The following is a 57671-nucleotide window of genomic DNA, read 5'->3' on the forward strand; positions in this document are numbered from 1 at the left end:
TACAGTCCGAGCTCTACCTTCCCCGGGAGGCGGCTCCGGAGGCATTCGCCGCGCTGCGCGGGATCGGGCACCTGATCGCTCCGGTGTTGCACGTCTCGGAGGTGCGCACGGTCCGTGCCGACGACCTGTGGTTGAGCCCGGCGTACGGCCGCGACTCGGTGACCCTCCACTTCACCTGGCACCGGAACCCGGAGGCGGTGGCCCCGGTGCTGGAGACGGTGGAGGAAAGGCTCGCTCCGCTGGGCGCCCGACCGCACTGGGGAAAGCTCACCACGCTACCGCCGGCGGACGTGGTGGCCTCCTACGAACGTGCGGCGGACTTCGCCGGCTTGCTGGAGCGCTTCGACCCTCAGGGGAAGTTCCGCAACCCCTTCGTCGATGCTCACTTCCCCTGAGAAGGGCCCAGCCACTCCAGGAACAGGACGGTGGCGTCGTCCTGGAGGTCGCCGTCGTGGTATTTCAGGATGCTGTGGACCAAACGACGTAGGGTCTCGGGAACGGGCAGTCCCTCGGCGTTGTGGCGCATGATGAAGTCGACGAATCGCTCCAGCCCGAACTCGTCGCCGCCCGGGAGATGGGTCTCGGTGATGCCGTCGGTGAACAGCACTAGACGATCGCCCGGCTCCAACCGATCCTCACTCTGGACGGCGCTCAGACCCAGGTCGAGTCCTAGAGGAAGCCCCGGAGACCGATTCGGCATCTCGCGTCCCTGGCCATCACGGATCAAGACCGGGGGTTGGTGGCCGTGGCTGAGCCAGGACAGACCTCCCGTCCTCAGGTCGAGCTCGGCGATGAGCGCGGTGACATAGCGAGGGGCGCCCAGATGTTCCAACAGGGCGGCATCGATCGCCTCACCGATCTCCGACAACGTGGCCCCTTGGCGCCTGCTGTTGCGGTAGGCGGCGACCGCGAGGTTGGCGGCGAGCCCCGCGGTCACGTCGTGTCCCATCGCGTCGAAGATGGCCAGATGGACCACGTGCTCGTCGATCCCGTAGTCGAAGGCGTCCCCGCCCACCTCGTAGGCGGGTTCCAGCACCGCGCTGATGCTGATCTGTTCGTTCGCGAACTCGTTCGGTGGCATGAGGTTCCACTGGAGTTCGGCCGCGAGGTTCATCGGGCGGGTCCGGGACAGGCGGGCGAAGGAGTCGCTGTACTCGCGCTTGGTCACCAGCAACATCGCGACCAAGAGGGAGAGGACGCGTAGGGCGCGCATCGTCGCCGTGTCGGAGTTGCGGACGTCCACCCGCATGACACCGATTCGTTCGGCGTTGTCCTGGAGGGGCACCCACCAGCGTCCGAGTTCGCTACCGACCTCGGACAAGGGGGAGAGGGTTTCGAAGACACGTCCGGCCAGGGTCCCCTCGATCGGCAGTGCGGGTTCCCGGTGGTCGGTACGTCCTGACGGGCCGTCCTTGCCCAGCAGGTGGAGCACTTCCTGCCGGAGGTCCACCACGTAGATCGCCACGTTGTGGAACCCGGCGGGCTCGGCGTGTTCCATACGGTGGCGGGCAGCTGCTCGACCGTCAGCAGGGGCGACTCCTCCAACAGCCTCGCGAACATCTCGACCAGCTTTGCGTTGACGGGCATACGGACCACCTGTGTTCCGGAGTGGGACCGAATCGGCGTCCCCTCAGGCACTCGTTCCCTCCCCGGGATGGGAACGACGACGGATCGTCAGATTACGCTTCGAACGGGCCGTGTGGAATCATCGCCGCAGGTCCGATCCGGTCTTGGAAACCGACACCGGGTGTTCGATGGACCCTGGTCAACGTGAGGCGGCGGTGTCCGGGACCGACTCCGGACACCGCCAGGGGATCAAACCTCGTCGTTCGTTTCGGCGGTGGCCTTCTTGCGGCGAGCCAGGTAGGCCGCGACGCCCCCGCCCGCGGCGACCGCTGTGCCCGCGGCGATCAGACCGACGACCGGAACACCGGTCCGGGCCAGGTCTTCGTCGTCCTTGCCGGGTTTTTCATCGGCCGGGAGGTCGTCACCCCCACCCTTCCCGTCACCGGAATCCGCCCCGTCTTCGCCGTCCTCCTCCTTGGGCCCGTCATCGGCCCCACCGGTGTCTCCATCACCGATGCCCTCGTCACCATCTCCGCCCCCGGTGCCCTCTCCGTCGTCGCCCTCACCACCGGTGTCCTCCCCGTCATCGATGGTGGGAGGAAGATCCGCGCCGACCAAGGTCTCACCGACCCCATAGGTCACACTGAACCCTTCTTCCGGAAAGTCCACGGTCAAAAAGAGATCGTGGCTGGTGCCCCAATAGTCCACACCTCGCACACGGTCTTCCCAGGGGTCGGTCTCGGTGCTGAAGGAGAACTCAGCGCCGGGTTCGTTCACCTCGACGGATGCTTCGCCCGGGGAATGCGAGTACTCCGTAACACCGGCCCAGTTCTGCTCCACCCGGGCTTCGACTTCGGTGAAAGAAACCTTGAGGACGACTTCGTCGGATCCTTCGCCCTCGGTATTCTCCAAACCGGGTTGGGAGATCCCGTCCTGGGCGGCCGCTCGCATGGTCTCGAGGTCGGCTTCGGTGAGTTCGAGGCCGAGTTCACGGAAGTACACCCAGGCGTAGAGTTCATCCTCCTCCACGTCCACCAGGATGCTGTGGATCGAGTCGGACCACACCTCCTCGTCGTACAGATAGCCGCCGTAACCGCTGACGTCACCTCCACGGGGGTAGTGGGAGGAGATGTGACCCTGACCGGCGACACTCGCCTGGGCGTAGCCGATCTCACCGCCGTCGGCGTGGGCGGGAGCGGCCGTGAGCGTGAGCGCGCCGACAGCGGTGAAGGCGAGGGCGCCCTGGAATGTGCGCTGGACATGAACGCGGGAACAGGAGGTCAAGGGAGTCTCGCTTCGGTTCAGCCGATCGTATTCGTGTCACGACCGGTGGGGCGTTGTGCACGTTCGGTTGAAGGGGAGTCGTGCAAAGAGCATGCTCGGATACACCCAGGTAGGCCTGGGTGGGCGTCCGGCATTCATTTATTATTGCCAGGCAAAGGAAGGGTAAAGGGCACACTCGGGAAACGATCACGTAACTCTGAATATCTTCCCGAAAAGGTATTGTTCTCTGTTGTTGAAATGATGGACTTTCCGGTCAACCTTTCGCGGCCCCATGCGTCCTGCCTTCCGGTCATTCCCAGACGAGGCGACGGGCGGTGGACACGTCCAACGGGGCGCTGCCCTGGTGTGCTGCCAGCAGTGCCCGACCCGCTTCGGTCCTGGTGTGCACCACTTCGCCCAGGGACACCCACCGCCTCCACGCCCGTTCGAAGGCGAGTGCGCCTCGCTTGTTGCGGGCCAAGAGCGTGGGTACCGCGTGGAAGACCGCCACTGTCGCGACCGCTCGCGAATCGGTGAGGACGTGGCGTGGGATCAGGTAGCGCGGGTCGCCCACCAGCGGTCCGAGGACCTCGTCCAAGGATTCGGTGAACAGTTCGGCCGCCACCGTGTCGGCGTGGGTGAAGCGATACACACCGTCGGTGTCCACATGGACGCGAACCCCTTCCGAACCGGTGCTCGAGTGACCGGCCGAACGTAGCGCGTCGGCCACAGCGCACGCGTAACGGACGGTCTCTACCGGCCGACGGACCAGGGAGCGTACGTGCTCGGCCTCTCGGCGAACCCGTTGGAAGGCCCGAGACCAGTACGTTCCCGCCACGGTTGCGAGTACGACGGCGAGTAGCCACGACCATGGAGCGAACGCCCCCACCAGCAGGACCACCAGGGCCAAGGAAACCAGGATCAACACGGGGGTCGTCTCCCTGGCCGAAGGCAGAGGGCCAGGTGCGGGCACGATCCTTTGGTCCCCCACGAGTGCTTCGGGTGGCGGCGGCGTCGCCACGTCCCCGCCCGCCGCTGGGGCGGGCCCCGATAACGCCCGCCNGCCGTTCTCGTACCCGAAGCGTGGACGACAGCGTGTCCTCGTAGCCCGTTCCCAGCCGCCATCGTTCCCGGGTGCCCTCCCGGTCTGCCGCTCGACTCAGCATCCGGGCGTTGATCGAGGCCGGGTCGGTGGGAGGCTCGTACGGGGACAGTTCCGGGTCCACGTGCGCCACCCCGCTCATCACCTCGCCGTCGTCGCTCGCCCCCAGGTAGCCCTCGTGTTTACGCACGAACCGGTCCCAGTCGGCCGATCCACGCGGATGGTCGTGACTCACGCACACCACCGTCCAGGTGTGCGCCACCTTGTCCGGCCACTTTGGGTCCAGCCGTAGCGCGCGACCTCGGCTCTGCACCACCGCAGTGGGGGTCGTGGCGGTGGTCAGGTCCACCACAGTGTTGACCCCGCGGGCGTCCCACCCCTCACCGAGTAGGGCGCGTGTACCCACCAGCACCTGGCAACGGCCGCTCTCCAGGAAGCGCGTCACCACACCCACCCAGGTGCGGGATGTCCACCCGCCTTCCAGTACACACAGACCGTCCACCTCGCGCACGGACAGGTCGGCCCGGGGTGCCTCCGCCCGTGCGAAGTCCAGGAGCGCGGCCGCGGTGCTCACCCCGGTGGCGACGGTGCGACCAGTGACCAGCACCGGATCCAAGGCACCGGTGCGGGGGTCGGCGGCCAGCTGGGCCACCTGGAGCCAGGCCGAACCCGCGTCGTCGGGCAGAACCCCGCGCAACGCCACGGGTGCCCGGGCGGTGGCGCGTTCGTGGTCGCACAACACCAGGGCGCGCAGACGTGGACCCAGCGCACTCTTCTCAGCGGCGAGGATGTCCACGGTGGCCAAGGACTTCGCGGTGCTGCGGGCCAAGACCCGATCGGTGGGGGAAGTGCTGCGGCGGATCCCGCGACGAGTGAGGTGGTAGCCCACGGCCGGCAACGCGGCGCGGATGCGTTCGCGGGCCTGGCGGTCGCGTGGGGATTCCGGATCAAGGCAGTAGCGGACGTAGTCACCGATCAGCGCGGTCCAATCCTCTGCCCGAGGCGAGTGCCGGTGCTGCTCGTGTACACGGGCGCCATCCGGTAGGGCGATCAACCCTTGGTGGTGCAGGCGCAGGACGGCATCGGTGAGCTCGGGGTCACGGGCGGCGAGAGCGCCCCACCCGAGTCGTCCGCCCTGGGTGGTGTCCCGGGAGACGAAGCGGGCGTCCAGCCAGGGAAGGAAGTCGGTGCTCGCAAAACCGGGGCGGAGAAGATCGGTGCACATCTGTGTGAACCGAGCGCCCTGTCCGGCGAGGTACTCGTGTTCGGTGAGGGTGGGCTCGGTGACGTATACGAGTTCGGCGAAGGGTGCCAGGTAACCGTCGCGGACCAGGGCGGGGATGGAGGCTCCGACGATGGGGGCACCGAACAAGCGGTCCACGAGGTCGTGTTCGGCGGTGGTGAGGCTTTCGGCGGGGGTACCGGTCAGACCGACCACGTGGGCATCGGGGAGGTCGTCGAGGATCTCGGCGAGCAGGCGTCCCCATACCTGGAGCAGGTGATGGCATTCGTCGAGTAGCAGGGTGAGCGGCCCCGCGTCACGGAGGGCGCGTACCAGGGCCTGGCCGTTGGTGTGCAGACGGTCGCGGACGGGGGTCGACGAGCGGCCTTCCTCGTCGGTTTCGGCGTCGGGATCGAAGACCGCCAGGGACTGATAGGTGAGTACGTTGACGGCGTCTTCGAGCGCCCGGTCGCTCCCCGCGTCGCAGCCTTCGGGGCGCTCGAAGTCCTGCCAATGCCGGACCCACTGGCCTTGGATGGCGGTGTTGGGGACCAGGACCACGGTCCGGCGCCCCAGCCGACGGGCCGCCTCCAGCCCGACCAGGGTCTTGCCCGAACCCGGGGGGAGCACGATCCAGGTCCGCCGCTCCCCGGCGGCCCAGCGTGCGGCCACCTCGTCGAGCGCGGTGGCCTGGTAGGGGCGTAGTTCCCCGAGCCAGGTCGCCTCCGACACAGGCACCGCAGTTTCGGACATTCCTCAAGAATAGACGTGCCCGCCCTGAACCAGTGGGCCCGGGGCGGGGTGAACCTATTCCCAGCGCAGGCCCTCGGGGCGCATGCTCCGCAACAGCGCCGGCAGGGCCGCCAAGGTCGTCAGGAGCACCATCCCGATTCCGGCTCCGGCGATGAACAAGACGTCCAGCGGATCGAAGGACACCGGCAGGTGGACCAGATCGAGGAGCATGGCGCCCAACCCCAGACCGGCCGCCGTGGCCAGGACGACTCCCACGAGCACGGGCAGAGCGCTCTGCCACAGCACCGAAGCCACCAATGTGCGCCGGCGGGTGCCGAAGGCGGTGAGTACGGCGTGCACCCGCTTACGTTCGCGGATCTGTTCCACGGCGCCTACGAGCAGTCCGGCGGTGATCATCGCCAGACAAGCCAGCGCGCCACCGATCAGCATGGTCCGCATCCCGGACAAGGCCGGGTCGTACTCGATGGTCATGGGGAACGACATCCGGTAGGTCGGATCCAGACCCGCGACGGTGGCCCGCAGCTCCTCCTGGACTCCGGGTACGGACGGGTCCACACGAAGCCAGAGCCTTTCGCCCGCCTCCGCGTCCTCGGTCGGTACGGCCGCCTCCGGCGTGGCCAGGACGACGTTCTCAGCCGAGTGATCGATCGAGGACCTGGAGGGGTGCTCCACCAAGGTGCCCTCGAAGGGGATCGGTGCCGGCACCTCCCAGACAACCGGCGAACGGTGCTCTCCACCACCGAGCACGAGGTTCGCCCCCTGCTCCAGTTCGGGCACTGCGCTGAAGACGTCGCCGGGGGAGCAAGAGGGAAGATCGGCCAGTCGCATCAGGGTCGGACAGTCGGCGACCCGGACGGAGAGCATGGTGCCGTCGTCGGTGAGGCCAGGGGTGCCGATGAAGGCCAGGGCGGCTTCCACCCCCGGAACCTCCTCCAGCCTTCTCGTCGGGTCGCCGCCGGACGCTCCCAACCGCAGTTCCGCCTCCAGGTTGTAGCCGGCCTCCCCGAACGCCTGTTGTTCGTACGCCTCCTCCAGGGTGTCGGCGTGTTCCACCGTGGTCGCGGTCTCCACGCCCGTGAACAGGCTCTGCAGGGCGATGGCCCCGGCGACGGTGACCACGATCCCGCTGATCGCGCGGGCCGGTCCTCCGTCAGAGGCACCCAGCCGGCGCAGGGCCAGCTGAAGGGAGAGGGGGCCTTGTGAGGAACGGCCGAAGAGCCGATCGACCAGCCAGGGCAGTACCGCGGTCACGCCGAACAGCGTCGTCAGCAGCCCGACGGCCACCAACACCACCCACAGTCCTTTGCCCAAAGGCGTTCGTAGGGCGCCGACGATGAGGCCGATACCGAGCGCGAACAGGGTCAACCGCCACCACAGACGAGGGTTTCGGCGTTCGGCGCGACGCACCGTCCCCAGTGGTTCGATCACCACACCGCGCAGGGAGGTGATCACCACCCACAGGGCCAAGAGCGGTACGGCGACGAACACCAGGGGACCCAGGACCGGGTGCGGTACCACGTCCGCGCCGTACACCCCGGTGGAGAGAGGGACCATCTCCACGAGTGGGCGACCGGCGTGGTGGAAACCGGCACCGAGCAATAGACCGAGGGCGATCCCGGGCAGGGTCTCACCCGCGGCCACTCGGCGAATCGCCCGGCGGTCGGCCCCCATGAGGCGCAGTGCGGCCAACCGTCGATCCCGCTGTTCCCCGCCGAAGCGCACCGCCGCTCTCAGGAACACCACGACGGGGGTGAGCATGACGACCGTGCCCACGATCCCCAAGAGCAGGATGACCGGGTCGTCCGCTCCGCCGTTCGTGTCTCCGCCGTAGCCCGTGATCCGATTCCCGGCGGTGTTCAGGGTCAGTTCCTCGTTACCGAGGTAGAAGGCCAGTTCGTGGGGACCCTCCAGACCTTCCGGTCCGATTCGGCCGATGATCGTGTGGTCGTACCTGCGTTGCAGGACTTCGTGTTCGGGGTCGTTCAGGAGGGCGGCCAAGGCGGGGGAGACCACGACCTCGTCATGGGCGGGCAAGGCGTCCACACCGGGAGGAAGGGGCGCGTCCGGCCCCTCCGCGCGGACGATCCGGCCGAAGATCGGGTCGCCGCGGTAATCGGTGTCGGCGATGCGGAAGACCAGGGTGTCGTTCCCGGCTTCCGGCGGTGGGTATTCCGCCACCTCGTAGTCCATCCGTGCCGCAGAACGTTCGTCGCGGTGTTCCAAGATGGTCGGCAGGGAGGCGGCCAGTAAGAGGGTCGCCGTCGCCACTCCCACCCCCAAGGCCGACAGAAGAGTGCGAAGTAGGCTCTCCCGGCCACCGCGCAGGGCCAGGCCGGCGCCCAACCGAAGGTCACCGAGAAGAGACGACCGACGCGGGGCCAAAACCTTTCGGCCGGTGCGTTCGCGCGGACTCATCCGAGCCCTCCCAGGTCTCGGGTGCGGCCATCGCGGACCACGACCTCACGATCGGCGTAGGCGGCCACTCGAGGCTCGTGGGTCACCAGGACCACCGCCGCTCCGTTTTCGCGGGCGGTGTCGGTGAGCATACGGATCACCCGCTCCCCGTTGAGGGAGTCCAACGCACCGGTCGGTTCGTCCGCGAACACCACCCTGGGCGAGGTGACCAGGGCTCGGGCCGCCGCGACCCGTTGGTTCTGACCACCGGAACACGTGCCCGGTGACTTACGCGCGACGTCGGCCACGTCGAGTCGTTCCAGCCACCGCAGAGCGGTCCGTTCGGCTCGGCGGCGAGGGGTCCCGCCCAGACGCAGGGGCAGGGCGACGTTCTCCACACAGGTGAGTTCGGGGACGAGTTGGCCGAACTGGAACAAGAACCCGAACTCGGTGCGGCGTAGGGTACTGAGTTCGGTGTCGGAGGCTTGGGTGAGGTCGGTTCCCGCGTAGTCGATCCGGCCCTCGTCAGGACGCACGAGCCCGGCCAGGCAATGCAGCAGGGTGGATTTTCCGGATCCGGACGGGCCCATGACTGCCACGATCTCACCAGGGTGGAGGGAGAGGGAGGCGTCCACCAGCGCGCTCGTGCGGCCGAAGGAACGGCGCAGCCCGGATGCGGTGAGCAGAGGTTCGCTCGGGAGCCGTCCGGGGTCGGTTCTTCGGTCGGTGAGGCCGGTCCTCATGAGGCGAGCTCCCCGGCCAGGTCGTTCAGCCGGGCGGCGGTCAGTTCCAACCAGCGCAGATCGGCCTCCAGGTGGAACAGGGCGTGGTCGCAGATGAGTTGTTCGGCGAGGTCGCCCTGGGACTTGCGGCGGGTGAACTCTCGCATCCGTCGCAAGTGTTCGGCGCGCTGGACGTCGAGGACCTGTTCGGCCGGTCGTCCGGTGAGCAGGGCGAGGATCACCTTCGTGTACAGGGCGCTCTGAAGGTAGGGCTCGGGGTTCTCAGGCCGGGTCAGCCATTGTTCGACGTCGGTGATTCCGGCGTCGGTGACGGTGTAGCGCTTGCGCTCGGGACCCGCCCCGGGTTCGATCGCCTCCACCTCCACCAGCCCGTTCTTCAACAGGCGGGAGAGGGTCGCGTACACCTGGCCGTAGGCGAGCGGGCGTTTGGTCGCGAAGTGTTCGTCGTAGGCGCGCTTGAGGTCGTAGCCATGCTGAGGGTGCCCCTCCAGCAGACCGAGGAAGGTGGTTCCAAGTGACATGGGCACGACTATACATAAGGTGTATACACCGCGAGTATAGTTGGCTCCGGTGTGGAGCCTCCACCAAGGGAGCGCACCTCCTCCCGAACGCGCCGAAGGCCCCGACGCGGAACGCGTCGGGGCCTTGAAGGTCGGTCGAACACCGAGGTCGGGGTGGTCCTCGCTCAGAGGGCCGGAGCCGGGGCCCGCTTCGCCGAGTAGAGGAACGCCACCAGGGCGCCCACGGCCGTCACCAGCATCACCGTGGTCATGCCGCCCAGGGTGGTCTCCCCGGTCAGTCCCACGGTGGCGGCCAGACCCGAACCCACCGCGAACTGCAGGGTGCCCAGCAGCGCGGAACTGGTTCCGGCGATCTCCGCCGGCTGCCCGGACAGGGCCATCGCCGTCGCGTTGGGCGAGATGAGTCCGGTGAAGAGCATCATCACGAACAGTGCCACGGTGACGTTCACCAGAGTGGCTTGGCCGGTCACCGCCAACAGGCCCATGGCCAGCACCGACACGATGGCGCCCACCAGCCCCAGGCCCAAGCGGCGGCGCAGCTCCATCCGGCGGATCAGTGCCACGTTGACCTGGTTGCCGAGGATCATTCCAAGGGTGGTCACCCCGAACACCAGGCTGAACTGCTGGGCGCTCGCGCCGAACTGGTTCTGCGACACGAACGAGAACGCCGAGATGTAGGTGAAGCTCATACCGAAGCTGAGCGCCAGGACCGCGGTCGGCGCCGCGAACCCCGGGTCGCGCAGCAGTCGGATGAAGGTCCGCGCGAGCACGCGCGGGTCCTGGCGGGTCCGCCGCTCCTGGGGCAGGCTCTCCGGCAGGGCCAGGTACACCAGCACGAAGGTGGTGACCCCGGCCAGGCCCAGCGTGCCGAAGATCAGCTGCCAGGGACCCAGGTACAGGAGTTGGCCGCCCAGGAGCGGGCCGAGCATGGGCGCCAGACCGGTGATCAGCATCAGGCGGGAGAAGAAGGTGGCGGCGGTGTCACCGTGGAACACGTCCCGGACCACCGCGCGGGCGACCACGAGTCCCGCCGCCGCGGCCAGTCCCTGCAGGAACCGCAGGGCCATGAACGTCTCGACGGACGTCACGAACACGAGGGCGAAGGTCACCGCGGTGAACACGCCGGTTCCCACCAGCAGGGGGAGGCGACGGCCCCAGCGGTCGCTGAGCGGGCCGGCGACCAGCTGGCCCGAGGCCAGCCCGGCCATCACGGCGGTCAGGGTCAGCTTCACCCGGGACTCGCTGGAGCCGAGGTCGGCGGCGATCTCCGGAAGCGCGGGCAGGTAGAGGTCGGTGGCGAGCGGTCCGATGGCGGACAGGGCCGCCAGGACCAGGACGAGCAGGACGGCGGGTCGCTTGGGGGCCGGCGGCGAGGCCGGAGCCGGGGTCGGATTCGGGGTCGGGGTGGCGAGGCCGGGGCGCGCGTTCGGGCGCACGGAAGTCAGGCTCACGAGCTCTCCAGGGCAGGGTCGAGGAAGGTGCAGAGCAACCAGAGGGTGATGTCGGCGCCGTGAGCCACCTTCGGGTGGGGCACCTGGGAAGTGTCCTACGTGGGGACACTTCGGCTTGCAACGGATGACCAGGGAAAGGCAATCCCGACTTGACCCGGGTTTCCCGGTGATCCGAACCACAGGGAGAAAACGCCTGGCAGTAGGAGTTTTCGTGTGTGGTGATGACACTCACTCAGTGCTCTGACACCATCTCGATGAGGAGAAAACCCTCGCTGGGCGGGGCGAGGTCACCCCACCGGCGTCTGTTGGTAAAGGCACAGGCGCCACCCGTGCTCGTCCCGTGCGTAGACGCTGGACATCCGTGCCACGAAGGGGGGTTCCTCAGCTCGCCACGCGCGACCCGTGTAGATGATCACGACCGAGCCGGGGGCGGGCTCCAGCACGCGCTCCTCGCTGATCTCGTACTCGTCCCACGTGGGTGCGTCGGCGAGAGAGGCGACGACCGCGTTCCGATCGAGGACCATGCCGCCGGCGAGCACCATCACGGCACGTTCGGTCATCAGGGAACCGTAGAACGCGTCACCGGATCCCTCGCACAGAGATCGCCAACCTCGATGCTCCAGAGCCAAGAGTTCGTCCAGGACGCCCATGATGCCCTCCTCCGCTGGATCCGCTCACCTCAGTTTGAGCAGAGAGGGGCAGCCGCACGCAAGGATCGGGGACGGTTTCGTTCGCGCTCGTGGTCCAGTCCCGGAGTCAGTCCTGGGGTCGGCGGCGAGCCGCGCGCAGGCGGGCGTCCTCGGCGGCGCGGGCGGCGCGGCGCAGTCGGTGCCATGAGGTGGCCCAACGCAGGCGTTCACCCTCGTCGGTGCCGACACAAGCGGTCACGAAGGCCATCAGGAACACGTAACCGGGGAGTTCGGTGCCTTCCAGGGCGCGCTGGAACTTGTCCGCGCTGATCACACCGCCGCACTTGTACTCCAGTTCCAGGTAGGACCAGTCACCGGCCCAGACGAGATAACGGCGCATGATCAGCAGGAATTCGTCCGGAGTCTGGGCGTCCATCGGGTTGGGGCGCTGTTCCGGTTCCGGCTGAGTGGCCGGCAGAGTCGTGTTCATGGGCTTGGAATGGACGTGGGTCTGTTGACCGGTCCGGTGCAGTGAACGGTTGGGACCGGTCGGTTCGAGGAGGCCAGGGACACTCACTCGGTCTCCTTTGCGGCGGTCATCATGACGGCCAAGGGCATGGAAAATACTCTCCAGCACCCGTGTGGGACGGATGCGAGCAGGGTTTCTGTGAACGTCGATCGTCGGAGAGTGATGCTGTGGCGGGAAACGAACGATCGGTTGCAAGGAAATCTACCGGATGAAGTCGACGCGCGAAAGCGCCTGTTATCCGGGTTTGTGGGAGGCGTACGTCTCTTTCGGTGTCCTCGGGTTCGCCGAGTGAGGTTCCGTTGCGATCTTTTTCAGGAAATCGAATCAAAGGTGATCTTCCGCGCCGGCTAAAACGTCCCTGATGTCGGGAAGTTTCTTCTCCCAGTTCATCTGGGGAGATGGTAAGGAACGATCGCCAGGGGGCAGAAAAAAGGTGGTCCTAACCTAGGAATAAAGCCTGTCCGAAACTAAGGCGTCCACCAGAGGGTGGTCGCGTCGTCCCGGATCTTGCCTCGTGGAAAGCGTCGGCCCAACGGATCGGCCGCCTCCAGGGAACGGACCCGCTCCAGCAGAGCACCGGGGCCTCGGTCCCGGGCCAACCCGAAGAGGTCCCGCCACGACAGGTCGCCGAACACCTCCACCGACCGGCTCCCCCCACCNTCGCGCCATCGGTCAACGCCAAGAACGGGGCCCGAGGCAGTGTCCCCGTCAGTGCCTCCCCGGCGGCCCGTGGGTCCGCCCCGGCCGTCCAGAAACCGCCCGGCACGTTGCGCCAGGCGCGAATCGCCGTTCCAGGTTCCACTCGTGGTCGCAGGTCGTCCAGCCGGGTGTCGGCCACCACCCGGACACTCCCGTGCTCCTCGAACAACAACACGGAATCGGACAGGACCAGATACTCCAACGCGTCCTCGCCCAGCCGGACCGCGACCACGGTCGCCGAAGGTGTCTCCTGATTGGTGAGGTCACAGCGGCCCTGGTGTGCGGCGGACGCCGCGATGATGGCTTCCGCCAGCGCGTCCTGGGGAGCAAGACCGGCGTCCAACTCCGCCAGCAGCAATGCTCCGAGCCTGCGCGTGTACCAGGCCACCCCGTGTGAACAGCCATCGTCCACGTCCCTCGGAGCGCTGACACCGTCGAGTAGCACCGCGCTGGTGGCGGTCATCGCGGCGAAGTCCTCGTTGGGGTGCTCAGGACCGGCGGCTTCGGTGGCGAGGAGGAAGGGCACGGTGCCCGTCCTACCCGAGGACGGGCACCCACACCCGTTCGCGGGGTCTACCCGGTCACATGGACCCGGGGAAACTCGAACGGGTTCCGGTTCAGCGCACTACCACGGTGGCGTGCACGTTCAGGTGCCCCTGCTCCCACAACCAGTCCATGGCGGCCAGGCTCACCCGGGCACAACCCTTGGACGCCGGTCGCGCCGGAACGCTCGGGTACCCGTGCACGGCGATGCCGCCGTTGAAGTACTTGGGCCGGTACAACGCTCCGTACGGCCCCGGGTCCCAGGCATCGACATCACGGAAGACGGAGTAGGTGCCCTCGGGGGTGGTGGCGATCCGTTCATCGCCGTCGGAACCCTCATAGGGCTGACCGGAGCCGGTGGAGGTGTGGATGACGCGCTGGACCTCACCGTCGGTGACGATCAGCAGGAGCTGACGCTCCAGGTCGATCTCCACCACGGAACCGGAGCCGGTGCTCGCGGAGGGGACCGTGCCCTCGTCGAGGGCGGAGCGGGTGTCCGGGCCGACGATGCCGTCCCGATCGATCCCGGCGGCCTTCTGCAGGGCCAGGACGGCGTGCTCGGTGTGCAGGCCGAACTCACCGTCCACCCCGTCGATCCAGTAGCCGAGTTCACTCAGCCGTTCCTGGAGGGCGTGTACCTGCGCGCCGGAGTCACCGGTGCGCAGTTGAGCGGTGATCGCCGTGGCGGAGGACGCACCGTCGGGTGCTGAGGCCACGGACGGGACGGCGTGCACGGGGGAGGCGAGCAGAGCCGCGCTCAGGGCCAAGGCGCAGGCCGGTCCGAGGAGGGTTGTCCGGAGGGGGTTCCTTGCGAAGGGTGATCGAGGGGAGACCATACGTTCCATTTACCCATAGATCCGGGGTCTTGGTCGCCCCACTTTCGGAACTCGTTGACGATCGAATGGCGCCTGGGTGGACTTCGGCCGGACCACCAGGCAGGACACGGCGCGAACTCGTCGAGAAAACCTCTCGATCCTCACCCCACGAACCAGGGGCCGGGATCTGTCCGAAGTGGGGTGAGGGCCGAAGCAGGGTAGATCGAGTGAGCGGGACACAGCGGCCCGAACATCGCGCGGTGACCCGACCCAGGGATCCCCGAGAACCCAGGAGGCGGCATGAGCCGGTTCTTCATGAACGAGCGTGAGACCCTCGTCGAACAGGCGTTGGAAGGGTTCGCCGAGTCCCATAGCGGTCTCGTCGACGTCCATCCCGACCCCTTGTTCGTCACCCGCCGGACGCCCACCACGGGCAAGGTCGCCCTGTTGTCGGGTGGTGGCTCCGGCCACGAACCCCTGCACACCGGTTTCGTGGGCCAGGGAATGCTCGACGCGGCGGTTCCCGGTGACGTCTTCACCAGCCCCACCGCCCTACAAGTGCGCGCGGCCATCCAGGCCGTCGACAGTGGCGAGGGCACGGTGATGGTCGTCAAGAACTACACCGGCGACGTTTTGAACTTCTCCATCGCCGCCGAACTCCTCGCCGACACACACCGGGTCGAACAGGTGCTGGTCGACGACGATCTCGCCACCGAAAGAGAGGACGACGGTGGTCCTGGGCGGCGTGGCACCGCGGCCGTGGTCGCGGTGGAGAAGATCTGCGGTGCCGCGGCCGAGGCGGGAGTGCCCATCGCACAGGTGCGTGACCTGGGACGGCGGGTGGTGGCGCGGTCGGCGACGCTCGGAGTGTCGTTCGAAGCGTGCACCAACCCGGAGACCGGACGCCGCTCCTTCGAGCTGGAACCCGGGGAGATGGAGTTCGGCGTGGGGATCCACGGTGAACGAGGCATCCAGACCAGAGTGATCGGCAAGGCCGACGACCTGGTGGAGAGCCTGGTGTCTCGGCTGGTGGAGGCGGTGGGTCTGCGTCGCAGTGACTCGGTGTTGGCGATCGTCAATGGCCTGGGGGCCACACACGGTCTCGAACTCGCGGTGGCGGCCAGGCAGACCCGCCGGGTCCTGGACGGGCAGGGGATCGATATCACCCGTTCCCTGGTCGGGCCGTACGTGACCTCGTTGGACATGAAGGGGTTGTCGATCACGCTCACCGCGCTGACCGACGACCTGGTGAAGTTCTGGGACGCGCCGGTGCGGACGCCGGCCCTGGTGTGGTGACGAAAGTGGTGGACATGACGGACAAAGGGAATGGGACGAACGGGGCCGAACTGACGGGGGCGGGGGCCAAGATGTGGCTCTTGGCGTTCGTGGATCGGGTCGTGGCGGGGGCCGACGAGCTCACCGAGCTGGATCGCGAGGCCGGAGACGGCGATTTCGGATGGAACATCTCCTCCGCGCTCAAACGCGGCCGCGAAGGATTGGAGGGCATCGACGAGGCGCATCCAGCGCAGGCCTTTCAAACGGTGGCGGACGCCTTTTTGGCCTCGGGTGGGACGAGCGGTCCCCTGTTCGGTCTGTGGTTCGGCCGTTTGGGGGCGGGGCCCACCGCACCATGGGGCGTCCCGGAACTGGGCGCGGCCTTCGGGACGGCGACCGAGGCGGTGCGCCGGCTCGGTAAGGCCGAGGTGGGGCACAAGACCATGGTGGACGCGATGGTCCCGGCCACCGAGGTGCTCACCGACGCCACCGCCCGAACCTGGCGGGAGGCGGTGTCCGAGGCGGCCAGGGCGGCGCGGGCGGGCGCGGAGTCCACCGGTGGGATGGTCGCCCACCGAGGGCGCGCCAGTTACCTGGGGGAACGGGCCAAGGACGTGTTGGATCCGGGCGCGGTGGCCGTGGCGTGGTTCTTCGAGTCGGCCGAGGGGGTCTGAGCTCCTCACATCGAGCGGGGCCGATAACCTCCCCTTCTGCGGACCGAAACCAGGGGGCGAACGTGAGCGAGAGCAGAACCACCGTCAACGACCACAAGGTCGTCGTGATCACCGGTGCCGGTGCGGGGATCGGTCGGGTCACCACGCATCGCCTGCTCGCCGACGGCCACTCCGTGGTCCTGGCGGGCCGTCGTGTCCGAACCCTGGAGGAGACGGCCGAGGGACGTCCGGGGGCGACCGTGGTGGAGACCGACGTGACCTCCTCGGAGTCGGTACGGGCACTGTTCAGGTCGGTGCGCGAGCGTTATGGCCGGGTGGACGTGTTGTTCAACAACGCCGGCGTGTTCGGTGCCGCGGCGTCGGTGGAGGAGATCTCCGATGAGGACTGGCACGAGGTCTTGGCCACCAACGTCACCGGCGCGCTGTACTGCGCTCGGGAAGCGGCCACGCTCATGCGGACACAGGAACCCCGTGGTGGGCGGATCATCAACAACGGTTCGATCTCCGCGCACGTGCCCCGGCCATCCAGCGTGGCGTACACGGTCAGCAAGCACGCCATCAGCGGACTCACCGCCTCCATGAACCTGGACCTGCGCGATCACGGCATCGCCTGTAGCCAGATCGACATCGGCAACGCCGCCACCGCCATGACCGCCGGTTTCGGCGCCAACGCCCGACAAGCCGATGGTTCGGTGCGCCCCGAGGCCACCATCGACGCCGCGTACGTCGCCGACACGATCGCGCACATCGTCTCCCTGCCGCTCGACGTCAACGTCCCCACCCTCACGGTGATGGCCCGCCAGATGCCCTTCGCCGGTCGAGGCTGAGAGCCCATCCGCCGGACACCCCTTGGCGAAAAGCGGTTCGGTGGCGCGTCCGACTGTGCTAGCGTCGCCTCCTCGCGGCGACCCGGACCTGGCCCCCTGGCCCAGGGACGTGCCGAATGCACGTTCTCGACCTGCCAAGGGGAGCCGCACCCGTGCGTGTCCACTTCGCGGTGTACGCCCGAGGGCTACGCCGACATTCCACCTACCGTGCCGCCACCGTCGCCGGCGTCCTCACCAACTCGGTTTTCGGGGCCATCAACGCGATGGTCCTGCTCGCCGTGTTCGCGGCGAGGCCACGGATCAACGGCTACGACGCCACCGACGCCGTCACCCAGGTGTTCGTCGGGCAGATGCTCATCACGGTCACCATGATCATCAGTATCGCTCCCTCCCTCGACCTCGCCGAACGCATCCGCACGGGAGAGATCGCGAGTGACCTGCTCCGGCCGGTCTCCCTCCAGGGATGGTGGCTGGCGCAGGACTTGGGGCGGGCCACGTTCGGTCTCGTCTTTCGCGGCCTGCCGACCTTCCTGGTCGGTGTCGTCCTGTTCGACGTGGTGATCCCGGACGGTGTCGGCCGGTCCCTGGTGTTCCTCGCGTCGGTGTTCCTGGCCGCGCTGATCGGGTTCGCCCTGCGCTACCTGTACTCGCTCTGTGGGTTCTGGATGCTGGACAGTCGCGGGGTGTGGGCGATCAACGGCCTGGTCGGCCCGGTCATCGCCGGCATGTTGCTGCCCCTGGCGCTGTTCCCACCGACCATCGGTGACATGCTTCGCCTGCTCCCCTGGGCTTGCATGGTGCAAATCCCCGCGGAGATCCTCCTCGGCAAGGACGACCTGCCCGGCGGGGGCGCGTTGGGAGGCCTGGCCCTTCAGGGTCTCTGGGCGGCGGTGCTGCTCGGGGCGGGGACATACCTCACCTCCGTGGCCACACGCAGGGCGGTGATTCAGGGTGGCTGACACTCACCGACGCATCGTGCCCGGGGACGAGCCCGGAGAGGGGGACGGTGGTGCCCGGCTCGCGGTCACGAAACTCCTGCGTCCGTTCCTCGACTACCGGCGGTTGGCCTGGTTGTGGGTGCGCGCCGCCGCCCAGTATCCGTTGTCCCTGGCCTTGATGTCCTTGGCCGTCACGACCGGAGTCCTCACCCAGGTCGGTGCGGTGGTCATCGTCTTCGGTCACGCCGGTACCCTGGCCGGCTTCACCGTGTACGAAGGGCTGTTGGTCTTCGCACTCGCGTCGAGCGCATTCGGAATCGCGGACATGTTCGCGGGTTCCGTGGAACGCCTGGGCCATCACGTCCGCACCGGTTCCTTCGACGCCATGCTCATTCGCCCGGTTTCGCCCCTGGTCCAAGTGGCCGCGGACGAATTCTCTCCACGGCGCCTCGGCAAGGTCGTTCCCGCCCTGGTGGTACTGGGCATCGCCTTGGTCAACGTCGACGTGGAGTGGTCGTACCTCAAGATGGCGCTGCTCGCGTTGACGATGCTCTCCGGCGTGTTGATCTGCTCTGCGATCTGGGTGATCAGCGCGTGTGTGCAGTTCTTCGTCGCCGGCGCCCGTGAGGCGGCGAACTCGCTCACCTACGGTGGTCAGGCCCTCACCGAATACCCCATCGCGATCTACGGTGAGGAGATCGTCCGTTCGGTCACCTACGTGGTGCCGCTGGCGTTCGTCAGCTGGCAACCGGCTCTGCTCGTACTCGACCGCCCCGACCCTCTCGGTATGCCCGAGTACTTGCGTCACACGGGTCCGGCCGTGGCCGTCCTCCTCTGCGCCTGCGCCGCTCTCGTCTGGCGGACCGGGTTGCGTCACTACCGATCCACCGGGAGCTGAACGATGACCTCGAACGCGATCATCCGAACGGACCCGGGCGAGCCGATCATCGAGGTCGTCGACCTAGGGCGCGACTTCGTGCTCTCCGAAGGGCCGTTCCTGCGCCGAACCCGTCGCACGGTCACCGCGGTCCGCGACCTCACCTTCACGGTCCGACCCGGAGAGATCGTCGGTTGTCTGGGACCCAACGGCGCCGGGAAATCCAGCACGATGAAGATGCTCACCGGCATCCTCACCCCCACCTCGGGCAGGGCTCGGGTGGCGGGGATGGAACCCGCCCGACAACGTACCCGCCTGGCCCGGGAGATCGGTGTCGTGTTCGGCCAGCGCACTACGCTGTGGTGGGATCTGCCGTTACGAGACAGTCTGGCCCTGACCCGGCACCTGTATCGGGTTCCTGGCCGAGCGCACGCCGAACGTCTGGCCGAGCTCACCGAACTCCTCGAACTCGGCCCCTTTCTGGACACCCCGGTGCGTCAACTCAGCCTGGGGCAACGCATGCGGGGCGACATCACCGCGGCCCTGCTGCACGCCCCACGCCTGTTGGTCCTGGATGAGCCCACCATCGGTTTGGACGTGGTGAGCAAGTCGACGATCCGTGATTTCCTTTTGCGGACCAACTCCGAGCGTGGCACCACGATCCTCATCACCACCCATGACCTGGGGGACGTGGAACGACTGTGTGAGCGCGTGATGGTGATCGACCATGGTCGCCTGGTCTTCGACGGTGCTCTTCCCCGACTGCGGGCAGCGGTCCCCACGCCGCGGATGTTGGTGGTCGACCTGGCCTCTGCGTCCGGGGAGATCGAGGTGACCGGCGCCCGCACCGTTCGGGTGGAGGGACCGCGGCAGTGGTTGGAACTCAGGGACAATCCGGCCCGAGTGATCGCCGAGGTGACCCGCGAACACGAAGTGGTCGACCTGACCCTGCGCGAACCCGACATCGAGGCGGTGGTGTCCTCCCTCTACAGAGGGGCGGACCCCGTGGAGGAGGCGGGAAGTCGCTGAGTTCGACGAGCCGGGCCGGAAGGGGCCCGTGGAGGAGCGGTGTTCCCTGTCTGAAGGCGGGTGGGCCCGTTCTCGGACTCGTTTTGGTGACCCGGGCGCTCCCATGGAGCTTCTCGGCCATGCTGGTCGCCCGGTTCGTTCGGGGCCGCCGGCGGGCGCGGGTGGCCCTGGTGATGCCCATGATGGGAGTGGGCCCGGCGAGCGTGCCGGCCCCCACGGAACTCGGCCTTGTGCCCGTACCCTCCGGAGGATCGGGGCCTGATCATTCCGATTTCCGGGGTTCCGCGAAGATGGTGCGCATGATGCTGCCGTCTTATGGAATATGGCTCGGAATCGCATTCGGTGTGCTCTCTTGCGCCGCCTACACGGCTGCGGCCGTGGCCCAACGCAGGCTCGCCGTGCACCTGACCGAACCACTGACCGGCCGACGGCAGATCGGACTGCTGCTGCGACATCCGCTCTGGTGGGTCTCCCTGGTGTTCAACGGCGGACGCGCGGGGTTCCAGGTGGCGGCGGTCGGTTTCGCTCCGCTCACGGTGGTGCAGCCTCTCGGGGTGTTGGTGCTGGTCTTCGGGATCCCTTGGTCGGCCAGACTGGGGGGCCGTGGGGTGAGCCGGGCGGAGTGGCATGGGGCCGCCTACACGATGGTGGCCTTGGGCGTCCTGCTCGCGGTCACGGTCACCGGCGACCAGGGCGGAGTGTTGTCGGAAACGGACTCCACACTGGTCGGCTCGGGGACGGTCCTCCTGCTCGCCGGTGCCGCTTGGCTGGCGGGCCGGGTCTCCTCCGCGGCCTGGCGCAGTTACCTGTTGGCGGGGGCCGCGGGTGTGGCGTTCGGCGTCTCCTCGGCGACGGTCAAGACCGCTCTGTGGGCCTTCGCCTCTTGGGGGGCCGTCGCGTTCGTGCACCCCGCGACACTCGCCACTCCGGTGCTCGCGGTACTAGGACTCTTCCTCGCGCAGGCCGCCTACCAGGGGATGGACCTGGGAGCCCCCTTGGGGATCACCACCTTGGCCAATCCCGTATCGGCGGCGATCGTGGGTGTGGCCTTCATGGGGGAGACCTACTCGGGGGGTTGGCTGGGAGGGTTCATCGCCGTGGCCTGTGCTTTGGTCGCCGCGCACGGAATCCGGCTGCTCACCGTTGTCTCCGTCGACTCTCCTGGGGACACGACGAGACCTCCCGAAGCCGAGTCCCATACCTGAACCCGTTCCGCCTCGCACTTGGGGACCCCGAGCCCGCTTCGGCTCTTCGCCCCCACCACCTGCTACGAACCCGGTGCCGGATCGCCATGAACCGCCCCGCCTTCGAACATGGTTTCGTTGCGTTGTTTCGTCACGGTGGTGATCCGTCACAGGCGTTGCGTGTGCACCGTTTCGTCGGCCTCGGTAAGCCTCCGGTGTGGTCGAAGGACGGTGACGAAACGAACGGAGCGGGTCACCGCTCACATGGGAGAAGTTCCATGGATCTGCGTCTCGTACGATCGGCGAAGGGCGTCCTCGGTTCTGCGCGCGCCGGGCTCAGTAGACGTCGAGCCCGGCACCCGGGTCCGGCTCCGGTTCCGGTTCGGGGATGGGGACCTTCCAGGTCAAGACGGTTCCGGAGATCTCACCGCGCCGGGCGGTGAACTCTCCTCCCAGGGCCTCGGCCCGCTGCTCCATGTTGCGTAGTCCGCTACGGCGTCCTTCCTTTGGCAATCCGACCCCGTTGTCCGTCACGCACAGGGCCAAAGCGGTCGGACGACCGGTCACCGACTTCTCCTCCACGCCCACCGACACGTGTACCTCCGTGGCCCGTGCGTGCCGCGCCACGTTGGTCAGCCCTTCACCGAGCACGGCGAGCAGTTGCTCGCCGACCTCGTCCGGCACCGATGCGTCGATGGGGCCGTCCAGACTCACCCCCGGATGACAGCCCAAGCTGTGCGCGGTGTTCTCCGCCAACCGCAGGATCCGCTCCCGCAGGGAGGTGTCCTGCCTGCTCGGCGGGTTCTGCAGGTCGAAGATGGTCGACCGGATCTCCCGGATGGTGCCGTCCAGTTCGTCGATGGTGCGCTGGACCCTCTCCTCGGCCTCTGCCGAGTTGATCAACCGGACCGTGCTCATCAGGGTCATCGCCGAGGCGAACAGGCGCTGGATGACCACGTCGTGCAGGTCCTTGGCGATGCGGTCGCGTTCCTCCAGCACCACGATCCGCTCGGTGTCCCGGCGAGCCTCGGCCAACTCCAAGGCCACAGCGGCCTGGACGGAGAAGGAGTGCAGCATCCGGCGGATGTTCGCGTCGAAGGGGGAGCGTTCGACGAGATTGCCGAGCAGCAGTACCCCACGGGTGTTACCAGGGGTGCCCAGGGGCACCAACAATCCAGGGCCGTAACCACGGTGCGTCAGCATCGGACAGTTGGCTTGTCGCAGGTCCGGGATGGCGACCGCCTCCCCTGACTCGTAAACCCAGCCACAGGCGGAATCGTGTATCTCCACGGGGGTGCCCAGGATCTCTTGGGCGATCGGGCCATCCGCGATCTCCGCGAACAGGTGACCACGCGCGTGCGGATCCGGCAGCATCACCACCGCCGTGTCGGCACCCCCGATCTCTCGGGCCTGAGCCGCCAGGTAGGCCAGTACGTCATTGGTATCGGCCCCTGACAGCAATCGTGTGGTGATCTCGGTGGAAGCGGCCAGCCAACGTTCCCGTAGCCGGGTCTCCTCGTACAGGCGGGCGTTTTCGATGGCGACACCGGCGGCGGTCGCCAAGGCGGTGACGGTCGCTTCGTCCTCCTCGTCGAATTCCTCACCGTTCTCCTTCTCGGTGAGGTAGAGGTTGCCGAACACTTCGTCGCGCACCTGGATCGGCACTCCGAGAAAGCTCGACATACCCGGATGGCCTTCGGGGAAGCCCTCGAATTCCGGATGATCGCGTAGGTCGGTCAGCCGGAGAGTGGCCTTCTCGTGCAGGGGCGCCCCTAGCACGCCCTTGCCGTGCGGGAATCGACTGATTCGTTCCGATTGATCAGGGCTTACTCCGACCGGAATGAACTCGGTGAAACTCCCGTCCTCACCGATCACACCGAGCCCGGCGTACCTGGCCCCCGCCAGGTGTGCCGCTGCTTCGGTGAGCCTACGCAGCACCGTGGCCAGGTCCAGGTCGCCACCGATGGTCAGGACCGCCTGGAGCAGGGAATGCACTCGTCCCTGGGCGGACAGGTCCCTTTCGACCCCCGAGTGCATCTCTGCGAGGAGTTCGTCGAGGGACTTGGGGGACGAACGGTGGCTCTGGGGAATCTCGGTCATCTGTTCAACCTCCGCAGAGCCGTTGAGGGGTTGAGGGTCAGTACTCGAATTGTCGTTGGTTTTTTCCCGATTTGCCATACCTGGCTGCTCGGAAGTCGGGTGAGAGGGCTGATCAATTCCTTCGGAAACGCGGTCAGGGAGTCGGTAATTCATGCTAACGTCGCGGTCAGTCGACGCACGGGGGACCCTCTGACCTGGCGTCGAGCACGTGGAACTTCATGTTTCCAGTGCCATTCACACGAACCCCCAAGAGCTGTCGGAACCCGGGCGCCCGCTCGGGGAGGGACCAAGGTACGGCGGAAGGAAACCCTGTGTCTGGATACCACGGTACGGTCGGCGCCATCGGCGTTCGCCCCTCCGTGTGTCCGGAACCACTCCGCAGGGCGCTCCTGCTCGCCGGCCTGGTCCTCGGGATCGTGTTCACCGGATGGTCGTGGTCCGCTCCCGCGCACGCTGAGGAGGCGGCGCTCACCGGGTCCGCTCTGTCCGGTGCGGACCCCATCGTGGTGGAGGCCAAAAATGTTGGGGACTCGGTCGGTGACACCCTCGCCACGGTGCGGGAACGGGTCACCCACGCGACCGGTGGGGCCATCGAGGTGGCTCAGGTGGCCGAGACCGCTCCCATCCGGCACGTCCATGAGACCGTGCGTGACACCTCGCTCACTCAGGATCCACCCCACTCGAGCGAACTCACCGAGACCCTGACACGGGTCACCGTAGAGGCCGTCGATCCCGTCCTCGACCATCGGGGTGGGCCTGCCCGAGCCGAGGTGGCGGGTGCGACGGAGACGAACACCAAGACGGTCGAGACCGACGAACCCACGATGACCGACGCCTTCGAGCTTCGCCTGGAACGGGCCGTCCCCGACGAGGACCGGACCCCCGACACCGTCATCGAAGTCGTCGATGAACGGCGTGGATTCGATCAGGAGACCCTCCACACGACTTCGGTGAGCGGCAACGCTCCCACCACGTCCTCCAGTTCCGGCGGAACCTCCCCGGCACCCGTCGTCGCCGGATTCCTCCCCGGCCACTCCGACCCGGCACCCGTCCCCGGTCTGTTCGAGGCCGCCCGGCACGTCCTGCTCTCGGTACCCGCCGATTCCACGGACGAGCCCACCTTCTCCCCGGACTAGCGGGCTCCGTCCACCCGAATCGACGCCCCGCGTAACGCCTGGAGCGTTCCATCGTGCGCGATCGACTTCCTGGCACGTCCTGACCAGCCGCTCGTCTGGGGATTGACGTGAGCCCCGCGCCTCGTTCGCGAAGTTCACGTCAGTCGGTGGTCCGCCAGACCAATCGCCTGAATTCGGCACGAACCGCCTTCGCTCCCACCAAGGGCGAAGCGTCTCACCCGCCGGAAGGTCCATCAGATCCCGAGTCCCTGGCCAAAGAAAGGGCCAACGCGGTGGGACACCACACCCTCCCCGCCGCACCCCTCGAACGAACACACGAACCACTTTGGAAGGACACCCATGTTCCACACCGCCCGTACCTCCGCCCGAACCATGCTGGTGGTCGCCGGCGCCGCCGGATTCGTCGCCCTCGGTTCGGGGATCGTGGGGGCCGACACGCTCGGTGGTGTCACGGACGGCCTCCCGCTGAACGACCTGAGCAGGCAGGTCCCCGCCGCCCTGACCGAGGGCGTTGGCACCCCCATCGGTGATCTGGTCAAGGTCGAACCCGGAGAGGTCTCCGCTCGGCCCGAGGTCCAGCAGCAGTCCGCCGAGGCCGTGGGAAACGTCTTCGGTGACGCCGTGTCCGCCACCACCCCCGTGGAGACAGGGGAGGAGAACGCCGCCAAGGTCGGTCTGATCGACCTGGGTGAGGTCACCGAGCGCCTGCCGCTGAGCGAGGCCTCCCAGACACGGTCCCTCAGCGGCAGCGGTGCCGTCGACCCCCTCTCCGGATTGTTGGACGGGATCGAGCTGCTGGACGTCCTGTCCTCGGACGGCGCCCAGACCCTGCCGCTCGGCCACGAGGAATCGACCCGGCCACTGGCGTCGCACACCGCCGTCGTCGACGACACCGTTCGGGAGCTGGGTAGCCGGGTCCAGTACGGAGTGCGGGAAGGTGACCCGCGCCTGTTCACCCTGGACGAGGTGAACCTCGACGCGGTCGGTGGGACCGTACCCATGAGCGGTCCCATCGTTTTGGACACCGGTGAGAACGCAGACCTGACCGGTGGACTCACGACCCTGCTTCCCGCGGACGTCAACGAGAAGTTGCCGATGAGCGGCCCCGAAAGCCTCGACGTGGAGCGGGTCGCCGGTGAGGTGACCGGCGCGGCCGACGACCTGTTGCCGCGCACACCCGGTGGTGACCTGGTCGATGTCCAGGGCCTGCCTCGCTTGGGCGCCCCCCGGATCGGCGTCGACCAGCTGTCCGCCCCCGATGGACTCCCCCTCGGAGAGGGCTCTGTCCCGGAGCTCGACCTGCCGGTGGGCCTGGTCTGACCCGAGAACGCGCGCCCGCCGGTCGCGGTGGACACACCACCTCACGTGGTGTGTGGAGTCCACCGGCCGAAGGGGTGTTCGCCAAGCGCGAGAAGGTCCCCGTCGCAACATGTGACGGGGGCCTCCCGTGTCTGCCGGTCTCCCACTCAGTCGTCCTCACCGGTACCGAAGCCGAGACCGTCCTGACAAGGGTTGGACGTGGCGTCACGACCTTCACCAGGGCGGGCGGACGGAGCGCTCTCAGTGGGCGTTTCATCGCTGCCCTCCAAGACCGACGAGTCAGCGGGGGTCGGTGAGGCCGTGGGTGGCTCCTGGGGGAAGGGCGCGTCGTCGGCGGCGAGCAGATCAGGCACGGCGCGGTCCTCGCGAATCGCATCGAACAGTTCGCCGGCCTCCTCCTCGTACCACATGACGCGGTTGGGGTCGTAGGGCGCCTGGTACCAGGGAACGGTGTGGAACTCGATGTCGGCCAGGTCCACGTCGGTCATGGTGACCGCGATGGACACCATGCGGTCCAGTGAGAGTTCCTGGTCGGTGGCGCTGTGCCGGGCCACCGCCTGCAAGATGCCGTTGAGTTGGGATGGGCTGGTCAGAACGTCACTACTGGTCACCTGGTCGGCGAGCGCGGCGAGGAACATCTGTTGGCGGTCGATCCGGCCGATGTCACCGCCGTCACCGATGTCGTAGCGGGCCCGTACGAAGGACAGGGCCTGCTCTCCGTCGAGTGTCTGCTGCCCGGAGTCGAGGTCCAACTTGGCCCGACGGTCCCGCATCGGTTCGGGGATGCATATGTCCACCCCTCCGATGGCGTCCACTACGTCGCGGAAACTGGCGAAGCTCAAGTGGACGAAGTGGTCGATGCGGATGTTGGTGAGAGATTCGATGGTCCGCACCACGCAGGGAGGCCCGCCGTGGTACATCGCGGCGTTGATCATGCCGAAGTAGCCGTAGGTGCCCTCGGTCTTGGCGTACGGGTCGCACTCGGGGAGTTGTACCAGGGAGTCACGGGGGAAACTGATCACCGAGACGCGATCGTCCGGTGAGATGTGCGCGAGCATCAGGGAGTCGGAGCGTTCGCCCTCGAACTCCTGGGTGTAGGCGGGGCTGTCCTCCTCGTACCCGTCCGAGCCGATGAAGAGGATGTTGACCGCGTCGCTGATCTTGTCGGGGCGATCCTTTTCGTTGAGCACCGAACCGAGGTCGTGCTGGAGCATCCCCGAGCGCAGCGAATAGTAGTAACCGTAGGCGGTGGCGGCCCCCAGACACATGAGTACGACCAGGGAGGCTGCGGTCCATAGAAGGACTCGACGTAGGCGGCGTCGGCCCTTCTTCCCCGTGGGGGCGGTCGTGGTCGATCCGCCCTCGACCCCAAGCTCGGCCTGGGAGTCCTGTTCCGCGGCCCCTTCGGCCTCGCTCTTCGCAGCGGCGGTCCGCCCGGGGACGTCGTTCCCGGGTACCGGGGTGTCGGAAGTTCCCGTGTCTTCGGGGTCTTCTATGGTCTCGTCTTCTCCGGTGAGGCCGGAATCCGGAGTCTGCTCGGCCTGTTCTGGACCATCGTCCGACTCCGAGACCTCATCGGTGGTCTCGTCTTCTCCGGTCTTGGGATCCTCGGAACCTTCCGTGCCTTCGGGAGCGGAGTGGTTCTTCGAGGGCTGGTCTGGTGTCTGATCCGGGCCGGAGTCGGCGGAGTTCTCGTCAGCGGGCATCGTGACAATCTCGGTGAGTTCGGACGGTTGGACGTGCCAACGGCCGGACGCCGACCCGTGCGGGTCACGCGTCCGTGTCCAGGGCAGGGTGGAGGTCGCGTGGGAGAGGGGCGCGGGTTGTCCGGGGTCTGGGCCGAAAAGTCATCGAGGGTATGTGCGTCGCTCGTGGGTGGGAGGGGAGCACCGATGGCCGGGGATCGCCGAAGACGCCAAGACCTGCGCGTGGCAGTGATCCTAGATGAAGTTCTCACTGAGCGCGTGCTCGGGGCGTCCATGTATGGGGCTCCTGACCTCAATTGCGCCGCACGGTTCCTTCGCCGAGTGGAGTGCCACGAAGTCTTACTCGCCCGACTTTCTCATGTGTGAGGCGCAACGATCATTTCTGACCCGCCGTGCGAACCTCGGATCCCTGTGGCCGATGCGGGTGAGGCGCAACGATCCGCCGTCCCGGGAGCGCGATCGCTCACGGGACGGCGGCCGGAGAAGGATGCCTTGCCGGGGTCAGTCGTCCCAGAAGGCGCTCTCCTTCTCCTTCTCCTCGGTGGCCGATGGACGGCCGGCGCCCTTGGAGGTCGACTTGGTGCTCTTGGGCGTCTTGGCGGGTTTACGGGTACCGGTGGTCTTGACGGTACTTCCCGTGTGACGTGGGCGCGGGGTGACCGAACTCTTCTCGATCGGCGCGCCGGCCTTGGGTTTCTCGCCGGAGTGGATGCTCAGAGCCTCCTCTTCCACGCTCAGCATCTTGCGCATGACGCTGGGAACCTCGGGCAGGCGGTCCGCCCGTAGGTGAGCACCGAGGACGTCCAGGGCGTGATCGCACAGGACACGCTTGGCGGTGGTGGCACCGACCCCGCTGAGCTGCTCGACCTCGGGCAGGTCGTGCTCGCGCAGCAGCCGGACCACGGCGGTGAGCCGTTCGCGGGTCTTGCGGTCGGTCATCGACATGACGGTGAGTTCGGCCTCGCTCAGGAACTCGGTCTTGTCGCTGTCCCCTTCGCGTTCCGCGATGAAGGCGCTGGTGAGGTTACGGGCGGAGGCTCGGGTGCCGGAGCGGAGTTCGGCGCGACGAATCTGTCTGGCGTGCAGTGTGGTGACGACGACACTGGTGACCAGGCTGATGGTGGCGCCCAAGAGGATGAGCACGATGGGGTTCTCGATGAGTGGCACGGGAGACCTTTCCGGGCGGTGGTCCGCACGGGGCAGGGTCACGGGGTGACAGGGGTGTGCGGGGGTGATGCTTCGGTTGCGTGACTATTCGGCAGATGGATGCTTCTTGTCAAGTGTCATGACGACGCGGGCACGCGAAGGAGGGCGAGGGCACAGGTGGGTGCGGACGTCGGGGCGGGTATGGATTCACCCTCACGTATCGGTTGCCCGGTGGGGATTCGAGCAAACTCCACGCCTTTGGGCCGTGGACGGATCTGCCGAGCGCCCTCCCCACCGGGTGTGGCCGTTCGTCGAAGGTGGTGGGCCAGGCGGTGGCACGGAGTCGGTGCCGTCTATCCGGCGAGCAACTTGTTGACGGACTCGGGTGACAGGACCTCCTCGGTGACCATGGCGGCGCAGCCGCGCACCCCGGCGTCGTCCCACAGGCTGCTCGGTACGATGCGCAACTGTCGGGTGGACAGCGCGGTGCACTGTTGGAAGACCACCTCACGCACCCCCGCCACCAAGTGGTCGTACGCTTGGGCCAGGTCACCTCCGAGCACGATCACCTCCGGGTTGAGCAGGTTGACCGCACCCGCGAGCGCCTCGCCCAACCTTCGGCCGGCCCCACGCACCAGGGTGACGGCCACCGGGTCGCCCTCCCGGGCCAGCGCCACCAGTTCTTGGAGCCCCGAGACCTTCCGCCCCTCCCGAGCCGCGAGGGCCAGCAGGCGGCGTCCACCCGCCACCGCCTCCAAGCAGTCGGTGTTGCCGCAGCGGCACGGCAGACCATCGCCGTTCCCCACGGGGATGTGGCCGATCTCCCCTGCGGCCCCGAGCGCTCCGCGTAGAAGGCGGCCACCGGAGAGCAGGCCGGCGCCGATTCCGGTGGAGGCCTTCACGAACACCATGTCGTCGGTGCGTCCGTGGCCACCCGAGATGTGTTCGCCCAGTGCCATCACGTTCACGTCGTTGTCCACCATGACCGGGACCGGGAAACGTTCGGTCACCAAGGGGGCCAGGGCCACTCCGGCCCAGTTGCTCAGGGCCGGTCGGTCCTCGGCGCGCCCGGTGTGGAACTCCACCGTCCCGGGCAGCCCGATCCCCACTCCGCGGACGTCCTCGGGGGCACGACCCAGGGAGGCGATCTGTTCTTCCCAGGTGGCCAACAGCCAAGGCACGGTGGCGTCGGGCCCTTGCTCCATGTCGGGGGAGCCCGGGCTGCGAAGCAGTACCCGACCATCCAGGTCGCACACGGCGGCCTGACTGCGGGCCATTCCCAGGGCACCGGTCAGCACCAGGCCGCAGGAAGCGTTGAACTCCAGCAGCGTGGGCGGCCGTCCGCCGCTGGAGGCGGCACGGGTGCCTTCGGTGATCAGCCCGTTCTCGATCAGTTCGGTGATTCGCAGGGCGACGGAGGGGCGTGAAAGCCCGGTGGCGCGGGCGATCTCCGACCTGCTGGTGGCACTACCGGTGCGGATCAGCTCCAGGATGTGGCCGCTGGTCGCGGTGGAGGACAGACGTCCGGGGGTTCTGGCCATGCCTCATTGAACCATTCGCTCGATCGGCCGCTACGAAGACCGTGCACTTATGTAAATTATTGTTCTGAAGTGTGCTTGGTTTTTTACCATAGTGGTCTTAGGGTCGAAACGAGGTCGTAAGTCCCCCCGTCCGCGACCGTTCGGACCCCGTGCCGGGGCCCTCACTCCCCGCCCCGTCCGCCTCCTTCCCCACTCCATCTCCTCAGGAGAAGCCCGAATGCAGCAGCCCGTGCCCCGCCCCACCGACCTGGTGGTCTTCGGCGGAACCGGTGACCTGTCCATGCGCAAACTCCTTCCCTCCCTCTACCTCTTGGACCGCGACGGACACCTGGACGAAGGGACCCGCCTCATCGCGGTCTCCAGGGACGGGCTCACCGACGCCGACCTGCGCGACAAGGCGGCCTCGGCCGTGCGTGGGCACAACGCCGTCCAGGTGGTCGAACCCGAGGTCATGCGCCGCTTCCTGGAGCGGCTCCTGCACGTGAGCGTCGACGTGGGCGGCGACCCCTCGGGCTGGGCCGCTCTGGCCACCGCGCTCACCCCCGGCCGAGACCGGGTCTTCTACCTGGCGGTGCCGCCGATGATCTCCGGTGCCATCTGCCGAGGCCTGCGCGACACCGACCTGGTCACCCCGGGTTCTCGCGTGGTGATGGAGAAACCCCTGGGTCGCGACCTGGCTTCCGCCCAAGCCGTCAACGAGGAGGTCGGGGCGGTCTTCGACGAGTCGCGCATCTACCGGATCGACCACTACCTGGGGAAGGAGACCGTGCAGAACCTGCTCGTGCTGCGATTCGCCAACGTCTTCCTCGAACCCCTATGGAACTCCAGGTGGATCGACCATGTGCAGATCACCGCGTCCGAGACAGTCGGCGTGGGTGGTCGGCGTGGTTACTACGACTCCTCAGGAGCGATGCGCGACATGGTGCAGAACCACCTGCTCCAATTGCTCTGCCTCACCGCGATGGAACCGCCGTCCAGCTATGACCGGGACGCCGTCCGTGACGAGAAGCTCAAGGTGCTCCAGTCCCTGAGACCGATGCGGGGTGACCGTGTCGCCCGGCACACCGTCCGCGGTCAGTACACGAGTGGCACGGTCCATGGGGAGGAGGTTCTCGGTTACCTGGACGAGGCCGGGGGACCGCCCACCAGTGACACGGAGACCTTCGTGGCCCTGCGCGCAGAGGTGGCGAACTGGAGATGGGCCGGGGTGCCCTTCTACTTGCGCACCGGAAAGCGCATGGCCCACTCCCGCTCCGAGATCGTCATCCGCTTCCGCGACGTTCCGCACACCATCTTCCCCGGCACGGGGACGGGTTCCGGTGCGGGAAGTCTCGTCATCCGCCTCCAGCCGGACGAGGGCATACACCTCACCATGCTGGCCAAGACCCCCGGTGCCGGTGCGTTGAGACTACGCCCGGTCCCGCTCGAACTCAGCTTCGCCGACACCTTCTCCACCCGCTCCCCCGAGGCCTATGAGCGGCTCCTGATGGACGTGTTGGCCGGGGACTCCACCCTCTTCATGCGACGCGACGAAGTCGAGGCCGCGTGGCGCTGGGTGGACCCGATCATCCAGGCATGGGACGGCCTCGGCGCCGCCCCTGAGCCCTATCCCGCCGGAAGCGCCGGCCCCGAGGGCGCCAACCGGCTCATCGGCCGCACCGGTCGTATGTGGCACGAAGAGGAGAATTCCCGATGACCGCGCACAGCTCCATCCACCCCGTCGTCGCCGAGGTCACCCGACGCCTCACCGAACGCAGTGCCCAGACCCGCTCCGCCTACCTGGAACGGACCCACGCCGCCGTCGGTAGGGGGCCGTCCCGCACCTCGTTGGGCTGCGCCAACCTCGCGCACGGGTTCGCCGCGTGTGGTGTGGGCGACAAGCTCGCCCTGGCCGGAGACGTCACTCCCAACCTGGCGATCGTGTCCGCCTACAACGACATGCTCTCCGCGCACCAACCGTTGGAGTCCTACCCCGCGATCATCAAGGCGGCGGTGGCCGAGGCGGGCGGGGTCGCCCAGTTCGCCGGTGGTGTCCCCGCCATGTGCGACGGCATCACCCAGGGTCGTGAGGGCATGGAGCTGTCCCTGTTCAGCCGGGACGTGATCGCGATGGCCACCGCCGTGGCCCTGTCCCACGACATGTTCGACGGCGCGCTCATGCTCGGGGTGTGCGACAAGATCGTGCCCGGGCTGCTCATCGGCGCGCTGTCCTTCGGGCACCTGCCGGTGGCGTTCGTGCCCGCCGGTCCCATGCCCTCGGGGTTGCCCAACAAGGACAAGGCCCGAATCCGGCAGAAGTTCGCGGCGGGCGAGGTGGACCGCAAGGAGCTGCTCCAAGCCGAGTCCGCGGCCTACCACGCGCCCGGTACCTGCACCTTCTACGGCACCGCCAACTCCAACCAGATGCTCATGGAGGTCATGGGCCTGCATCTGCCCGGAGCCAGCTTCGAACAGCCGGGCACCCCGATGCGGGAGGCCCTGACCGCGGAGGCCGGGCGACGCGTACTCGCGCACACCGCTCTGGGGGAGCACCACACCCCGCTCGGCGAACAGGTCGACGAGAAGGCCATCGTCAACGCGGTGGTGGCGCTACTGGCCACGGGAGGCTCCAGCAACCACACGTTGCACCTGGTGGCGATCGCCCGCGCGGCCGGTATCCAGCTCACCTGGGACGACTTCGCCGACCTGTCCGAGGTGGTGCCGCTGCTCACTCGCATGTACCCCAACGGCGCCGCCGACGTGAACCGCTTCCATGAGGTGGGCGGTATGGCCTTCCTCATCGCGAGCCTGCTCGACGCCGGGCTTCTCCACGAGGACGTGCGTACGCTCACCGGCCACGGACTGGATCGCTATCGACAGGTGCCTCACCTGGAAGAGAACGCTCTGACCTGGGGGGACGGTCCGAAGGAGAGCGCGGACAAGACGGTGCTGCGCGGGGTGGAAGACCCCTTCGCCCCCGATGGCGGGCTGCGGATGCTCTCCGGAAACCTCGGCCGTGCCGTGATCAAGGTGTCGGCCGTGGCCCCCGAACGACACGTGGTCGAGGCCCCGGCCCGGGTCTTCGCCGACCAGGCCGAACTACAAGAGGCGTTCAGCGCGGGGGAACTGACCGGTGACTTCGTCGCGGTGGTGCGCTTCCAGGGGCCGCGTGCCAACGGGATGCCCGAACTGCACAAGCTCACCCCTCCGTTGGCCGTCCTCCAGGACCGGGGTCAGAAGGTGGCACTGGTGACCGATGGACGGATGTCCGGTGCCTCCGGCAAGGTGCCCGCGGCCATCCACGTCTCGCCCGAGGCCGAGGCGGGCGGTCCGCTGGCCCGTGTGCGCGATGGTGACCTCATCCGCCTGGACGCGGTGCACGGCACACTGGAGGTTCTGGCGGACCTCGATGGTCGTGAGGACGCGCGTCCCTCGGCCGACTCCTCGGTCGGTACCGGGCGCGAACTCTTCGCGGCCCTGCGCGGAGCGGTCGGCCCGGCCGAGACCGGAGCGGGTGTCTTCGGTCACTGAATCCGGAACACCTTCCATCCATCGACGACTTGGAGAAGTACATGACGACCGTTCCCCGTGCCGGTGAGGACCTGTTCGCCCTCGCCCCGGTCATGCCGGTGGTGGTGCTGGAAAACGCCGAGGACGCGGTCCCCTTGGCCCAGGCCTTGGTGGCGGGCGGGCTCGCGGGTATCGAGGTGACCCTGCGGACTCCGGCCGCCTTGGAGGCGATCGCACGTGTCGCCCAAGAGGTGCCCGAGGCCGTGATCGGCGCGGGCACCGTGGTCACCACCGAGCAGGCCGAAGCCGCGGCGAAGGCGGGAGCGCGGTTCCTGGTCAGCCCCGGGTCCACACCCGACCTGGCCCGGGCGATGACCGACACGGGGTTGCCCTCGTTGCCGGGGGTGGCCACCGTGTCGGAGGCGATGGCCCTGGCGGAACAGGGGGTGACGGCGCTGAAGTTCTTCCCGGCCGAGGCCTCGGGGGGTGCGAGGTTCCTGAAGTCCCTGGTCGGGCCGCTGCCGCGGCTTCGGTTCTGTCCCACCGGCGGTATCACCGTTCAGAGCGCCCCTGAGTACCTTTCCCTGCCGAACGTGGGCTGTGTGGGTGGAAGTTGGTTGACCCCGACGGAACTGGTGTCCGAAGGGCGCTGGGACCAGATCACCGCTCTGGCCCGGGAGGCGGCCGCGCTGCGGTCCTGAGCCTTTCGGGAACGGTCGGTCTTTGGCGGGGGCGCGGGAGTCCACGAGCACCCGCACCCCGTCCAACACCCGTTTCGGGCCAGGAGCGTGTGGCCTCAGCAGGTGTGGTGCCGATGGAGGATGTCGCGGACGAAACCGGCGATGAGCAGGGTGTTCCACTGTTCCGGGGCGACCCGGTCGAGCCTTCGTCCCTCGGTGAGGACCAACGAGCGGGGATCGCCTTTCCAGGTGGCGGTGAAGAAGGTGAGGAGTCGCCCGGAGCCGTGGGTGTCGGGGCCTCGCAGAATGCGGTGAGTTCTTCTGCGGTGAGTCCGGCCTCCTCCTGGAGCTCCCGGACGATGGTCTCGCGCAGGGTCTCCTCACCCTCGCAGCCACCACCGAGCACGCCCCAGTGGCCGGGCCAGGCGATGCCGGGGACGTCGTCGCGCAGGTGCATCAGGTATCGACCGGCGCCGTTGGTGATGATGGCCACGGGGCCGAGGGGTCGTCGTCATGCCGGTGACATCAGTGCCGGGCCATGGTCTCCCGCTCGGACCGGGCTCGGGGTTTGGCCGGGCACCCCACCAGGTGGTCCTCCACCACCCCGGTGGCCTGGAGGTAGGAGTACACGATGGTGGGGCCCACGAAGGTGAACCCACGACGCTTGAGGTCACGGCTCAGCCCTTCGGCGAGAGGGGTGGTCACCGGCACCTGCTCGGGCCTGGTCCAGTGGCCGACCACCGGGCTGCCCTCCACCCGGCCCCACAGGTAGGCGCTGAAGCTTCCGAACTCCTCGCGTACTCGTAGGAAGGCCTGGGCGTTGCGCACCGCTGAGCCGATCTTGAGTCGATTGCGGATGATCCCCGGGTCCGAGAGCAGCCGGTCTGTCTTCGCCTGCCCGTACCCGGCGATCCGCTCGACGTCGAAACCGTCCATCGCCCGCCGGTAGTTCTCCCGTTTGTTCAGCACGGTGGCCCAGGACAGCCCGGCCTGGGCACCTTCCAGGACGAGCATCTCGAACAGGTATCGGTCCTCGTGCGAGGGACGCCCCCACTCGGTGTCGTGGTAGGTGGTCATGGGCTCGGAGGCGTCGCGAGCCCACGAACAGCGGGGGTCGACGGTGTCGGTCACGAGGGCTCCTCGATGGGTGGGACGGGCCGGACCCGTTCATCCTCCCCGAAGGCGGTGACCATACATCCATCAGTCGGTTCCGTGCCAGGAGGACCACAGGGCGGCGTAGGCCCCGCCCGCCGCGACCAGCTCGTCGTGTGTGCCCAGCTCGGTGATCCGTCCGGCCTCCACCACCGCCACCCGGTCGGCGTCGTGCGCCGTGTGCAGCCGATGCGCGATCGCGATCACCGTCCGGCCCTCCAACACCGCGGCCAGCGAGCGCTCCGCCGCCCGGGCGGTTCGCGGGTCCAGCAGCGAAGTGGCCTCGTCCAGCACCACCGTGTGCGGATCGAGCAGCACCACCCGGGCCAAGGCCACCTGCTGGGCACGGGCCGGATCCAACGCCGTGCCACCCGAACCCACCGCGGTGTCCAACCCTTCGGGCAGCGACCGCGCCCAGTCCGCCTCCACCGACTCCAACGCCGCGAGAAGCCGTTCGTCGTCGGCCTCGGGGGCGGCGATCGCGAGGTTCTCCCGCAGGGTCCCCGTGAACACGTGATGCTCTTGGTCGACCAGGACGATCCGCTCGCGCAAGACCTCGGCAGGCAGTTCCCCGACCGGGACCCCGCCCACCGACACCCGCCCCGAATCGGGTACGTCGGCGCCGGACAGCAACCGTCCGATGGTGGTCTTGCCCGCACCGGAAGGACCCACCACGGCGAGCCGTTCCCCGGGCCGGATGCTCAGGTCGATCCCGCGCAGCACGTCATGGCCGGGGACGTACGCGTAGTGCACGTCCACGAGTTCGATCCCATCGCCCTCCGGTTCCAGGTCGGACCCGGACACCTCCTCGGGCAGTCGCTGTACTCCGCGCAGGCGGGCGAAGGAGGCCGTGGCCCGCTGGACCTCCTCCATCCACTGGGTCAACCGGATCATCGGATTCACCGCCTGCTCGATGTAGAGCAGGCACGTCACCAGCGCACCCAGCGCGATCCCGCCGTTGAGGTACACCAGCCCTCCCACCAGCAGGGCGATCGCGGTCGGCAGGGCGAAGGCGCTCTCCGTGACGGGAAAGAGCGCTGATCGTAGCCGTAGGGTCCCTCGCCGAGCCCGATACAGCAGGCCCACGTCATGGTCGGTCACCCCGATCCGATCCGCTTGGAGCCCCATGCCCTCCACCGTGCGACCGCCCTCGGCGGTGGCCGTCACGTTCTCCAACGCCCCGGACAGGGCGGAACCCTCCGCCAGGTAGGCCTCCCGAGATCGCCGCAGGTACCAGCGCACCACCGGCAGCACCACCGGGATCGTTATGACGACGCACAACCCCAGCAACGGGCTGATCCAGAAGATCGCCGCGAACAAGACCAGAAGCTGGAACACGTACAACGCGATGTCGGGAAGGGCGCCGCGCAGTGTCTGGCCCACCGCCGTCACGTCCACCGACACCCGTGTGATGAGGTCCCCCGTGCCCGAACGCTCGACCACCTGGGTGGGCAGGGACAGCACCCGAGCGACGAAGTCCTCGCGTAGCCGTCGCAGGACGTGTTCGCCGAACCGGTAGGTGGAGCGGCGGGCGTAGCGGGTGAGGACGAGTTGGGCGCAGGCGGCCACGACCACGCCGACGGCCATCAGGTCCACCGCGGCCAGGGTGGCGGTGCCGTTCTCGACCATGTCGATGATCCGGCCCAACAGGTAAGGGCCCACCAGCCCCGCCGCACTGGCGAGGAGGGTCAGGCCCACCAGCCGTGCGACCCGGCCGCGCTCGGAACGCAGGAGCTCTTTGACGTCGTGTCGTACCTGGGCCCGACCGGCCACCGGAAGTCGCTCGCTCATGCCGGATCGACCTCGTTCTCCGTACGCTCTTCCTCGTCGGCCCCGCGCAGTACCAGTGCCCGATAGTCGACCCTGCTCTGGCTCAGGCTCCCGTGCGTTCCGGCGGCCTCCTGCCGCCCACCCACGAGGAAGACGACCCGGTCGGCCCGGTCCAGCAGCAGTGGTGAGGTGCCGACCACCACGGTGGTGCGCCCGCTTCTGACCTCGTGCAGTCTTTCGGCGATGGCCGCCTCGGTGTGCGAGTCCACCGCGGAGGTGGGTTCCACCAGCACCAGAACCTCCGGGTCCGCGAGCACCGCGCGAGCCAGACGGATCCGCTGGCGCTGCCCACCGGAAAGGTTCCGGCCCTGGAGTTCCACTCGGGAGTCCAGACCGTGGGGCATCGCGCCGAGGAGGTCGGTGGCTCCGGCCACGTGCAGCGCCGCGCGTAGTCCTTCGTCGTGATGGTCTTCGTGCGGATCCAGGACCTCGCGGAGCGAACCGGCGAACAGGTAGGACTCGTTGTCGCTGAGCAGGAGACGTTCGCGGACCTCGCTCAGTTCCACATCGCGCAGGGGGACCCCGCCCCAGAGGGCGTCGGAGTCGGTGTACCGGCACAACCGGTCCGTGATGGTGACGGCCTCCTCCAAGGACGCGGACACCAACGCCGTGGTCAGTCCTGGGACCACCCTCACCCCTGAATCCGGATCGACCAGCTCTTGGCCGGGGGCGGGGCCGGGTCGGTTCACGCCGCTTCCGGTGAGCGGTGGATGGAGGGCGAGCACCCGCAGCACACGCCGGACCGAGACCAATCCCTGGGTGAGTCCGGAGGCCCCCTCGATGAGGAAGAAGATCGGCACGATGAGGATCGCCACGTACCCATAGACCGCCACGGTCTCACCCACGGTGATGTGTCCGAGCACCGTCAGGCGCGCGGCGACCCAGGTCACCACACCCAGGAAGACCACCGGTAGGCAAGTGCTCACCGCATCGAACCAGCTGGTGGTCTCACTGACCCGGTGCCCTTGGCGTAGTAGCGCCTTGGAACGCTCTCCGTAGCGTTGGGCGAAGTGTTGCTTACCGCCGATCCCGCATAGGACCCGGAGTCCGGAAACGATGTCCGCGGCCAGCGAGGCCGCGGCGCCCTGGTGTTCACGGTAGGTCCGTTGACGCCTCTGCAAGCGGCTGAGGAGAGGGCCGACCACCAGGGCCAGTACCGGGAGGCCGAACACCACGATGGCGGTCAACGGTGGAGAGATGGTGAAGAGCAGGATCGCGACGCCCACATAGGCGATGACCGCCCCCACTCCCGGCCCGGTCATGGTGAGGATGTGCGCGATGAGCATGACGTCGGACGCCTGCACGGTGGACAATTCGCCCCCGGTGACTCGGCGGGTCAGAGAGGATCCGAGTTCGGTGGAGTGCCGGGTGACCACGCGCATGGTCCGGTGCGCGGCGTCCATGCGAACCTGGGACATCGTGCGGTGTCGCAGGATCGACACGAGCGCGTTGAGCAGAACCACGACGGCCAGTATCGACACCCAGAGGTAGAGGGCGCGAGGGTTCTGTGCGCGCAGACCGTCGTCGATGGCCCTCGCCAGCAGGTACGGGGGGACCATCAACAGGCCCATCCACAGGGTTCCGTAGAGGGCACCGAGCAGGACGCGTCCGCGCTGACGGACGATGAGCCACCACACGAAGCGCAAGGGTCCGCGCCGGTCGGGGGCGTCAAGGCTGGGAAGAGCGACACGAGGGAGGGGGCGTGATCCCCAAGGGCCGGGGACGTCCGTGGTGTGGGCCAAGCGGATCCTCCAAGACTTCGTCGGCCTTTCCATCGAACCAGGGACCTTTGTGGGCATGGCCTTGGGGTGCCCGAGAGAAGTGAGGTGGAGGGTATGAGTGGTTCAGGAGTTAAGTCCCCATTATCACTTTGGTTGACAAAGGTGATGCCGGTGATTTTTCATAATATATAGATGGATTCTTGTAACTCCTGAGTTACGAAAGACTGCTTTTCTCATATGTCGTCTGAAATCGCGCATCAAAGTCTTCGATGAGTACTGAACCAGGAGAGGTGACCGGAGATGGCCGACCCTGCCGGCACAGGTGGCTGGAACCGGAAGAGGGTCCTGCTGTTGAGCACCGCGGCCGTACTCGTCCTCGCCGTCATGGCGACGGCCCTCTCGCTGGCAGATCGCTTCACCTGCGGCGGACCCGGTAGCGGGGTTCGTGAGATCCAGGGGCGGTGCATCGGTGTCACCGAAGGCGGTTACGTCTTCCACGAGGCCTTCACCGAGGTTCAAGGACTCATCGAGGAGGAGAACGAGCGCATCGACAGGGAGGACGACGGGTTGCCCATCGTCCGTGTGGCCTTTCTCGGCACCCTGAGCTTCGACGGTGCCGGTCCGATGGACACCGCACGGATGAACAGCTCCCTGGAAGGCGCCTACACCGCACAGATGCGCGCCAACCACACCGGGGCCTTCGGCGACCGGAGCCCCAGGATTCAACTGTTGTTGGCCAACATGGGCGGCCAACAACAGGGTTGGCGGCAGGTCGTCGACGACTTGATCACCATGTCCCAAGACGAGGAACGCCCGCTCGTGGCCGTCACCGGCCTGGGTGTGAGCATCGATTCGACCAGAAAGGTCGCCAAGGCCCTCCACGAACACGAGATCCCCATGATCTCCTCGGCGGTCACCGCGGACGGATTCGCGCACGGCCCGGAGGGTATCGACGACGCCGGGACCGAGGACGAGCCGGCCCTGGCCGGGGTGATCCGGGTGGCCCCCAGCAACAACGAGTACGTCAAGGCACTGAAGACCTATCTCGACGGTCTCGACGAACCCGCCCGCGCCGTCATCGTCCACGACCAGACCGAGCCGGACCTGTTCGTCTCCACCCTGAAACGGGCCTACGACGAGCACCTCCACATGTACACCGAGGGACGCTCCGTCCAGACCTACGCCGGTACCACCATCGTCGATCCTCCGCCGCCCGGTCTGTTCTCCGACGTGGCCGGTAACGTCTGCGCGACCGACGCGGACACGGTCCTCTTCGCCGGCCGCGCCCCGGACCTGGACGTGTTCTTGGAGAGACTGAGCTTCAGCTCCTGCGAGCGCCCCATGCGCATCCTGTTCGTCGCCACCGGGATGAGCATGCTCAACCAGGAGCAGGAGATGAGACTCATCGAGGAGCAGGACATCACCCTGGTGTACGCGTCCGGCGTCGACACCCGCTGGAACACCGCTCCCGCCGGTTCTCCCGACGTCCCGGAGGGCTACCCGGCCTTCAGCGAGGCCTACAAGAAGCATCTCGACGTGAACGGGGAGGAGCCCCAAGGTCTGCGCAACGGCTACGCCCTGGTCAACCACGACGCCGTCGCCGTGGCCGCATCGGCCATCCGGATGACCAACGAACAGGGGCACGAGCACAAGACGCCGACCGCAGCGGCGGTCCAAGCCCGTCTGATGCTGCTCAACACCGCCAAGAGCCAGGTCAGGGTGGGCGGTGGCACGCTCAACTACAGTCCGGAGGGCGCGGGAGAGGCCATCGGCAGGTACGTCCCCATCGTCGAACTCCCCTTGGACGAGAGCGCCGAACCGGAAGCGGATCCGCACGTCATCGAGATCGAGGCCGCGCCCTGAGGGGCCATCGCCCGGCCCGGTCGTGTGACAGGTGCCGTGGCGCACGGTAGAACGGCACGGACGCCCCAAGGGCCGTGTCCATGGACCACGTCCAACGCCGTGATCCGGCGCCGATGAACGAGGAGTACGATCCTTGACCGCCAACCCGTTCCTGTCACCGAGCACCCTGCCCTACGGGTTGCCCGACTTCGCGAAGATCCGTGAGGAGCACTACCGGCCCGCCTTCGACCAAGGGGTGGCCGAACACCTCGCCGAGGTGGAGGCGATCGTCTCCACCTCCGAGGAGCCCACCTTCGAGAACACGATCGCCGCTCTGGAGCGCTCCGGCCGGACCCTGCGTCGGGTGGAGACCGTCCTGCACACCCTGGCCGGCTCGGACGCCACCGAGGCCATCCAGGAACTCGAACAAGAGCTCACTCCCAGATCGACCCGACACTGGGACTCGATCTTCCTGAACCGGGCCCTGTGGGACCGCGTCAAGCGGGTCTGCACCACCGACCCGGAGGAGACACGCCTCTTGGAACGCTACCGGCTCGACTTCGTCAAGGCCGGTGCCGACCTCGACGAGGCCGCCCAGCGGCGTATGCGTGAGCTCAACGCGGAGCTGGCCGAGCTCGGCACGAAGTTCTCGCGCGACCTGGTCCGGGCCTCCACCGAATCCGCCCTGGTCACCGAGGACGTCACCGAACTCGACGGGCTCGATGAAGCGTGGCTCCAGGCGATCGAGGACGACGGAAAGTACGTGCTGCCACTGCTCAACACCACCGTGCAGCCGGCCCTGGCCCAGCTCACCGACCGTTCCACTCGGGAGCGTCTGTACAAGCTGAGCGTGGAGCGCGCCCCAAAGAACCTGGAGATCGCCGTCCGGGTCGCGACGATCCGTGCGGAGCAGGCCTGGTTGCTCGGTTACCCCGACCACGCCGCCTTCAAGGTCGCCGACCAGACCGCCAAGACCGTCGACGCGGTCGAGGAACGGCTGGGACAGCTGGTGGAACCGGCGCGTCGCAACGTCGAACGTGAGGCCGCCGCCCTGGCCGAGCACGCCGGCCACGACATCGAGCCGTGGGACTGGCCGTACTACGCCGAGCAGGTTCGCAAGGCCCGCTACGACTTCGACGAGAACGCCTTGCGCCCCTACTTCGAGCTGGGCCGGGTGATCGAGGACGGTGTCCTGTACGCGGCCACCCGCCTGTACGGTCTGACCTTCACCGAGCGTTCCGACCTGCGCGGTTACCACCCCGACGTGCGAACCTGGGAGGTCTTCGACGACGACGGCACCGCCTTGGGGCTGTTCCTCTTGGACCCCTACGCCCGCCCCACCAAGCAGGGCGGCGCGTGGATGCACAACCTGGTCGACCAGTCCTTCCTCCTGGACGAGAAGCCCGTGGTGGTGAACAACCTCAACGTCACCAAGCCGGCCTCCGGGCCGACCCTGCTCACCTTCGACGAGGTGGAGACGGCCTTCCACGAGTTCGGTCACGCCCTGCACGGGCTGCTATCGGCGGTGCGCTACCCCAGGGTCGAGGGCACCAGCGTGCCGCGCGACTTCGTGGAGTTCCCGTCCCAGGTCAACGAGATGTGGGCGACCTGGCCGGAGATCCTCTCCAACTACGCCAAGCATCACCGGACCGGGGAACCGGTACCGGCCGAGCTGGTCGAACGTCTCACCGCGGCGGAGAAGTTCAATCAGGGGTTCTCGACCTTCGAATACCTGGCCGCCGCCTTGCTGGACTGGTCATGGCACCGGCTGGAACACGGGACGAAGGTGGAGGACCCCTTGGCCTTCGAGAAGCGGGCCCTGGAACGGGTGGGCGCGTCGCACCCGCTGGTCCGACCCCGGTACCGGACCTCGTACTTCATGCACGTGTTCTCCAACGACTACAGCGCCGGCTACTACTCCTACGTGTGGAGCGAGGTCTTGGACGCCGAGAGCGTGGAGTGGTTCAAGGCCAACGGTGGCCTGCTCCGGGAGAACGGTGATCGTTTCCGTCAGAAGGTGCTCTCCGTGGGCGGCAGCGTGGACCCGATGGACGCGGTCCGTGACTTCCTGGGCCGCGAGCCCGGCATGGAGCCGCTGTTGGTCCGCAAGGGCCTGAATTGATCGGAACCCGCCTCGACCATCGGTCGGGGCGGGGCCGCATCTAGCGTTGGTCGGCCCCACGGGCCGCGAAGTTGGGGCCGCTGCGCTCGTGCAGCACGATGCCGACCGAGACCGAGACGTTGAGGGACTCGGTGGAGCTGATCATCGGGATGGAGATCGACGCCGATGACGCCTCCTCGAACATCTGTGAGGGGCCGCCCTTCTCGCTGCCGAACAGTAGGGCCAAGCGCTCCGGGCTGTCGCCGAGGGACTTCAGCGGCACCTCGCCGTCGGCGTCCAGCATCAGCAGCGGGATGCCCTCCTCGCGGACGAAGGAGATGGCCTCCTCGCGGGTCGCCAGTACGACCGGAAGCGAGAAGACGTAACCACGGCTGGACCGCAGCAGACGCCGGTCGGCGACGCTGGTCAGGTCACTGTCGACGAGGATGATGCCGGACGCGCCCAGGGCCAACGCCGAACGGGTGATGGCGCCGATGTTGCCGACGATCTTCACCCCGTCGAGGATGATGACGTCCCCACCACGCCTGGCGAGGTCACTGAACCGTGCCGGCCTGGGCACCCGGGCGATACCGAAGTTCTTGGGCTTGCGCTCGCCCTTGAAGACCTGGTTGACGACCGAGGTGGAGAACAGACGGACCGGGATGTTCCGCTCCCGGCACAGCTCCATGAGCTCCGGAGTGGGCGGCTGGGTCTCGATCCCGTAGACCTCGATGAACTCCACACCGGCCTTCAAGCACTGGACCAGGGGCTCGGGGTCCTCGATCAGCGTGGTCTTGATGTTGGCCCTGGAACTCTTGGTGACATCGAGGATCCTCTGTACCGCGGGATCGGAAGCGCTTTCGATGATTTCCAGGTCGTCCATGGGTCCATTCTCGTGTGCGGAGGTTGCGTTGATGGGATCGGTTCCAAGCGCCGATCGAATTCCCCAGTCTGCCACGCTTCCCCGAGAGACCAACCCCGAGCCCGCCAGGTCCTCAGGCGTGCTCGGGCGGCCGGGGATCGCCCAGCCCCGCACGTTCGCGGACCCGTCGGCCGAGCCCCTCGACGGCGCGGAGCGCGTCCCGTACGTCCCGATGGGATGGGCTGAAGGGCAACCTGTGGATGGTCTCCTCCGGGGCCATGGCGGCCTCCACCACCCGATCCAACACCGCGTCGTCCACCTCGCCCAGACCCGCTTCGGTGAGGGTGGTGGGAAGCCCCACTCGGGCGGTGAACTCGGCGAACTCCTCCACCTCGGCGGTCGCGGCGCCCTCCAGCAACAGCTGGGTGAGGGATCCGATGTTGACCTTCTCGCCGTGCGCCAGGTGGTGGGTCTGGTCGACCGCGGTGAGGCCGTCGTGCACCGCGTGCGCGGCCGCGAGTCCGCCGGACTCGAAGCCCAGGCCGGACAGCAGTGTGGTGGCCTCGACGACCGCTTCGACGTCGGGGGTCACCAGGTCCCGATCCACGGCGTCCAACGCGGGGAGCGCGGACTCCCACAGGATGTCCCAGGACAGCCGGGCCAGGGCGGTTCCGGCCTTGGTGGGGACACCCTCCACCATGTTGGCCGCGTCGGTGCCCCGCAGGGCCCTGGCCTCGATCCACGTGGCCAGGGCGTCCCCGACACCCGCCGCGAGGAACTTCGTGGGGGCCTGGGCCACGAGTCGGGTGTCGACCACCACCAGGGCCGGGTTGCGGTCATAGAACCGGTAGGACTCGAAGGCGCCCTCCTCGGTGTAGACCACGGACAGGGCCGAGGTAGGGGCGTCGGTGGAGGCCACGGTCGCCGCGCTCACCCACGGGACGCCGGCGTTGTCACCGGCACCCTTGGCGGCGTCGATCGCGGCACCACCGCCCAAGCCGATGACGACGTCGTGTCCGCCTTGCTGGATGGTCTTGGCGACCCGCTCCGATTCGGCCCTGGTGGGTACACCGCCGAACCGTTCGAAGGTGCATCGGACGCCCGCCTTCTCGAAGGAGCGCTCCAGGATCTCTTCGGTCAGGCCCCGTACCACGTCATCGGTCAGGATCAGGGGTGAGCTCCCCAGCCTGCCCACCAGTGGTCCCAGTTCCTCCAGCGCGCCCCGTCCTTGGACGTAGCGGCCCGGGGAGGCGAAGACGCGTGACAACGGTGTGTGTTCGGCCATGGTTTCCCCCTTTGAGAACGGCACTCTCTCCCGCCCTGGCCATTGGGGCGGCTTCCCAAACGTGCCGTCGGCGAGGTCGCACCGCTTCTTTGCCTCACTCCTCCAGGGCGTCGAGGAAGGCGGCGGCCCGACGTCGTTTTCGCCGGTCCAAGGGAAGAAGCACCGTGGCCACCAGCGTCGTCCCCAGGGCGAGCAGCAGGAGGACCACGAAGGGCGCTTCCGGGCCGCTCTGGGAGTACCGGTGGATCGCCGTCCCCAACAGGACCAGGGAGAGAACCGAGAAGAGCGCGGTCGTGGTCTTCGGGTGGTAGGGGGTGCCCAACATCATCTCGGCCCGCTTGCGGGCCACTTCGTTGGTGATCGGGTCCGGCCCCGGGCGCCCCGATACCAGGAGCACGTGGGCGTCGACGACGTGTCGGTGTTCAGTACCGATCGGATAGCCGTACAGCGCTGCGGTGTCCTGTAACGCATGGACGAGGAACAGACCCATGAAGAGACCGAAGAAGATGGCCGCGCCGACGGCGGTGAGCACCGCTTCCGGCAAGGAGGCGTCCCATATCGCGTAGCCGGTCGATCCCATGAGGAAACCGAAGAGAATCCCGGAGAACGCCCCCAGGAGGCGTCCGTGTCGCTTCGGGTGCCGGTATGCGTGCGGGGTCATCCGTGCATGGATGCCGAGATAGGGGGGGTGAGGATCGCGCATGAAGGGACTCTAGCCGGGTGCCTCGGAGTGAAGAGCCCGACCACGTAGGGGTCGGGGCGCCCGGAGGACCCTCCGACCTCGGATGGGTGCGGGGGCGTCGGTAGGACTCGGGGTGCGCTGAAGTGCCCGAACGACGAAGGGGCCCCTACCACGTGGGCAGGAACCCCTTCTCACCGGCGGAGGATATGGGATTTGAACCCATGAGGGGATTGCTCCCCAACCGCATTAGCAGTGCGGCGCCCTAGGCCTCTAGGCGAATCCTCCTGGCTGCGACCAGCCTACAGAGCGCGGCAGTCCTGCGCAAAACGAATCCCACCCTCGGGCCTCGGGCCGAACGGATCGACACGAACCGGATCGCTCACCTTCAAGGCCGGAGACGGCGCGGGCAGGGGACGTTCGAGGACGACGCCGGGGTGCCCCCGCGTACGGGTACCAGACGAGGTGTGACCGAGATGACGAGGAGGGGAAGCCTCATGTCGGGTCAGAGGGTGGTGCGTTCGATGATGAGGTCGGCGTCGTGGCGCAGTTTCTCCACGGCTCGAGAGAGGGTGCTCTTGACCGTGCCGATGGTCACGCCCATGCGTTCGGCGATCTGCGCCTCGGTGAGGTCGTCGTAGTAGCGAAGGACCACCGTCGCGCGCTGGCGCCGGGGAAGACGGTCGATGGATCGGCCCACGACGTCGGCCAGGTCACTGCGCCAGGTGGGGTCGTCCACGCGTTGCTCGGGGATCTCGTCCGTCGGATAGACGTCCAGGCGGCTGCGGCGCCATTCGGAGATCTGGGTGTTGACCATGGCCCGGCGGACGTATCCGTCACGGGCTTGGGGGTTGGCGATGCGGCCCCAGGCGAGGAAGGTCTTGACCAGCGCGGCTTGGAGGAGGTCCTCGGCGTCGGCGTGGCTGTTGGTGAGGGAGCGGGCCATGCGCAGCAAGGCGGGGCCGCGCTCGGACACGTAGCGGCTGAACTCTTCGGAGTTGGGGGTCCGGGTCGTTCCCGTCACGTCGACCACCGGCCTTCATGGAACATCCCGACTCCCGTCGTGCGACGTCACTTCGTACACCGCGGCTTCGGTCCGCCTCTTGACCTCAACTGTCACATAGTGAGCGCAAACAACCAGGAATTACGGTGTCACGTGGCGACAAACCGCTCGAACCAACCGGTGTCGGGGTAGAGCGGGCCGCGGGTCACAATGGGCCACGGACGGACGAGTCGGGTGGCAGGGGGCGCGAAGAAGATGCCGGTGATGACGTATGACGGGTGGGATCGACGGCGTTTCACGACCGCACTGCTCGGCCCCGAGGCCGTCCCCGAACCCACCCCCGTCCACCACCGCGTCGCCCGCGGCGTGGTCGTGGACGCCACCTCGTACATGCTCTGTCTGGCCACCCCGCAGGGGGAGGAACGTTTCCTCTACGACCGGAACACCGTCTTCTGGCGGGGTGGCGAGATCCGGCCCACCGAACTGCGCCCGGGGGACGACGCGGTGGTGCGGTGCTCGCATGAGGGGCGTCTGCTCGCCGAACAGGTGTGGGCCCAGACCGCCCGGGTCACCGGGGTGATCGTGGAACGGGAGGGTGAATCGTTGCTGATCGACCCTGGGCACGGCCGGCCCCGCCTGACGGTGGTCCTGCCCTACCGCGCCTCCGGGCGGATCTCGGTCCGCCACCCGCGGCTGGAACCGGGTTATCTCTTCGACGCCGTCGGTGTCCGGCGCGGTGGTGAGGTGTGGGCGTCCCGTCCGGTCACCACCCAACCGCCCCATCCGCTCGACGCGACCCCGCGCCGACCGCCCGTCCACGAGTACTCCACGACCGTCGAGGGCATCGCTACCTGGTACGACCCGGCCTGGGGGCGCTCCGCGCACCTGGATCCACGGGCGCAGACGCCCGGCGCCGCCTACCCGGCGTTGGACCGAGCGGGCCACGAGGGTCGATGCGATCGGCGTACCCCATGCCTGCCCGTGCCGCTGTTGTCGACCGGTGCCACCCTCGGCATACGCAACGACCGCACCCGTGAGACCGCGGTCGTGCCCGTGATCGACTGCGCCGCGGCCGACAGTTGGTTCTGCGACCTGTGTCCGACCTGTGGGCCCGGGGCCGCCGGTCGGATCGCCTCCCTCACCATGATCTCCTTCGTCGCCCTGGGCGGGCGGTTGGAGGCTGGCTGCTTCAACGCGACCATGACCGTGGCGACCCGAGAGGAATGAGTCGTGTCCCCCGAAATCCTCGAAGCCCTACGCGAGGTTCAGCTGCCGCTGTTGGCGGTACTGCTGTTCCTGGGAGCGGCCGCCAAGGTCATGCCGGGCTCGGAGAGCACCGGTCTCGCGGTGTTGGTGTCCCAAGGGTGGCGCCGTCCCGTCACACTCGCCACCTGTGTGCTGGAGGCGGTGGCGGCGGTGGCACTGCTGACGGTCACCGGGCCGCTCGGTGATGTGGCCCGGATACTCACGGCACTGCTCTTTCTCGTGTCCGTCGTCGTGCTGTCGGTGGTCCGGCGACGTGACCCGGAGGCGGGCTGTGGCTGCTTCGGTGGATTGAGTCGCGAACCGATCGGGTGGCGCACCCTCACCCGGGCCTCCCTGCTCGCGGTGGCGGCCGCGGCCACGGTCGGTCTGGCCCCCATCGGTTGGGCTGTGGTGTCCGCACCCACCCCGACTCATGGGGTCGTGCTCGGGGCGGAGCTGCTCCTGTTGGCCTGGCTCAGCCCCGAGCTGCGCGAGATGCTCACACGTGCGAGCAGCACCGAACCGTGCGCCCTACGGGAGGTCTCCCCACGACGGACACTGCGACGGTTGCGCCGTAGTGACGTCTGGCGCGCCAACGCGGGGGTGATGCTCGGTGGGGAACCCGAGGACACCTGGCGTCATGGCTGCTGGCGTTTCCTGCGTTATGACGGCATGCGCCATGGTCGCCATGTCGACGTGGTCTACGCGGTGCGCCTCGACGGGCCGCGCCGGACCGGTGTGCGCTCGGTCCTGGTGGACCGTGAGAGCGGCACGGTGGTCGCCACCTCCGGGGCGGTCGCCACCCTCGATTTCCAGGGGACGTCGTGAGGACCATCCTGAGGGCGACGCTCAGCCGAGCATCTGTCCCTGGCGTTCGATGGCGGCCTCGCTGAAGTCCGTGAGCATCCGCTCGTACACCGCGGGGTCGCCCGCTCCCATGATCGAGGTGGTACCGAGCAACCCACCGTTGCGGTACATCACGGTGTACATGTGGTTCTCGCCGTTGTCGTCGCTGACCCGGATGACGAAGGAACGGGATGCGTCGCCCACGGTGGGAAGGTCCAGTTCATCGACCCCGTACTCGGAGCTGCTGCCGTCCTCGTAGGTGGCGGTGTACTCCGAGCAGCTCTCCGGCGGTTCGGTGGCCAGGGCCTCGGTGGCGGTGTCCTCGTCGAGCCACACCAGGATGTGCGACACGGTGCCGGGTCCCCACTCGTAGGCGGCCACGGACGCGGGGGCCGCACGCACCGTGTCCAGTGCGCTCCAGCTGTTGGCGGCGTCCAGGCACTCGGGCTTGTCCAGTTCGGTGGAAGCTCGGACCTGTTCGGAGTGTTGCACTGTGACAAGTTCGGAGTAGGTACCGCTCTCACTGCTCTCGGCCAGCAGGGTCGCGTCCTTGACACTCAGTGGTTGGGCCTCGTGCAGTTCCACCGCGGCCTCCGTGTCGGGGCCGCCGCTCTGTTCCCGCTCCTGTTCCTGACCGCCGCAGGCGGCCAGGAACAGTGCGACCGACATGGCCACGGTCGCGCGCGTGGATTGACGGAAAGGCATGGTGATATCTCCTGGTTTGTGCAATATTTCCGCTTGGAGCGGTGGTCGCCCCGGACCCCTCATTGCTGAGAGTGTCGCGGGGATAGCACAAAGTATTGAGGAAGGACAATGGTGTCGGAGTCGAAATCGCCATATCTGCGGGCGGTCCTGGAAACCATCCCCGCCTACAAGCCCGGCCGTAAGGTCGTCGGTCCCGATGGGCGCTCCATCAAGCTGTCCTCCAACGAGAGCCCCTACGGTCCGCTCCCGTCCGTGCGTGAGGCCATCGCCCACGCCTCGGCCGACCTGAACCGCTACCCGGATCCGGGGTCCACCGCGCTCGTCGCTCGCCTCGCCGGGCACCTGGGAGTGCCGGAGGAACACGTCGCGCTGGGGGCCGGCTCCGTCGGTCTGCTCCAGCAACTCCTGGAAGCCGTGGGGGAGGCCGGCGTGGAGGTCGTTTACGCCTGGCGCTCCTTCGAGGCCTATCCGCTCCTGGCCGAGCTGTCCGGTGTCACGTCGGTCCGCGTTCCACTCAAGGACGAGACCCACGATCTCGAGGCCCTGCTCGAAGCCATCACCGACAACACCCGCATGGTGTTGGTGTGCAACCCGAACAACCCGACCGGTACCACCGTCCGGGAACGAGAGCTGGTCGACTTCTTGGACCGGGTGCCCGACCACGTACTGGTCATCTTGGACGAGGCCTACCGAGAATACGTTCGCGATCCGAAGGTCCCCGACGGCGTCGCCCTGTACGCGAACCGGCCCAACGTGGCCGTCCTGCGCACCTTCTCCAAGGCCTACGGCCTGGCCGCCGTGCGTCTGGGGTTCCTCGTCGGACACCCACACGTGATCGGTGCGGTCAACAAGACCCTTGTGCCCTTCGCGGTCAACCACCTCGCCCAGGCGGCCGGTATCGCTTCCCTGGATGCGGAGGAGGAGCTCTTGGAGCGGGTGGCCGTCACCGTTCAGGAGCGTGAGCGTGTCCGTGAGGCCCTGCTGGCCTCCGGGTGGAAGGTGCCTCCCACCGAGGCCAACTTCGTGTGGCTGCGTGCGGATGAGGACACCCTGGACTTCGCCGGGGCCTGCGCCGCGGTCGGTGTCTCGGTGCGTCCGTTCGATGGCGAGGGTGCTCGCGTCAGTATCGGTACCCCCCAGGAGAACGACGTGTTCCTGTCGGTGGCCACCACCTACGCCAAGCGTCGCTGACCCTCGGCCCGATGGCCGAGGCGTGTTTCAGGGGGCACATGCGAACGGGGGCGGGCTCCGGATGGAAGCCCGCCCCCGTGGGCGGTACGTGTGAACGCGGGGAACTACTTGCCGGCCGCGTCCTTGTCCAGCTTCTCCACGATCAGTCGGTAGAGCTGGCGAGGGCGGCCGGGTTGCAATGTGCGGTTGGGTGGCAGGGGCCAGGCCAGGCCCTCCTCCACCAGGGTGCGCAGGTCCACCAGGGTGCGCAGGGGCGAGAAGGACTTCCGGCTCTGCCACGACCCGGGACCGCCATCAGCCACTGCCCCACGTCCAACACGTTCCTGGGCAGTGGACTGTTCCCGCTGCACGAGGCCAAGGACCCGTGGCGCCCGGTGCACGTCGGGCTCGGCATCGACGTGGGCGAGGGGACCACGTTCTCGCTGCTGAGCACGATGGGTGAGGCGTACAAGGTGGCCCAGCTGCGCGGCCGCTGCCTGGACCCGAAGGCCATCCCGCTGATGGCCCGGCGCGCCGAGCGGGCGGGTTCGGTTTCGGACGTGCTGTTCGCCCTCTCGATCCTGGGTGCCGAACGGGCGGTGCGCCAGACCTACGTGGCCGGCCGTGCGGTGCTTCCGGAGGTCTCCGGGGAACCGGCGGCAGGGGCGGCGGGGTCCGCGGAACGCTCGGCTGAGCGGGTGTCGACCAGCACCTGAACACCGTCCAGGACCCGCTCCAGGCCGAAGGAGAACTCGTGGTCCGGGTCGTAGACCGCCTGGTGGGCGGCGCCGACGGCGGAGCCCACCCGCGAGGCGACCGGGTACTGGGAGTCGTCGATCAGGGCGGCCAGCAGCGGGTTGTAGGTCCGCCACCACTGCTCGTCGTCCATGCCGGACTCCCGGGCGACCTGCTCCGCGCCCAGGGTCTGCCGGGTGGTGCTCTCCACGTAACCGTTGACCAGGTTGACCGTGGAGTCCATCTCGACCTCGCTCAGACCGAGTCCGTCAATGGCGGAGAGCTCATGGTCGTACTTGGCGATGAGGTTCGGGCCGAGCAGGCGCGTGGTGATGGTCTGGAGCATCCACGGGTGGCGGATGTACAGGTCGCGGTTGGCGTTGGCGATCCGGCGCAGTCGCTCCCGCCAACCGCCGGAACGGTCGCCGGAGTCCAGGTCGGCGTAGGCGGCGTCGACCATCAGGTCGATGAGCTCGCCCTTGCCCGGTACGTAGGTGTACAGCGACATCGTGCCCACGCCCAAGGCCTCGGCGACCCGGCGCATGGACAGCGCGGCGAGCCCTTCGGCGTCGGCGATCTCCGTGGCGGCCACCACGATCCGGTCAACGCTCAGCTCGGGTTTGCCCCGGCGGCGGCTCGCGGGCTCCTGGGTGCGCCACAGCAGGGCCAGGCTGCGCGCGGGATCGCCACTCTTGTTGTGCTGCGGGGGCATCGGTCCGTCCTGGTGGTGGGTCCGTAGGGCGTACGGGTCAGTGTACGCCCTACGGACCGGCCACCGGGGTTCACCGGCGGGGGCGAGGCCGGGCGTTCTGGGTGATCCAGGAGTCCTCGACTACCGCCGGGTCGCCGAACAGCTCCCGCGTGACCGCTCAGCTGGGGGAGGCGGCCGAAGAGTTCCAGCTGACGACGCTGGGGTCGGCGGCTTCCCGGGATGCGGTCGGCCTCTGGCCGACCGGGAGCGGATAGGCCGGATCTTAGTCAGTGGGGATGAAGGAGCCCGAGACGGTGGCGTCGGCGACCGCCACGGACTTGAAGGCCGCGGCGACCAGGGCGGCGGCCAGTAGCAGCGGCAAGGTGCCCGCGACCACGGTGGTGCGCCCGGTCCGGGCCCGGTGTAGTCGTTCGGCGATGATGGACTCGGTGTGCGCGTCCACGGCCGAGGTGGGTTCGACCAGGAGCAGGACCTTCGGTGCCCGCGACGTGCAGCGCGGAGTGGGTCTCGGCGTCACCGCGGGTTCCGTGCGGGTCCAGGACCTCGCGCAGGGAACCGGCGAACAGGTAGGTGTCGTTGTCGGACACCAGGATCCGGTGGCGGACCTCGTCGAGTGCCAGATCGCGCAGCGGCACCCCGCCCCAGCCGGTATCGGAGGAGGTGTAGCGGCCCAGCCGGTCCATGAGGTCGGTGGTGTGCCGGCCGTCCGTGCTGACCAGGGTGGTGCTCCGGACCATAAGGCCCGGGACTAGTCCAGTTCGGGCAAGGGGTATTGGCGGATCGCGAACTCGTGGATTCTCGCCCGGGCACTGCCCAACGCCTACTGGGACGACCTTGGTCTGCGGTCGTTGAGCGGGCCCTATCGCCGTTTCAGGCGAGCGGTCTGACGAACCGCCGGGTGCGTGGTCCGCATGTCCGGTGGTGTGGGAGGCGGGTCGGGCGGCCCGACCCGCCTACCCGATTCTGTGCCGGGTGTTGGCCGATCCTTCACCGGGGCCGACTCGCTTCGTTCGATCCTTGCCGGCCGGGCCGAGCGCGTCCCAAGTGTGCCTCTGGCCCCTCTCCCTAACGTCTGTGGAGGGCGGGCCGAGAACATGCTTCGTACAGCGTACGGGAATTTTTGCGGAATCCCTTGTGTCCATGGTTTCGTATAGCGTACTGTACGGCGTACGACAAGCAGGGTCGATTGATGGCTCTGAGGAGGATGCTTTGGATTCGACCGAGTTCGCGGTCACGGCACAAAGCCTGGGCAAGAGGTACGGCAAGGCCTGGGCGCTGAAGGACTTCAACCTGAATGTGCGACGCGGCACGGTGTGCGGCCTGCTCGGCCCCAACGGGGCGGGCAAGACCACGTCGGTGCGCATTCTGACCACACTGCTGCGCCACGATGAGGGCAGCGCCCGGGTCGCCGGGTACGACATCGCCACCCAGGGCGTTCAGGTGCGGCACCAGATCGGGCTGGTGGGGCAGAACGCGGCCGTCGACGAGGTGCTCAGTGGCCGCCAGAACCTCGAGATGTTCGGACGGCTCTACCACTTGGGCGCTCGGCGGGCCGGACGCCGCGCTGACGAACTGCTCGAGCAGTTCCGGCTCACCGACACCGGGAAGAAGGCGGTCAGCGCCTACTCCGGGGGCATGCGGCGCCGCCTCGACCTGGCGGCCAGCATGATCCTCTCCCCGCCGGTGCTCTTCCTGGACGAGCCCACGACAGGGCTGGACCCCCGCAGCCGAAACGAAGTGTGGGGAGCGGTCCGCGGACTGGTCAGCGGGGGCACGACGGTGCTGCTCACCACCCAGTACCTGGAGGAGGCCGATCAGCTCGCGGATCGGATCTCGGTGATCGACTCCGGCACCGTCGTCGCGGAGGGAACCCCCGGGGACCTGAAGACTCAGATCGGGGGAGACCGGATCGATGTCGTCGCGCACGACACCGAGACCCTGGAGGAGATCGCGCGGATCATGGAGCGGGTGGCCGGCGGACAGTCGTCGGTCGAGAGTGACACCCGGCGGGTCAGTGTCGGCGTGGACAACCGCGTCCCGGCGCTCACCGAGGTGGCGAGGGCGTTGGAGAGCGCTGGGATCGCTGTGGAGGACATCGCCTTGCGGCGTCCGACCCTGGACGAGGTGTTCCTGTACCTCACCGGTGACGGCACGGACAGCTCCAACACTTCCGAGACCGCCCAGGAGGCCTCAGTCCGATGAACGACACCAAGATCGCGGCCCCGGTCGGGTCGCGCAGCGCCGGTGACAGGCTCCGGTGGGCGCTCGTGGACGGGTGGACCGTCACACGCCGAGACCTCCTCCACTGGGCGCGCCAACCCGGGCAGCTGATCGCCGGGCTGTTGTTCCCAGTGGTCATGGTGCTGATGTTCGGATTCCTGTTCGGCGGCGCGATGATCGTGCCCGGAGGCGGGAACTACCGCGAATTCCTGATGCCCGGCATGTTCGCCATGGCGATGGTCTTCGGTATCGGGGAGACCGTTACCGCTGTCGCCCACGACGCCTCACGCGGGGTCACGGATCGCTTCCGTTCCATGCCGATGGCGCCTTCCGCGGTGGTGGTCGGCCGCTGCGTCGCGGACATGCTCAAGTCCACCATCACCCTGTTCCTCCTCATCGGATGCGGTCTGCTGATGGGCTGGCAGTGGAACGGTACGGCAGGCGAGGCCGCCACCGGGATCGGGCTGCTCCTGCTGCTCCGTTTCTCCCTGGTCTGGATGGGCATCTACGTCGGCCTGGTCATGCGGGGCGAGAGCGCCATCATGGCCGTGCACACGCTGGAGTTCCCGCTGGGATTCCTCTCCAACGCCTTCGTGGCGACCGCCACCATGCCCCTGTGGCTGGGCACGATCGCTGACTGGAACCCGCTGTCCTCGACCGTCGCCGCCACTCGTGAGCTGTTCGGCAACCCCGGTTGGGGCGGCGATAGCTGGATCGTGCAGAACGCGATCCTGATGGCGGTGGTCTGGCCACTGATCATCGTCGCGATCTTCTTCCCCCTGTGTGTCCAACGGTTCCGAAGGCTCGGTCAGTAGCTGACGGACCTCTACCCCGGCCATGGCGGTGCCACCGTCCGGCACCGCCATGGCCCCAGTACCCGAGGAGAACCGATGTCCACTGCTGGATCAACGGAGCGACAGGACCTGAGGCCGTCGACGCTCGAGGTCATGATCGGTGTGTCTCTCGCCCCTGGCCTGCCCTGCGACCACGAGGTCGCGGGGCTGCTGACCCTCCCCGGCGGGGAACCCGCGAACACCGTGCAGTTGTTGGTTCCCGGGGGCACGTACGGAAGCGAATACTGGCTGACGCGCGGTGACCCGGACCATCCGTCCTACACCGAGACCATGGCCGACGCCGGTTACGCGACGCTGGCGGTGGACAGGTTCGGTGCCGGGGAGAAGAGCTCGCTTCCGCCCTCGGGCGGATTCCGAAAGGGGACACACGTCCATGTGGTGTCACAGATCGTGAGCCGGCTCCGCGAGAACGGTGTCGCCGGGTACCGGTTCGGCCGCGTCGTCCTGGTCGGGCACTCCTATGGTTCCACGCTGGCGCGCTCCCTGGCGGTCAGGGAGCCGGGGGCGATCGACGGCCTCATCCTGACGGGAGAGTGCAGCAAGCCCAACGAGGCGGCCTTCATGGAGTTCGAGTCCGCCCTGTACGCGGCGGACCAGGACCCCCGGTTGGCCGGACGGGGCGTTGACGCCGGTTACTACACGACCAGACCCGGTATGCGTGAAGAGTGGTTCTACCACGCCCCCACCGCGGATCCCGAGGTCATCGCGGCCGACGAACGGACCAAGGCGGCCGACGTGTACAGCGAGGACTACCCCCTGCCCACCGAGAATGCGGCCATCCGGGTTCCGGTCCTCATCGTGGTCGGTGAGAACGATCGCCTGCTGTGCGGTGAGGGCGGAACCGACTCCGCCGGCTCCGCTGGGTTCCTGGAACAGGAATCGAGGTGGTACCCCCCTGAGGCGCGCCTGGAGGCCGTGATCGTGCCCGACACGGGGCACGCCCTCAACCTGCACCGGACCGCGCCCCTCTGGTTATCCGTGGCACGGGAGTGGTGTGACCGTCACATTGGTTAGCGGCGAGAAAGGGGCACGGGGACTGATGGTGAGGACACCGGCTGAGAACATGGACGAACACGGGTCGGAACACCCCGCCCTGGAGGACTGCGCTGTGGTGTTCGAGGCCGCGGACCCACCGCGCGACGGGCGCTTCGCCTTCTGGCGGCCCGACGGCACGGCACTTCCCGCGCGGGTGGGAGAACCGGGGGAGCTCGACGTGGCGGAGCCCGACCGGGGCCGCGTCCGTGTGCGGCGCGTACCGGTGGTCAGGATCCCGGTCGCGGACGCTCTGACCACCCTGATCAGGGCGCGGTACGCGTACGGGGAGCGGAACCCGGACCCGTCGGCTGCCTTCTGGGGAGCGGCCTGCCTCATCGCCTTGGACCTGGTGGCGCGCGGCCGCCTCCTGCCGGGGGTGTCGGACGGCGGTTTCGACGCCTGGCGCCTCGGACCCTTGGACATCGCCGACATGGAACGGATCAGAGAACTGGCCGCCGCGATGCCCGCCCGGGCCCGCGCGGTTCCAGTGGTGGGTGTCGCGCCGGTAGCCCTCCACCGCGCGGAAGGGCTGCTTCGCCTGTGCCTGGACGCCATCGCCGACACGATGCCACGCACGCCCATCGCTGAGCTGATCTCCGGCGGGAAGCCGTTCGCCGCCCTGGAACCCCAGCCCTCCGAAGAGCTGCGCGACTGGGCCGACAGTATCGCCATCGGTCAGGACGTCGGTGTGCGGATCTCCCTGCGCCTCGAGATCCCCGGTGGTGTCGACGCGCTGGAACGAGGCGGGGGGAGCACACCCGTACGCGCCGTGGTCCGTACGCGCAGCCTCGCCGACCCGACTGTCATCGTCGACGCCGTCGACCTCTGGGAGGGCGGCGATGACCGGTTCGGGCCGCAAGGGCGTTTCCACGCGATCATGGCCATCCGACGGGCGGCGGTCGCGTGGGCGCCCCTGGAACGGCTGCTCGATCACTCGGTCCCTGATGAGCTGGAGTTGTCCGATGACGAGGTTCTCCGCCTCGTCGGCGACGACGCCGCCAGTGTGGACGAGGCGAGGGTGGAGATCCAGTGGCCCGACGAGATCGCCCACATACTGGAGGCGCGCGCGGAGATCGGCGTACGCGACTCGGCACCCGCGGACCCCGCGGCCTTTTTCCGCGGTGATGACCGGGTCAGTCTCAACTGGCGCCTGTACGTGGACGGCGACAGGCTCGACGACGAGGACATGGCCTACGTGGCCAAATCTGACCGGCCCTTCGTATATCTGAAGGACCGCTGGCTGCTGCTCCCCATGGAACTGGGCCGCAAAGCGCGCGAGTGGGAACTGGAACCCCAGACGCCTATGCGCGCGCTGGGCGCCGCGCTGCTCGGCGGGATCGAGATCGATGGCGGGACCGGTCCGGAGTGGGTGGACGTCGACCCGTCGTGGTGGCTCGCCGCGCTCCGGGACCGGATCAGCGGCCCGGACAGTGGGGAGGAGCCCTTGGTCCAGCCTGCCGAACTCGAAGCGACGTTGCGAGACTACCAACTCAGGGGATTGCGCTGGTTGGACCGCATGACC

General features: G+C 67.9%; 47 protein-coding genes, 1 tRNA gene and 3 pseudogenes (1 of these 51 running past the window's edge). 23 read left to right on the forward strand and 28 right to left on the reverse strand.

All coding sequences use genetic code 11. The features are described from left to right. On the forward strand, positions 1-395 hold a 395-nt coding region (locus D472_RS25105), incomplete at its 5' end, for a D-arabinono-1,4-lactone oxidase (RefSeq protein WP_033303435.1). Here the strand turns inward: D472_RS25105 and D472_RS26690 are convergent. From D472_RS26690 to D472_RS0108815, 11 genes and pseudogenes are all read right to left on the reverse strand, one after another. Then, positions 383-1498: a PP2C family protein-serine/threonine phosphatase gene (locus tag D472_RS26690; protein WP_017604102.1), complete on the reverse strand. Its 1116-nt coding sequence runs from the start codon at positions 1496-1498 to the stop codon at positions 383-385. The genes D472_RS25105 and D472_RS26690 overlap by 13 nt on opposite strands. Positions 1499-1815: 317 nt before the next feature. Beyond that, positions 1816-2850 carry a hypothetical protein gene (locus D472_RS0108745; RefSeq protein WP_017604103.1) on the reverse strand — a complete coding sequence of 345 codons (1035 nt, stop codon included), beginning with the start codon at positions 2848-2850 and terminating at the stop codon, positions 1816-1818. 134 nt (positions 2851-2984) lie between these two features. Beyond that, entirely contained in the window at positions 2985-5906 is a 2922-nt protein-coding gene (locus D472_RS25115) for a DEAD/DEAH box helicase family protein (protein ID WP_239642938.1), read from the reverse strand. A gap of 54 nt (positions 5907-5960) precedes the next feature. Then, positions 5961-8321 (reverse strand): ABC transporter permease, encoded by a 2361-nt coding sequence (locus D472_RS0108775; protein ID WP_017604109.1) that lies wholly within the window; start codon positions 8319-8321, stop codon positions 5961-5963. Further along, positions 8318-9043: an ABC transporter ATP-binding protein gene (locus D472_RS0108780; protein ID WP_017604110.1), complete on the reverse strand. Its 726-nt coding sequence runs from the start codon at positions 9041-9043 to the stop codon at positions 8318-8320. The genes D472_RS0108775 and D472_RS0108780 overlap by 4 nt, the downstream gene beginning before the upstream one ends. Further along, positions 9040-9564 carry a PadR family transcriptional regulator gene (locus D472_RS0108785; protein ID WP_017604111.1) on the reverse strand — a complete coding sequence of 175 codons (525 nt, stop codon included), beginning with the start codon at positions 9562-9564 and terminating at the stop codon, positions 9040-9042. Before D472_RS0108785 ends, D472_RS0108780 begins: the two co-directional genes overlap by 4 nt. A gap of 164 nt (positions 9565-9728) precedes the next feature. After that, positions 9729-11015, reverse strand: a complete 1287-nt coding sequence (locus D472_RS0108790) for a multidrug effflux MFS transporter (protein WP_017604112.1) — start codon at positions 11013-11015, stop codon at positions 9729-9731. 287 nt (positions 11016-11302) lie between these two features. Beyond that, on the reverse strand, positions 11303-11665 hold the full coding sequence (locus tag D472_RS0108800; protein ID WP_017604113.1) for a nuclear transport factor 2 family protein: 363 nt from the start codon (positions 11663-11665) through the stop codon (positions 11303-11305). Positions 11666-11771: 106 nt separating this feature from the next. Beyond that, positions 11772-12221: a hypothetical protein gene (locus D472_RS0108805; RefSeq protein WP_017604114.1), complete on the reverse strand. Its 450-nt coding sequence runs from the start codon at positions 12219-12221 to the stop codon at positions 11772-11774. Positions 12222-12640: 419 nt separating this feature from the next. Then, a pseudogene (locus D472_RS26695) lies at positions 12641-13398 on the reverse strand (hypothetical protein). A gap of 91 nt (positions 13399-13489) precedes the next feature. Beyond that, entirely contained in the window at positions 13490-14251 is a 762-nt protein-coding gene (locus tag D472_RS0108815) for a L,D-transpeptidase family protein (RefSeq protein ID WP_026117512.1), read from the reverse strand. Between the two features lie 279 nt (positions 14252-14530). On the opposite strand from D472_RS0108815, the gene D472_RS0108820 reads away from it, so the two are divergent. The 7 genes from D472_RS0108820 to D472_RS0108850 all read left to right on the forward strand — a co-directional run bounded on the left by D472_RS0108820 (position 14531) and on the right by D472_RS0108850 (position 21055). Then, positions 14531-15526, forward strand: coding sequence for a dihydroxyacetone kinase subunit DhaK (locus tag D472_RS0108820; RefSeq protein WP_017604116.1), 996 nt, complete (start codon positions 14531-14533; stop codon positions 15524-15526). A gap of 14 nt (positions 15527-15540) precedes the next feature. Continuing rightward, the gene (gene dhaL, locus D472_RS0108825; RefSeq protein ID WP_017604117.1) at positions 15541-16179 is read left to right on the forward strand and encodes a dihydroxyacetone kinase subunit DhaL; all 639 of its coding nucleotides are present in this window, start codon (positions 15541-15543) and stop codon (positions 16177-16179) included. Positions 16180-16241: 62 nt separating this feature from the next. Then, the gene (locus D472_RS0108830; RefSeq protein ID WP_017604118.1) at positions 16242-17006 is read left to right on the forward strand and encodes an SDR family oxidoreductase; all 765 of its coding nucleotides are present in this window, start codon (positions 16242-16244) and stop codon (positions 17004-17006) included. A 152-nt stretch (positions 17007-17158) separates the two neighbouring features. Then, positions 17159-17965, forward strand: coding sequence for an ABC transporter permease (locus tag D472_RS0108835; protein WP_017604119.1), 807 nt, complete (start codon positions 17159-17161; stop codon positions 17963-17965). Further along, positions 17958-18842, forward strand: coding sequence for an ABC transporter permease (locus tag D472_RS0108840; RefSeq protein WP_017604120.1), 885 nt, complete (start codon positions 17958-17960; stop codon positions 18840-18842). Before D472_RS0108835 ends, D472_RS0108840 begins: the two co-directional genes overlap by 8 nt. A 3-nt stretch (positions 18843-18845) precedes the next feature. Then, positions 18846-19850: an ABC transporter ATP-binding protein gene (locus D472_RS0108845; protein ID WP_017604121.1), complete on the forward strand. Its 1005-nt coding sequence runs from the start codon at positions 18846-18848 to the stop codon at positions 19848-19850. Positions 19851-20152: 302 nt separating this feature from the next. Then, entirely contained in the window at positions 20153-21055 is a 903-nt protein-coding gene (locus D472_RS0108850; RefSeq protein ID WP_033303454.1) for a DMT family transporter, read from the forward strand. Between the two features lie 315 nt (positions 21056-21370). Here the strand turns inward: D472_RS0108850 and D472_RS0108855 are convergent, their stop codons facing one another. Continuing rightward, positions 21371-23134: a GAF domain-containing sensor histidine kinase gene (locus tag D472_RS0108855; RefSeq protein ID WP_017604123.1), complete on the reverse strand. Its 1764-nt coding sequence runs from the start codon at positions 23132-23134 to the stop codon at positions 21371-21373. Between the two features lie 311 nt (positions 23135-23445). Between D472_RS0108855 and D472_RS0108860 the strand changes: the two genes are divergently transcribed. After that, positions 23446-24270, forward strand: a complete 825-nt coding sequence (locus D472_RS0108860; protein ID WP_017604124.1) for a hypothetical protein — start codon at positions 23446-23448, stop codon at positions 24268-24270. A 339-nt stretch (positions 24271-24609) separates the two neighbouring features. Continuing rightward, on the forward strand, positions 24610-25590 hold the full coding sequence (locus D472_RS0108865) for a hypothetical protein (protein WP_017604125.1): 981 nt from the start codon (positions 24610-24612) through the stop codon (positions 25588-25590). Positions 25591-25736: 146 nt separating this feature from the next. On the opposite strand, the gene D472_RS0108870 is transcribed toward D472_RS0108865, so the two are convergent. The 3 genes from D472_RS0108870 to D472_RS0108880 form a co-directional block, all read right to left on the reverse strand. Next, positions 25737-27296, reverse strand: a complete 1560-nt coding sequence (locus D472_RS0108870; RefSeq protein WP_017604126.1) for an LCP family protein — start codon at positions 27294-27296, stop codon at positions 25737-25739. A gap of 501 nt (positions 27297-27797) precedes the next feature. Then, positions 27798-28463: a hypothetical protein gene (locus tag D472_RS0108875; RefSeq protein ID WP_017604127.1), complete on the reverse strand. Its 666-nt coding sequence runs from the start codon at positions 28461-28463 to the stop codon at positions 27798-27800. 332 nt (positions 28464-28795) lie between these two features. Beyond that, the gene (locus D472_RS0108880) at positions 28796-29983 is read right to left on the reverse strand and encodes an ROK family transcriptional regulator (protein ID WP_017604128.1); all 1188 of its coding nucleotides are present in this window, start codon (positions 29981-29983) and stop codon (positions 28796-28798) included. 217 nt (positions 29984-30200) lie between these two features. Between D472_RS0108880 and zwf the strand changes: the two genes are divergently transcribed. From zwf to eda, 3 genes are read left to right on the forward strand one after another with little or no spacing between them, the layout of a single operon-like run. Continuing rightward, on the forward strand, positions 30201-31679 hold the full coding sequence (gene zwf / locus D472_RS0108885; protein ID WP_017604129.1) for a glucose-6-phosphate dehydrogenase: 1479 nt from the start codon (positions 30201-30203) through the stop codon (positions 31677-31679). Continuing rightward, positions 31676-33493, forward strand: a complete 1818-nt coding sequence (gene edd / locus D472_RS0108890; protein ID WP_017604130.1) for a phosphogluconate dehydratase — start codon at positions 31676-31678, stop codon at positions 33491-33493. Before zwf ends, edd begins: the two co-directional genes overlap by 4 nt. Before the next feature lie 41 nt (positions 33494-33534). Then, positions 33535-34173 (forward strand): bifunctional 4-hydroxy-2-oxoglutarate aldolase/2-dehydro-3-deoxy-phosphogluconate aldolase, encoded by a 639-nt coding sequence (gene eda / locus D472_RS0108895; RefSeq protein ID WP_017604131.1) that lies wholly within the window; start codon positions 33535-33537, stop codon positions 34171-34173. 337 nt (positions 34174-34510) lie between these two features. Here eda and D472_RS29020 read toward each other — a convergent pair. The 4 genes and pseudogenes from D472_RS29020 to D472_RS0108915 form a co-directional block, all read right to left on the reverse strand. After that, positions 34511-34609 (reverse strand): annotated as a pseudogene (locus tag D472_RS29020) (NUDIX hydrolase); the annotation flags it as partial. 68 nt (positions 34610-34677) lie between these two features. After that, positions 34678-35283, reverse strand: coding sequence for a DNA-3-methyladenine glycosylase I (locus D472_RS0108905; RefSeq protein WP_017604133.1), 606 nt, complete (start codon positions 35281-35283; stop codon positions 34678-34680). Positions 35284-35352: 69 nt separating this feature from the next. Then, positions 35353-37095: an ABC transporter ATP-binding protein gene (locus D472_RS0108910; protein WP_017604134.1), complete on the reverse strand. Its 1743-nt coding sequence runs from the start codon at positions 37093-37095 to the stop codon at positions 35353-35355. Continuing rightward, positions 37092-38876 carry an ABC transporter ATP-binding protein gene (locus D472_RS0108915; RefSeq protein ID WP_017604135.1) on the reverse strand — a complete coding sequence of 595 codons (1785 nt, stop codon included), beginning with the start codon at positions 38874-38876 and terminating at the stop codon, positions 37092-37094. Before D472_RS0108915 ends, D472_RS0108910 begins: the two co-directional genes overlap by 4 nt. A gap of 279 nt (positions 38877-39155) precedes the next feature. Between D472_RS0108915 and D472_RS0108920 the strand changes: the two genes are divergently transcribed. Beyond that, on the forward strand, positions 39156-40718 hold the full coding sequence (locus D472_RS0108920; protein WP_017604136.1) for a type 1 periplasmic-binding domain-containing protein: 1563 nt from the start codon (positions 39156-39158) through the stop codon (positions 40716-40718). Between the two features lie 133 nt (positions 40719-40851). Next, positions 40852-42819, forward strand: a complete 1968-nt coding sequence (locus D472_RS25125) for a M3 family metallopeptidase (RefSeq protein ID WP_017604137.1) — start codon at positions 40852-40854, stop codon at positions 42817-42819. A 40-nt stretch (positions 42820-42859) separates the two neighbouring features. Here D472_RS25125 and nshR read toward each other — a convergent pair whose 3' ends face one another. The 5 genes from nshR to D472_RS0108950 form a co-directional block, all read right to left on the reverse strand. Next, a complete protein-coding gene (gene nshR, locus D472_RS0108930) occupies positions 42860-43681 on the reverse strand; it encodes an NshR/TsnR family 23S rRNA methyltransferase (RefSeq protein ID WP_017604138.1) in 822 nt (273 codons plus the stop codon). A gap of 112 nt (positions 43682-43793) precedes the next feature. Continuing rightward, positions 43794-44945 carry a glycerol dehydrogenase gene (locus D472_RS0108935; protein ID WP_017604139.1) on the reverse strand — a complete coding sequence of 384 codons (1152 nt, stop codon included), beginning with the start codon at positions 44943-44945 and terminating at the stop codon, positions 43794-43796. Between the two features lie 94 nt (positions 44946-45039). After that, on the reverse strand, positions 45040-45606 hold the full coding sequence (locus D472_RS0108940) for a hypothetical protein (protein WP_017604140.1): 567 nt from the start codon (positions 45604-45606) through the stop codon (positions 45040-45042). A gap of 219 nt (positions 45607-45825) precedes the next feature. Then, a tRNA-Ser gene (locus D472_RS0108945) sits at positions 45826-45912 on the reverse strand. Between the two features lie 217 nt (positions 45913-46129). Next, entirely contained in the window at positions 46130-46657 is a 528-nt protein-coding gene (locus D472_RS0108950) for a SigE family RNA polymerase sigma factor (RefSeq protein WP_017604141.1), read from the reverse strand. Positions 46658-46891: 234 nt separating this feature from the next. Between D472_RS0108950 and D472_RS0108955 the strand changes: the two genes are divergently transcribed. Together D472_RS0108955 and D472_RS0108960 are read left to right on the forward strand one after the other, a co-directional pair. Next, positions 46892-47854, forward strand: a complete 963-nt coding sequence (locus tag D472_RS0108955) for a hypothetical protein (RefSeq protein ID WP_017604142.1) — start codon at positions 46892-46894, stop codon at positions 47852-47854. Between the two features lie 3 nt (positions 47855-47857). After that, a complete protein-coding gene (locus D472_RS0108960) occupies positions 47858-48700 on the forward strand; it encodes a MauE/DoxX family redox-associated membrane protein (RefSeq protein ID WP_017604143.1) in 843 nt (280 codons plus the stop codon). Between the two features lie 21 nt (positions 48701-48721). On the opposite strand, the gene D472_RS0108965 is transcribed toward D472_RS0108960, so the two are convergent. Further along, entirely contained in the window at positions 48722-49423 is a 702-nt protein-coding gene (locus D472_RS0108965) for a hypothetical protein (RefSeq protein WP_017604144.1), read from the reverse strand. Positions 49424-49531: 108 nt separating this feature from the next. Between D472_RS0108965 and hisC the strand changes: the two genes are divergently transcribed. Continuing rightward, on the forward strand, positions 49532-50614 hold the full coding sequence (hisC, locus tag D472_RS0108970; protein ID WP_017604145.1) for a histidinol-phosphate transaminase: 1083 nt from the start codon (positions 49532-49534) through the stop codon (positions 50612-50614). A gap of 104 nt (positions 50615-50718) precedes the next feature. Here hisC and D472_RS0108975 read toward each other — a convergent pair. Next, positions 50719-50847: pseudogene (locus D472_RS0108975) on the reverse strand (transcriptional regulator); the annotation flags it as partial. A 141-nt stretch (positions 50848-50988) separates the two neighbouring features. On the opposite strand from D472_RS0108975, the gene D472_RS0108980 reads away from it, so the two are divergent. Then, on the forward strand, positions 50989-51309 hold the full coding sequence (locus D472_RS0108980; RefSeq protein ID WP_026117517.1) for a hypothetical protein: 321 nt from the start codon (positions 50989-50991) through the stop codon (positions 51307-51309). Here the strand turns inward: D472_RS0108980 and D472_RS0108985 are convergent. Further along, complete coding sequence (locus D472_RS0108985; protein ID WP_017604147.1) at positions 51204-52040, reverse strand: TetR/AcrR family transcriptional regulator; 837 nt, start codon at positions 52038-52040, stop codon at positions 51204-51206. The two genes, D472_RS0108980 and D472_RS0108985, sit on opposite strands and share 106 nt — an antisense overlap. Positions 52041-52302: 262 nt before the next feature. Beyond that, positions 52303-52557 carry a hypothetical protein gene (locus tag D472_RS29490; protein WP_083903419.1) on the reverse strand — a complete coding sequence of 85 codons (255 nt, stop codon included), beginning with the start codon at positions 52555-52557 and terminating at the stop codon, positions 52303-52305. A gap of 692 nt (positions 52558-53249) precedes the next feature. Here D472_RS29490 and D472_RS0109005 point away from each other — a divergent pair. The 4 genes from D472_RS0109005 to D472_RS0109020 all read left to right on the forward strand — a co-directional run. After that, positions 53250-54242, forward strand: coding sequence for a daunorubicin resistance protein DrrA family ABC transporter ATP-binding protein (locus D472_RS0109005; RefSeq protein WP_017604151.1), 993 nt, complete (start codon positions 53250-53252; stop codon positions 54240-54242). Further along, complete coding sequence (locus D472_RS0109010) at positions 54239-55075, forward strand: ABC transporter permease (protein WP_017604152.1); 837 nt, start codon at positions 54239-54241, stop codon at positions 55073-55075. The genes D472_RS0109005 and D472_RS0109010 overlap by 4 nt, the downstream gene beginning before the upstream one ends. A gap of 132 nt (positions 55076-55207) precedes the next feature. Next, positions 55208-56128 (forward strand): alpha/beta hydrolase, encoded by a 921-nt coding sequence (locus D472_RS0109015; RefSeq protein WP_017604153.1) that lies wholly within the window; start codon positions 55208-55210, stop codon positions 56126-56128. A 25-nt stretch (positions 56129-56153) separates the two neighbouring features. Further along, a protein-coding gene (locus D472_RS0109020; RefSeq protein ID WP_026117518.1) for a DEAD/DEAH box helicase crosses the window boundary here: on the forward strand, positions 56154-57671 show its 5' portion. Its footprint extends 1353 nt past the window's final position; only the first 1518 of its 2871 coding nucleotides appear in the window; it begins with the start codon at positions 56154-56156; its stop codon lies off the right edge, out of view.

The sequence above is a fragment of the Nocardiopsis alkaliphila YIM 80379 genome (assembly GCF_000341005.1).
Taxonomy (GTDB): domain Bacteria; phylum Actinomycetota; class Actinomycetes; order Streptosporangiales; family Streptosporangiaceae; genus Nocardiopsis; species Nocardiopsis alkaliphila.

Excerpts from the sequence above, each read along its gene's own strand:
- D472_RS0108855 (WP_017604123.1), bottom strand. The coding sequence starts at position 23,134 with ATGACCGAGATTCCCCAGAGCCACCGTTCGTCCCCCAAGTCCCTCGAC.
- D472_RS26690 (WP_017604102.1), bottom strand. The coding sequence starts at position 1,498 with ATGGAACACGCCGAGCCCGCCGGGTTCCACAACGTGGCGATCTACGTG.
- edd (WP_017604130.1), top strand. The coding sequence starts at position 31,676 with ATGACCGCGCACAGCTCCATCCACCCCGTCGTCGCCGAGGTCACCCGA.
- D472_RS0109010 (WP_017604152.1), top strand. The coding sequence starts at position 54,239 with ATGAACGACACCAAGATCGCGGCCCCGGTCGGGTCGCGCAGCGCCGGT.
- D472_RS0108965 (WP_017604144.1), bottom strand. The coding sequence starts at position 49,423 with ATGCCTTTCCGTCAATCCACGCGCGCGACCGTGGCCATGTCGGTCGCA.
- D472_RS0108865 (WP_017604125.1), top strand. The coding sequence starts at position 24,610 with ATGTTCCACACCGCCCGTACCTCCGCCCGAACCATGCTGGTGGTCGCC.
- D472_RS0108820 (WP_017604116.1), top strand. The coding sequence starts at position 14,531 with ATGAGCCGGTTCTTCATGAACGAGCGTGAGACCCTCGTCGAACAGGCG.
- D472_RS0108910 (WP_017604134.1), bottom strand. The coding sequence starts at position 37,095 with ATGAGCGAGCGACTTCCGGTGGCCGGTCGGGCCCAGGTACGACACGAC.
- D472_RS0108850 (WP_033303454.1), top strand. The coding sequence starts at position 20,153 with ATGCTGCCGTCTTATGGAATATGGCTCGGAATCGCATTCGGTGTGCTC.
- D472_RS0108800 (WP_017604113.1), bottom strand. The coding sequence starts at position 11,665 with ATGGGCGTCCTGGACGAACTCTTGGCTCTGGAGCATCGAGGTTGGCGA.
- D472_RS0108920 (WP_017604136.1), top strand. The coding sequence starts at position 39,156 with ATGGCCGACCCTGCCGGCACAGGTGGCTGGAACCGGAAGAGGGTCCTG.
- D472_RS0108870 (WP_017604126.1), bottom strand. The coding sequence starts at position 27,296 with ATGCCCGCTGACGAGAACTCCGCCGACTCCGGCCCGGATCAGACACCA.
- zwf (WP_017604129.1), top strand. The coding sequence starts at position 30,201 with ATGCAGCAGCCCGTGCCCCGCCCCACCGACCTGGTGGTCTTCGGCGGA.
- D472_RS0108845 (WP_017604121.1), top strand. The coding sequence starts at position 18,846 with ATGACCTCGAACGCGATCATCCGAACGGACCCGGGCGAGCCGATCATC.
- dhaL (WP_017604117.1), top strand. The coding sequence starts at position 15,541 with ATGACGGACAAAGGGAATGGGACGAACGGGGCCGAACTGACGGGGGCG.
- hisC (WP_017604145.1), top strand. The coding sequence starts at position 49,532 with ATGGTGTCGGAGTCGAAATCGCCATATCTGCGGGCGGTCCTGGAAACC.
- D472_RS0108780 (WP_017604110.1), bottom strand. The coding sequence starts at position 9,043 with ATGAGGACCGGCCTCACCGACCGAAGAACCGACCCCGGACGGCTCCCG.
- D472_RS0108955 (WP_017604142.1), top strand. The coding sequence starts at position 46,892 with ATGACGTATGACGGGTGGGATCGACGGCGTTTCACGACCGCACTGCTC.
- D472_RS0108785 (WP_017604111.1), bottom strand. The coding sequence starts at position 9,564 with ATGTCACTTGGAACCACCTTCCTCGGTCTGCTGGAGGGGCACCCTCAG.
- D472_RS0108775 (WP_017604109.1), bottom strand. The coding sequence starts at position 8,321 with ATGAGTCCGCGCGAACGCACCGGCCGAAAGGTTTTGGCCCCGCGTCGG.
- D472_RS0108815 (WP_026117512.1), bottom strand. The coding sequence starts at position 14,251 with ATGGTCTCCCCTCGATCACCCTTCGCAAGGAACCCCCTCCGGACAACC.
- D472_RS0109015 (WP_017604153.1), top strand. The coding sequence starts at position 55,208 with ATGATCGGTGTGTCTCTCGCCCCTGGCCTGCCCTGCGACCACGAGGTC.
- eda (WP_017604131.1), top strand. The coding sequence starts at position 33,535 with ATGACGACCGTTCCCCGTGCCGGTGAGGACCTGTTCGCCCTCGCCCCG.
- D472_RS0108880 (WP_017604128.1), bottom strand. The coding sequence starts at position 29,983 with ATGGCCAGAACCCCCGGACGTCTGTCCTCCACCGCGACCAGCGGCCAC.
- D472_RS0108940 (WP_017604140.1), bottom strand. The coding sequence starts at position 45,606 with ATGACCCCGCACGCATACCGGCACCCGAAGCGACACGGACGCCTCCTG.
- nshR (WP_017604138.1), bottom strand. The coding sequence starts at position 43,681 with ATGGACGACCTGGAAATCATCGAAAGCGCTTCCGATCCCGCGGTACAG.
- D472_RS0108935 (WP_017604139.1), bottom strand. The coding sequence starts at position 44,945 with ATGGCCGAACACACACCGTTGTCACGCGTCTTCGCCTCCCCGGGCCGC.
- D472_RS0108985 (WP_017604147.1), bottom strand. The coding sequence starts at position 52,040 with ATGCCCCCGCAGCACAACAAGAGTGGCGATCCCGCGCGCAGCCTGGCC.